This is a genomic window from Pseudarthrobacter sp. NIBRBAC000502770, from assembly GCF_006517815.1.
Lineage (GTDB): Bacteria > Actinomycetota > Actinomycetes > Actinomycetales > Micrococcaceae > Arthrobacter > Arthrobacter niigatensis.
This window is the reverse complement of sequence record NZ_CP041198.1, coordinates 1,418,944-1,476,614: the sequence shown is the minus strand read 5'-3', so window position 1 is coordinate 1,476,614 and position 57,671 is coordinate 1,418,944. Positions and strand designations below refer to the sequence as shown.

Genomic DNA, 57,671 nt, shown 5'->3' with positions numbered 1-57,671 from the left:
CTGGCAATCACGACGTCGGCCCCACTCGCCAAAGCGGTGGCGGCATCCGGTTCATCCGGCAGGAACGGGTCCGGTGCCAGCAGTCCGCTGCCGAGGTCAGCCACGAGGGGCACCCCGTTGCCGGCAGCCAGCCGGCTCAGCTCAGCCATGGGAACAGCCGAGGTGAAGCCGTCAACACGGAAGTTGCTGGGGTGGACCTTGAGGATGCACCCGGTATCCGGTCCGAGCGCCCCGGCGTAGTCATGGAGGTGGGTCCGGTTGGTGGTGCCTACTTCGCGAAGCCTTGCACCCGTGGATTCCATCAGGTCGGTGAGCCTGAACCCGGCACCGATTTCCACCAGTTCGCCCCGGCTCAGCACCACCTCGCGGCCGGCCGCCAGGGCCGTCGTGGCGAGCACCAGTGCTGCCGCTCCGTTGTTCACCACCAGCGCGTCCTCCGCCGCAGGACATGCAGCGAGGAGGGCGGCGCGGGCTCCGGCGCCGCGGCGTGAACGGCTGCCGTCCGATAGGTCGAGCTCCACGTCCACGTAGCCGCTGGCCGCGACGAGGGCAGCAACCGCGCTTTCGGAAAGCGGCGCACGCCCCAGGTTGGTGTGCACGATGACCCCGGTGGCGTTCAGGACCGGGCGCAGGGTTGTTGCCGTCCGGGCAGCGACGGCAGCCAGCAGGACAGGTTCCACCTGGCCAGCCGGGAGCCCGCCGCTCCGGGCCTGCTCCTGGACATCCCGGACGAGTTCGCGGATGATGCGCCCGTTCAGCCGGGTGCGGGCCTCGCGGACCGCCGGCAGTGCCAGCAGGTCATTCGTGCGGGGAATCAGGCGCCGGGGATCGACCTGGTCCACAGCCCTCCTCGTATCGCGGCATTCGTTGCCGAAAGTTGGCGGTGGCGGACGGGAATCGAACCCGCCAGGCCGAGATGCTCAGCCGCACCGGTTTTGAAGACCGGGGGGCCCACCAGGACCCGGACGCCACCGCGCCTCAATATAGCAGGGTTGCCTTGAAGGTACGCTGGGCAGGTGAATGAGGCCCAGACGTCAATCCAGCAACTCGATGAAGGTGCCGCCGGCGCAGTCCGGCTCACCGACTATGCCCACGGGGGTGGCTGCGCCTGCAAAATTCCTCCGGGCGAGCTCGAAGACGCGGTCCGTGGCCTGATCGGCCAGCCCGGAGCCGAGGTACTGGTAGGCCTCGACACTGGCGACGACGCGGCCGCGGTCCTGGTGCGTGAGGACCTTGCCGTCCTGACCACGGCCGACTTTTTCACTCCCGTGGTCAACGACGCCTTCGACTGGGGCCGGATCGCCGCAGCCAATGCGCTCTCGGACATTTACGCCATGGGCGGCCGGCCAATCACGGCGATCAACCTCATCGGCTGGCCCCGGGGCGTCCTCCCCATGGAGCTGATGACCGAAGTCCTGCGCGGCGGGCTGAGCGTAGCCTCGCAGGCGGGTTGTCCGGTTCTTGGGGGCCACTCAATTGATGACCCTGAGCCAAAGTACGGCATGGCAGTGACGGGCGTGGCCCATCCGGACCGTTTGCTGCGCAACGATGCCGCCCGGCCCGGACTGCCCATCACGCTCACCAAGCCAATCGGCGTCGGACTTCTCAACAACCGGCACAAGCAGACCGGCGAGGTGTTCCCTGAAGCCGTGGAAACCATGGCTGCCCTGAACCGCGACGCGGCCGACGCCGCGGTGGCTGCCGGTGTCAGGGCGGCAACCGACGTGACCGGATTCGGGCTTCTTGGACACCTTTACAAGATGGTCCGGGCCTCGGACGTCGGGGCGGTGATTGACCTGGCCTCGGTACCGGTGATCCAGGGAGCCCGCGAGGCGCTCCGGGACGGTTTCGTGTCCGGGGGTACCCGGCGCAACCTGGACTGGGTCCGGCCGCATCTCGGCGCCGCCGCCGGCGTCAGTGACGACGACCTGCTGCTCCTGGCTGATGCCCAAACCTCAGGCGGCCTGCTCGTTGTAGGCGAGCTGCCGGGGCACCCGGTCATTGGCCACACCACCGCCGGGAAGGGCATCGAAGTCCGTTGAGGCCCTCTTAGGGGCAGCCGGTCAGCTGCCGGTGGTAATTGAATCGCCGGTGACCCCGGCCGCGCGGCGGGCCGCCAGCCGGTTCTTTTGCGGTTCAATGGTGTACCTCGGATCCCTGGCCGAGGCGAGGCCCGCCTCGAACACACCGAACCGGGTCAGTGCCGAAGCGGTAAGCAGCGCCAGTCCCGAGGCCGCGGCCACCATACGGTTCCGTCCGCCCAGCAGCGCGCCAAGGCCGCCGGCGACGGCCAGCCGCTCACTCCATTTGAGCATTGTCCCGGCCTTGCCCTGGTGCAGCGGCTCGGCGGCAACCGGGTCCATCCGGTGCTCCATCACCTTCATGGCCGCAACGTCGCCCAACACGCCCAGCACGGCGAGATTCCGCGCCGGACCTGTTTCGCTTACCGGCGTCGTGACCATGGCCAGGCCGGCAGAGGCCAGGCAGGCGGAACTCACGAAAACGAACGGCAGTTCCTCATGGGCGGCGTTCCACGTCGGTGTGGCAGTATCGCCCAGGAGGACGGCTGTGTAGGCAGCCAGGGGTCCGGCGAAAACTGCGGCTTCGATGCCGGCTGGTCCTTCGACCGCCTGCAGCACTTTGCGCAAGGGACCCAAGGGCAGCCGGTTTCCGCTCATCCGGTCGATTTCCGCCACAGCTGATACTCCCGCGCCGGCGCTGAAGGCGCTGAGGATCCACGAGCCGACGCTCATCGGCGAGGTGACCTTGAAAGTCCGCAGCATGTGCAGGAACCGCTCCGGCCGGCCCAGGTCCTTCACCAGGAAAACTGCGCCGGCGCCCACTGCCGCCAGGGCGCCCAGCCGCGCATTTCTGCGCAGCACCGGGCGTCCGGTCAGTTGCCCGCCGAGGCCAAGGAAAGCCGATCCGGCGGCCACGCCACCCAGGAAAAGGTAGATCGCGACGTCATCGCCCCAGGGGGCAGGCTTAACCACCGGACGGCCGTAGTAGGAAGTGAATTCCGGCTCCGGAACCATCGGCATTTCCCGGGAACCGTCACCGCTGTCCCGACGGCGGCCGGAGCCACGTTTGCCACCCTCACGGCGACGGCGGGCAGGTTCGGATGGCCGGAAACTGTCGAACTCGGAAAGTGTCACGCGCGTCCTCCCAGGAAAGCCAGCGCAGCCGCCGCGGCCATTCCCGCCACTGCCAGGCCAGCTCGCCGGTACATCGTCGGCAGGTCAGCGGTGGGTACCCGTGGGTCCGGTGGAAGTCCGTAGACCTCCGGTTCGTCCAGGAGGAGGAACACCGATCCGGTGCCGCCGACGCCGTCGTTTTCATTCGCGCCGTACAGCCTGGCCTCGGTCATTCCCTGTGCGTGCAGGGCGTCAACGCGTTCCCGGGCCGTCTCCACCATGGCATCGTGGTCGCCAAACTTGATGGACGTCGTCGGGCACGCCTTTGCACACGCCGGTGTCTCGTCGGCCACCAGGCGGTCGTAACACAGCGTGCACTTCTGGGCGATGCCCTCGTTGGGGACGGCGGGATGCTTGGCGTGCTGGTCCTCCCTGCTGGTGGCGACCTTGACGGTGCCGTTGCTGCGGCGTTCAATGACGCCGAACGGGCACCCGGCCACGCAGGTTCCGCAGCCGTTGCAGACGTCGTCCTGCACCACCACGGTGCCGAACTCGGTGCGGAACAGCGCGCCGGTGGGGCAGACGTCCAGGCACCCGGCATGGGTGCAGTGCTTGCACACGTCGGAGGACATCAGCCAGCGGAAATCGGCGGTGTCCGGCGGGGTGGTATCAGCCTGGTCTATCGCAGCCGGGGTGGGAGGCCCGATCCGGGGCATGCCCAGGCTGACCAGGGCCCGTCCCGATTCGCGGGCTTCGACAATGCGTTCCTGGCCCTGTTCGATGAAGGCGACATGCCGCCACGTGCTGGCGCCCAGCGAACCGGTGTTGTCGTAGGAGGACCCCAGAAGTTCGAGGTTGCCGTCCTGCGGGTTGTGGTTCCACTCCTTGCAGGCCACTTCGCAGGCCTTGCAGCCAATGCAGATCGAGGTGTCGGTGAAGAATCCCTTCCGCGGATGGTTGTGCTCCCAATGGGCATCGGCGGTGGGGTCGGTCGGTCCGGACAGCTGGCCCATCTAGTTCTCCAACGTCGGGTCGATGCCCGGAACGCTGCACTGGGGCTGGGTTCCGGGCCGGGCAAGGTTTGTGTCGGCGGGGCCAACGATGACTCCCATCATCGCGGCCCACCATCGGCGTGGCCATTGCCGCCAGCGGGTTCGATGCCCTCCGCAGCAGGGTCAGTGACCGCCTGGTTGCTGGTCGCGGTGGTTACCCCGGCCCTCGCCTGGTACTCGGCCACCAAGGCCAGCAAATCCTTGCCCCGCGGCCGGCGCCCCGGACGGATGTCGCAGGAGGCCACCTTGGATTCCTGGATTTGTACGTTGGGATCCAGCGTCACACCCAGCAGGTCGTTGGCGGCGTCCCCGCTGACGACTGCGTTGCTGCCGACGCCCCAGTGGTAGGGCAGCCCGATCTGGTGCACGGTGTGGCCGCCGACCTTGAGGGGCGCCATCCGGTCAGTGACAAGCACCTTCGCCTCGATGGCGGAGCGGGGCGAAATGATGGTGGCCCACCCGTACGGCTCCAGGCCACGTTCGGCGGCCAGTTCGGGCGAGACCTCGCAGAACATCTCCGGCTGCAGCTCCGACAGGTACGGGAGCCAGCGGCTCATTCCACCCGCCGTATGGTGCTCGGTGAGCCGGTATGTGGTGAAGACGAACGGGTAGACGTCTGCCCCGCTGGTACCGGCGCTCGGCGCGCTGAGGTTGTCCGCGCGGGGGAACACCAGCCTTGCCGGGTTTTGCTGCTGCGGGTACAGCGCGTTGGCAACCGGCGATTCCTGCGCCTCGTAGTGCGTGGGAAGGGGCCCGTCCATCAGGCCCTTCGGCGCAAACAACCAGCCCTTGCCGTCGGCCTGCATGATGAAGGGGTCGTCACCGCTGAGTGCGGCCGGACCGCCGACGGACGGATCGGGTTTGCTGTCCGGCGCCAGGTCGACCGGGAAGTCGGGCACGTCGTCGCCCACCCATTTACCCTGCTCCTGGTCCCACCAGATGTACTTCTTCCGCTCGCTCCAGGGTTTACCTGCAGGGTCGGCCGAGGCCCGGTTGTACAGGATGCGCCGGTTCGCGGGCCACGCCCAACCCCATTCGGAAGCCGCGGGCCCCTGCTCCCGGCCGGGCTTGCGGTTGGCAGCGTGGTTGAAACCGTCGGCATAGACGCCCGTGTAGATCCAGCAGCCGGCAGCCGTGGAACCGTCGGCGCGCAGTTCGGTGTAGGCGGAAAGGGGCTTGCCGGCGTCGGGACCGGCCATGTGGCGGCCGTTGATTTCGGCCAGCACTGCCTCGGCGTCGGGGTCGCCGTGTTCGTCCGTGGGGTAGTCCCACGTCAGGTCCAGCAGCGGACGGTCACGCTCGTCCTGCGAGCCGGCCAGCTTCTCCCGGATCCGCTTGCCCAGTTCGAAGAAGAACTGCAGTTCGCTCTGGCACTCACCCGGCGGAGCCACCGCCTGGTGCCGCCACTGAAGCAGCCGCTGGGTCTGGGTGAAGGACCCTGCCTTCTCCACGTGCGTTGCTGCCGGCAGGAAGAAGACCTCGGTCTCGATGTCCTCGGTGCGGAGTTCCCCGGATTCGATTTCCGGGCCGTCCTTCCACCAGGTCGCCGACTCGATCATGTTCAGGTCCCGGACCACCAGCCACTTCAGGTGCGACATTCCCAGGCGCTGCATCCGGCCGTGGGCCGAGCCGACCGCCGGATTCTGGCCGAGCAGGAAGTAGCCCTCCACCTGGTCCTCGAGCATGCCCATCACAGTCTCATACGTCCCGTGGGCGCCGGTGAGCCTCGGAAGGTAGTCGTAAGCCCAGTCGTTCTCTGCCGTTGCTGCCTCCCCCCACCAGGCCTTGAGGAGGCTGATGGTGTAGGCGTCCGCGTCGGCCCAGAAGCCTTTTTGCTGCTTGGATCCCACAACCGCCAGATACTCTTCGAGGGTGTCGTGGCGGCCCGCGCTGGGCATCGGCAGGTATCCGGGCAGCAGGTTGAACAGGGTTGGGATGTCGGTGGAGCCCTGGATGCTGGCGTGGCCGCGCAGGGCCATGATTCCACTGCCCGGCCTTCCCACGTTCCCGAGCAGGAGCTGCAGGATCGCTGCGGCGCGAATGAACTGTGTTCCCAGGGAATGCTGGGTCCATCCCACGGCGTATGCGAAGCAGGTGGTCCGGTCGCGTCCCGAGTTCTCAGTGATGGTGCGCGCCAGGTATTCGAAGTCCGCGACACTGATGCCGCACATGTCCTGGACCATCTCAGGCGTGTAGCGGGCATAGTGCCGCTTCACGATCTGGAAGACCGTCCGGGGGTTCTGCAGGGTGTCGTCACGCAGTACTTCGGCATGTTCCATGGGCGGACCACCGCTGCCGAACGTGTCGCCGTGGGCACGCGCCCCGGCATCGGCGCCATGATCAGATCCGGAACCAGGGTCGTCGATTACACCGTCGTCTTTTTCGGCGTAACCCCAGGAGGATGTGTCGTAGGCCCGCCGCTCCGGGTCGAATCCGGAGAACAGGCCGCCCAGGTCCTCGGCGTCCCGGTAATCGTCGTGGACCAGGGTGGCAGCGTTGGTGTACGCGCTGACGTACTCCTTGAACCAGAGGTCGTTGGCGATCACGTAGTTGATGAGCGCGCCAAGCAGCACAACGTCAGATCCAGCCCGAATGGGGATGTGCTTGTCCGAAACCGCGGACGTCCGCGTGAACCGGGGGTCGATGTGGATGACCTTGGCTCCGCGGGCCTTGGCCTCGGCAACCCACTGGAATCCCACGGGATGGCACTCGGCCATGTTGGAACCCTGGATGATGATGCAGTCGGCGTTGGCCATGTCCTGCAGTGACTGCGTAGCGCCACCGCGTCCAAACGAGGCTCCCAAACTGGGAACCGTTGCGGAGTGTCAAATACGCGCCTGGTTCTCGGTCTGCACCGCCCCGGCAGCCGTAAAGAGCTTCTTGATTAAGTAGTTCTCTTCGTTGTCCAAGGTTGCGCCGCCCAGTGAGGCGATGCCCATGGTCCTGCGCAGCAGCCGGCCGTGTTCATCTTCCTGCTGCCACGTCCGGCGGCGGGTTTCGATGAACCTCTCCGCGATCATCTCGACGGCGGTGGCCAGGTCCAGGCGCTTCCATTCGGTAGATCGCGGCGCACGGTAAAGGACCTTGGTCTGCCTGCCCGGCGAATTTACCAGTTGCTCGCTGGCAGAACCCTTGGGGCAGAGCCGGCCGCGGGAAATCGGTGAATCCGGATCGCCTTCGATCTGGATGACTTTCTCGTCCTTGACGTAGACGCGCTGCCCGCATCCCACTGCGCAGTAGGGGCACACACTTTGCACGACGCGGTCGGCAGTTGCGGTCCGGGGGGCAATGGCCTTCGTCCTGGCCGAGGTTACCGACGGTCCACGGCCCAAGAGGTCGCCCGTGGTCAGTTGACGGACGACCGGCCATTGAAGAAAACTTCGCGGTGCCATTTCTGGAGCATATCCCAGAGAGCGGCCAGAGCAACAGGACGGGGCCAGGCGTGTCCTGTTGTCATGCAAGCGTCCGGCTTAAAACCAAAAAAGCCGCTGCCGGCCCGGATATCCCGGGGCTGCAGCGGCCAGTGTGACAGCCCGGTAGCCCGCGCTGCACGTTTGGTTTACCGTTCGATACTGACGCTGAGGTCGAGGTGGATGTTCTCGCTTGCGAGCCGGTCCTGGAGGTAACGGGCCAAGCTTGCATCCGTGGCAGTATGCGCGCCTTTCGGCACTGCGCCGCGGAACACAGCCTGGGTGTTTGTTGACCTGATAACGTCCAGGGGCGTCGACCGGAGGTGTCCGTCGGTCAGGCGTTCGATGTCGGTGCGGAAGGTGCGTCGGTGGTCATGCCGCGCGGACGCGTGCATGGTGAATGGAATGAAAGCTACGGGCAAGGGAGTCCTTTCGGGTGAGGCAGTCACCGGTCGGCGCCTCACCATTGACAAGGCGGAAGCGGGCCGCAATATTCCCTTCCGGGACGACTGGAGGCCGACATCACCTGCACGGCTGCGCACTGGACCGCCGAGCAGCAGCAAATATTCGCAGCCCACTGATCATTGCGTAACCGCAAATAACGAACGAGACTGGCTGTACGGACTGTCCAGTTGAGGAGAGACGATGCGTGCACTGACAGTGACACCGGGGTCAACAGACTCTTTACGCCTTCGCGACCTCCCGGAGCCGCCCGAAAATGAGGGCCAGGTGCTGGTGGAGGCACTGGCGGTAGGGCTCTGCGGGACCGACATCGAGATCATCAAGGCTGAATACGGGGAAGCGCCGCCGGGTCAGGACTTCCTGGTGCTCGGGCACGAAAATCTTGGCCGGGTGGTGGCCGCTCCCCCGGCGTCCGGCTTGGAAAAGGGTGACTTGGTGGTGGGAATTGTCCGCCGCCCTGACCCGGAACCCTGCAAGGCCTGCGCCGCGGGTGAATGGGACATGTGCCTGAACGGCAACTACACCGAGCACGGCATCAAGGGCCTGGACGGTTTCGCGCGGCAGCACTGGCGGGCGGACGCCGATGCCATGGTCAAGCTCGGCTCCGGCCTGGAGGACGTGGGGGTCCTGCTCGAACCCACCACGATTGTTGCCAAGGCCTGGGAACAGATCAACAGAATCGGGCAGCGCGCCTTTTTCGACCCCCACACGGCGGTGGTTACCGGCGCGGGACCCGTTGGACTGCTCGCGGCACTCTTAGGAGTCCAACAGGGCCTTGAGGTCCATGTCTTCGACGTCGTCACGGACGGACTGAAACCCCAGCTTGTCCGCGACTTGGGGGCGTCCTACCACAGCGAACCCCTCCCGGAATCAGGCCTGAAGCCCGACGTCCTGGTCGAATGCACCGGAGTCACCCAGGTGGTCCTTGATGCCCTTAAGTGCCGGGACCAGGACGCCATCACCTGCCTCACCGGCGTCTCGGGGACCGGAAAACAGACAAAGGTGGATGTCGGCGCCCTCAACCGGGAGGAGGTGCTCATGAACGGAGTGGTTTTTGGGAGCGTCAACGCCAATCGGCGCCACTATGACGCTGCCGCCCAGGCACTTGCCAAGGCAGATCACGACTGGCTGCGACGCCTCATCACCCGGCGGATTCCTTTGGCGGACTTCGCTGATGCTGTCCAGCACCGGTCCGACGACGTCAAGGTCGTCCTGGACCTGACCCACTAAAGGAGGCCGCCGCCATGACCAAGGAACCATCCTATAGGGACCCCGGAACCGACCGCCGACTCCCTTCGGGGCGGCAATATGCAATAGCCTCCGGCGGGCACGAGGTCATTTTGACCGAGGTTGGAGGCGCCCTGCGGACATACCAACACGACGGCCGGAGCCTGCTGGATGGGTACGGTCCGGAGGCCATGTGCACGGGCGCGCGCGGGCAGTCCCTCATTCCGTGGCCCAACCGAATCAGCAGCGGCAGTTACACCTGGGAAGGCAGGCGCCTCCAGCTTGACCTGAGCGAGCCGGACAAGGGCGGAGCGATCCATGGGCTGACACGTTGGCGGAACTGGGCCGTGCTGCACCATACGGAGGATGCAATCTCGTTCGCATACACCCTGCACGCCTGCCAGGGATGGCCCTGGGTGCTCGACTGCCGCCTGGACTACCGGATTGGCGAGGGCGGGTTGAGAGTTCGCACTACGTCAGTGAACCGCAGCCTGGAACAGTGCCCCTACGGCACCGGGGCGCATCCCTATCTCAGTACGGGCGTGGGGCGCCGGGGTTCCATCGACTCCGCATTGGTCCAGGTGCCCGGCCACACCTTCCTCCCGGTGGATGAGCGGGGCATCCCCACCGGGCATGAACAAGTGGACGGCACTGCCTATGATCTTCGGGAACTCCAACAGCTCGGCGGACGGCACGTCGATGTCGCCTACACCGGCCTGGTGCGGGACGGTGACGGTCGCGCCCGGGTAAAGCTCCTGCGTCCGGACCACTCCGGAGGAGTCGAACTATGGGTGGACGAGGCTTACCCGTACCTGGAGATTTTCACCGGGGACACTCTTCCCGAGCAGGAGCGGCACCGCAGCGGGCTGGGAGTGGAACCCATGACATGCGCCCCTGACGCCTTCAATTCCGGCGAAGGCCTGACCACACTCGAACCCGGGCAATCCCACTCTGCCGAATGGGGCATACGGCCGCTCTAGGTGCTGCGCGGCCAGGAGCCGCCGCGCCTTTTCCAATCGAAGGCAAAACACTAACTATTGCGTATACGCAACTATGGGAGTTGAATGAAGTATGTCTTGCCGCAGCAGAAACCGGCGACTTCAGGTGCCGGCTCCCAAGGTAAAGCGGCCGTCCGAAGTGCCTTGGCCACCGGCGGCGGCCGCGAAGGCTTCCAAGGCCGCAGCCAGTGCTGGGCGGCGGCCCGACGGCATACGCGAAATGACCTCCGCAATCGCCTGCCGCCGGTGGTCCAGCACCGAGTCCACCAAGGACTTTCCCTTCACGCTGAGTTCCAGGCGAACGTATCGCCGGTCCGCAGGATCCTCCCTCCGCTCCAGCAGGCCGGCAGCGACCAGGCGGTCGCAGATGCGGGTGGCATTGGAGGCGTGCACGCCCAGTTCGGCTGCCACCCCGCCAAGGTTCTGCGGTCCACGGGTGTGGATGAGGACCAGGACGCGCAGCTGCGGAGTGTTCACCACATCCTCGACCTCGGCCACTGAGCGGGCCACGACCCGCAAAAGGGTGTCGGCGGCCAGCATCACCGCCTCAACTTCCCGGCTCGAAGGTTCCGGCGTGGGCTCAGGTCCACCAGCAGCATCCATGGGGACCAGTTTCCTCCGCTGGTTGCTCTCCCGCAAAGTTTGAAGGTTCCACGTCACCCAGTACGGGACCTTCCGCAGGTAAGGAGAATCGTGAGAACACACCAGGCAGAAAGGGCCGCGGCCGGAACACTACACGGCATCGACAGGCTCATCCGGAATGTACGGACCGGACGGTTTGAGCGGTCGCTTGCCGCGCTGACGGCGGCAGGCGCCTTGGTGACCGCCGCGGAAGTATTCCTTGAGCACGACAAAGCGAGTTTCGGAAACAAGTGGATGTGGGCACCCGTGGCTCTTGGCCCCGTTGGCGCGGCCGCGGGCGTTGCCGGTGTCTTCAGCCGCCGCATGGCCAAAACGGCACTCCCGCTGGCCAGCGCTGCCATTGTGGCGAACGGGCTGCAGGGTACCTGGCTGCACCTGCGGGGAATCAGGCAGAAGCCCGGCGGCCTGTCCAACCTGCGCTACAACCTGGAGATGGGTCCGCCTTTGTTCGCCCCGCTGTTGGTGACAATGGTAGGGGGCATGGGTGTCCTGGCCTCGGTCTTGCGGAGGGAACCGTGAGCGCGCTCCCCTTGGGCGAAGACGACGGCGGCGGCCGGTACCCGGGCTTCAGCACCCTCGCCCAGGCGCGGCACTGGGACCGCGTGACGGCCTCCGTCGTGCAGTCACGGATGACGCTGCCTCCGGACATCCGTTTCTTCACGCCGGCTGAGGAAGCTGCGGCACGAACCCTCTTCGACCTGCTGCTGGACCAGCACGACGAGCCGCGGGTCCCGGTGGTGAACATGGTGGACGCCCGGCTGGCGGAGGAGCAAACCGACGGCTGGCACTACGGCAATATGCCCCGCGACGGTGAAGCCTGGCGTGCCACCCTCGCTGCGCTGGACTCCGAAGCGGGATCGCGGGGCGGCTGCAGCTTCGCCCTGCTGGATCCGGAGCACCAGGCGGCCCTGCTGCAGGACGTCTGCGATCTGCAGCAGGAATTGTGGCACGGGCTTCCGGCGGACCGGGTCTGGAGCTTGTGGACACGGTACGCCTGCACAGCGTTCTACTCCCATCCCTTGGCCTGGGATGAGATCGGCTTTGCCGGCCCGGCGTACCCGCGCGGCTACAAGAACCTGGGCGTGGACCGGCTGGAGCCGTTCGAAGTGCGCGACATCCGCCCCGGTGCAGACCCCACCCGAAGGACCGGCCCGTGAGCACCCTGCGCAGCCGGAACGAGTCAGCCTGGCTCTTGCCCGCCGGACCTGGCAGCAACCTGCTGCTGCGCGAGGACATGCGCCGTTTCCGCCACGAGGAGGAGGTGGACATTGTCATTGTGGGTTGCGGTGCCGGGGGCGCCACACTGCTGCAGCGCCTGTCACGGGCCGGGTGGCGGGCGGTGGCGTTGGAGGCGGGTCCGTTCTGGGAACCCGAGCAGGACTGGGTCAGCGACGAAGCCGGCTCCCACCATCTGTACTGGACCGAGCCCCGGGTGATCACGGGCAAGGATCCGGTGCCGCTGGGCTCGAACAATTCGGGCCGCGGGGTGGGAGGGTCCATGGTTCATTTCGCCGGGTACACGCCCCGGTTCCATCCAAACGATTTCCGCACGTGGAGCGAGGACGGAGTGGGCGCGGACTGGCCGTTGGAGTACGCCGAACTCCGGGAGTTTTATGAGGACATCGAAGGCGAACTGCCCGTGGCCGGGGAGCACTGGCCGTGGGGCGATCCGCACAGCTACCCCCACCGGCCGCACCCGGTATCCGGGAACGGTGAGCTGTTCCTCAGAGGTGCGAACGCCTGCGGCATTACCGCAAGGGTGGGGCCCGTGGCCATCGCCAACGGCCGATTCGGCAACCGCCCGCACTGCATCTACCGCGGCTTCTGCCTCCAGGGCTGCAAAGTCAACGCCAAGGCCTCTCCCCTGATCACCCATGTCCCGGACGCCCTGGCCCACGGCGCCGAAATCCGGGCCGACTCCATGGCCACGCGCGTGGGGTTTGACGAGCACACAGGCCTGGCGACCGGCGTCGAATATGTCCATGGCGGCCTCCGCCGGTTCCAGCGGGCCCGGATGGTGGCAGTGGCCGGCTACTCGATCGAAACTCCGCGGCTTCTGCTGAACTCCACCTCACCACGGTTCCCGGACGGCATGTGCAACGACTTCGACCAGGTGGGCCGGTACCTGATGGTGCAGGGCGCGCCGCAGACCGCGGGCCGGTTCCAGGCAGAGGTCCGGATGTGGAAGGCCCCGCCCCCGGAAGTGAGCACGGAGGAGTTCTACGAAACAGACCCCGGGAAGCCGTACAAGCGTGGCTTCTCCATCCAGACTGTTTCGCCCCTTCCGATTACGTGGGCGGAGCATGTTGCGGCGCAGGGCCACTGGGGTCCGGCGCTGCGCCGTCACATGAGCGACTACCCGCACTGGGCCTGCCTGGGTGCCCTCTGCGAGTTCCTGCCCCTTGCAGGAAACAGGGTGACGCTTGCGGAGGAAACGGACCGCAATGGCATCCCCGTGGCCTGTTTCACCTACAGCCAGTGTGACAACGACCGGCGGCTGATGTCCGCCGCACAGAAAGTCATGGAACAGATCCTCACCGCTGCCGGAGCGGAGGAGGTCATCACCATCAACCGCTATGCGCACCTGGTGGGCGGGGCCCGCATGGCCGCCGGTGAGCGGGACGGAGTGGTGGACCGCAACCTGCGCAGTTTCGCCGTACCCAACCTGCTGGTTACCGATGGCAGCGTGCTGCCCACCCAGGGCAGCGCCAACCCGGCCTTGACCATCATGGCCCTGGCGGCCCGCGCCGCACGCGTCCTGATCCGGGGCGCCCGCAAGGGCGCCCCGGCGAGTGAAAAGGAAGACTGATCATGGCAACAACAGTGGCTGACTACCTGCTCTCCCGGCTGGGTGAATGGGGCGTGGACAAGGTCTTCGGTTTCCCCGGGGACGGCATCAACGGCATCCTTGCCGCCTTCGGCAAGGCGGGCAACTGGCCGAAATTCATCCAGGCGCGCCACGAGGAGATGGCCGCATTCGAAGCTGTTGGCTACGCCAAGTTCGACGGGCACCCTGCCGTGTGCATGGCCACCTCCGGCCCGGGCGCCATCCACCTGCTCAACGGGCTCTACGACGCGAAGCTGGACCATGTTCCCGTGGTGGCCATCGTCGGCCAAACGGCACGGAGCGCCATGGGCGGCTCCTACCAACAGGAGGTGGACCTGCTGACCCTGTTCAAGGACGTGGCCTCCGACTACGTCCAAATGGTCACCGTTCCCCAGCAACTGCCCAACGTCATCGACCGGGCCATCCGCATCGCCGAGGCCCAGCGGGCGCCCACCGCTGTGATCATCCCGGCCGACGTGCAGGAACTCGAATATTCCGCACCCACCCACGAATTCAAGATGGTGCCTTCCAGCCTCGGCATCCGCTGGCCGGGGATCCAGCCGGACAGCGGCTCAATCCGTGCTGCCGCCCAGCTCCTGAACGAGGGCTCCAAGGTGGCCATCCTGATCGGGCAGGGCGCCCGCAGCGCGGCCGCAGAAGTCAAGGAAGTGGCCGACCTGCTCGGAGCCGGGGTGGCCAAGGCCCTGCTGGGCAAGGACTCCCTGCCCGATGACCTGCCCTACATCACAGGATCCATCGGGCTGCTGGGCACCCGGCCCAGCTACGAAATGATGCGGGACTGCGACACGCTGCTCACCATAGGCTCCAGCTTCCCGTACACCCAGTTCCTGCCCGAACCGGGCCAGGCCCGCGGTGTGCAGATCGATATCGATGCGAAAATGATCGGGCTGCGCTATACCAACGAATTCAACATCGTGGCCGATGCCGCCACCGCCCTGCGCGCCTTGATCCCGCACCTGGACCGCAAGCAGGACCGGTCCTGGCAGGAGAACCTGGAGAAGTCCGTCAGCCGCTGGTGGGAAACCATGCACAAAGAAGCCATGGTCAGTGCGAACCCCATCAACCCCATGAGGCTGTTCGCAGAGCTGTCCATCCGGCTCCCGGAGAACGCGATGCTCAGCGCCGATTCCGGTTCGTCGGCGAACTGGTACGCCCGGCAGCTCAAGTTCCGGGACGGGGTCCGGGGTTCGCTGTCCGGCAACCTGGCCACCATGGGCCCTGGCGTCCCCTACGCCATCGGCGCCAAGTTCGCCCACCCGGACCGGCCTGCCATCGCCTTCGCCGGGGACGGAGCCATGCAGATGAACGGGCTCGCCGAGCTGATCACCGTCAAGCACTACTGGCGCGAATGGAGCGACCCCCGGCTGGTGGTGGCTGTACTGCATAACAACGACCTGAACCAGGTCACCTGGGAAATGCGTGCCATGGGCGGTGTGCCTGCCTTCCGCGAGTCCCAGGCGCTGCCCGACGTCGACTACGCCGGGTTCGCGGAAAGCCTGGGGCTGCTGGGCATCCACGTGCAGGATCCCGACGACGTGGGGCCGGCCTGGGAGAAAGCCCTCGCCACAGACCGGCCCACCCTGCTGGACGTCCGCACCGATCCCGACATTCCACCCATCCCCCACACGCCACCTTCGAACAGGCCCGGAACAGCGCGGAAGCCATGATCAAGGGCGACGACAGCGCCTGGGGCGTGGTCAAGGAAGGGGTCAAGACCAAGATCCAGGAATTCCTGCCGCACAAGGGGGGCTGACCGGTGGCCAGGACCGCGCCGGACAGTGCAGAGGTTCCCATCGCCGATGTCCAGACGGCGACCTACACGGTTCCGACGGAGGGGCCGGAAGCGGACGGCACGTTCAGCTGGGACTCCACCACCATGGTCCTGGTCCAGGCAGCAGCGGGCGGAAAGACCGGACTGGGCTGGACCTACGGTCCCCCGGCGGCAGCAGCCCTGGTGGAGGACCTTCTCGGTCCTGCCGTGTGCGGCATCGACGCCCTCGACGTTCCCGCCGCCGCGGCGGCCATGGCGCGTTGCGTCCGCAACCCGGGAAGAACAGGCCTCGCGTCCTACGCCGTATCCGCCGTCGACTGCGCCCTCTGGGACCTGAAGGCCCGCCTTCTGGACCTTCCGCTGCACAAGCTGCTCGGCGCCGTCCGGGACAAGGTGGCGGTCTATGGCAGCGGCGGCTTCACCACCTACACGGAAACCCAGCTGCGCGACCAGCTCGAAGGCTGGGCCCACGGACAGCACATCCCCCGTGTAAAGATCAAGATTGGACAGGACAACGGGACGGACGTCCGGCGGGACCTGGAGCGGATCCACCAGGCGCGCGCCGCCGTCGGCCCTGGCGTGGAACTTTTCGTCGACGCCAACGGTGCGTACACAGCCAAGCAGGCGGTCCGCGTAATGCGCGCGGTTTCCGGCGAAGACGTTTCCTGGTTCGAGGAGCCGGTCTCCAGCGACAACCTGCCCGGGCTCCGGGAAGTCAGGAACGCCGTCGACGCCGACGTGGCCGCCGGCGAGTACGGAACCGGGCTTCCCTACTTCCTGCGGATGTGCGCGGCCGGTGCCGTCGACTGCCTGCAAGCGGATGTGAGCAGGTGCGGGGGCATCAGCGAATGGCTCCGCGTCGCCGCGCTCGCCGCTGCCCACGGCCTGGAAGTCTCCGGCCATTGCGCTCCCAACCTGAGCGCCGCCGTAGCCGCCGCCACCCCCAACTTCCGGCACCTGGAATGGTTCCACGACCACGTCCGCATCGAGAGCCTCTTCTTCGATGGAACGCTGGACCCCGACGGCGGGTGGCTCAGCCCCGGAGCGGGCAGCGGCAACGGCCTCTCGCTCCGTACCGCGGACGCCTACGGATACAGGGTCGGCTGACCAGCCGCCGCGGCCCGCCAACAAAGCTCACAGCGCCAGGAAGGACCCCTTCAATGGAGACACCGCACAATGAACCGGACGGTCGACCCGCCTCCGGGGGTGCCTGATGGCGGAGATCAGCGACTATGCAATGGTGGGTGATCTGCACACAGCAGCCCTGGTTGGCCGCAACGGATCCATCGACTGGATGTGCCTGCCAAATTTCGATTCGCCGGCCTGCTTTGCGGCACTCCTGGACTCCCCGGAGGCGGGACGCTGGCTTCTGGCACCGGCCGGGGCCGGCGACTGCACCCGGCGGCGCTACCGGCCCGGAACCCTGATCCTGGAGACGGAATGGGACACTGCAGACGGCAGCGTGCGGGTCACGGACTTCATGCCTGCCCGCGATGACTCTGTCGACATGGTCCGCATAGTGGAGGGTCTCAACGGGAGCGTACGCATGAAAGGCGAGCTGCTGCTCCGCTTCGACTACGGGCGCATCGTTCCCTGGGTCCGGCGCATGGGTTACGGCATCAGCGCCATTGCCGGTCCGGACGCCGCCTACCTCAGCACCCCGGCGCCCGCGAGGGGCCAGGACATGCGGACCATCAGCGAATTCACCGTCAAGGCCGGTGAGCGGGTCCCTTTCGTCCTGCATTGGGCACCGAGCTGGAAGCCAGTTCCGGACCGGACCGACCCCAACCGGGCCCTGGCTTCCACGCAGGCTTTCTGGGATCAGTGGACCGGCCGCAACACCACTGCCGGCCGCTATCACGACGCCGTCCAACGGTCCCTCATTACCCTCAAGGCACTGACCTATGCCCCTACCGGCGGCATCGTGGCGGCCCCCACCACGTCCCTGCCCGAAGACCCCGGCGGCAGCCGCAACTGGGACTACCGGTACTGCTGGCTCCGGGACGCCACCCTGACGCTGCAGTCCCTGCTCGCATGCGGTTACACCGAGGAAGCAGCTGCGTGGCGGGAATGGCTGCTGCGGGCCGTCGCAGGCGACCCCGCCGATCTGCAGATCATGTACGGGATCGACGGCACCCGCCGACTGCCCGAGGCCGAACTTCCATGGCTCAAGGGGTTTGAGGGCTCGAAGCCGGTCCGAACGGGAAATGCGGCGGCACCGCAGCTTCAGCTGGACGTGTGGGGCGAGGTACTCGACGGCCTCGCGCTCACACGGGCCGCTGCCCCTAACGGTGCTGCGGATGATTCCTGGGACATCCAGGTGGCGCTCATGGAATACCTTGAGGGAGCTTGGGACCAGCCGGACAACGGGCTGTGGGAGATGCGGGGCCCCCGGCGCAACTTCACCCATTCAAAGGTCATGGCCTGGGTCGCCGCTGACCGGATGGTCAAAGGCGTCCAGCAGTACGGGCTGCCGGGTCCCCGGGATCGTTGGGCTGCGCTGCGGAAGCAGATCCACGACGACGTCATGGCCCAGGGCTTTGACGAAAAGCACAACACTTTCGTCCAGTCCTACGGCAGCACCGAACTCGACGCCAGCCTGCTGCTTATCCCCCGCGTCGGGTTCCTGCCACGCAACCATCCACGCGTCACCGGCACTGTCGAAGCTATCCAAAAGAACCTCACCCGGGACGGCTTCGTTCTGCGCTACCACCCGGAAGCGGCCAATGACGGGCTGCCCGGCACCGAGGGCGTGTTCCTCGCCTGCTCCTTCTGGCTGGTCGACGCGCTCCTGGGAATAGGACGCCGCGAGCAGGCCACCGACCTGTTCGAACGTCTGTTGACACTCCGGAACGATGTGGGCCTGCTCAGTGAAGAATGGGACCCCAAGAACCACCGCCAACTTGGAAACACTCCACAGGCTTTCAGTCATTTCCCCCTCGTCCACTGTGCCCTGCAACTTGGCTACGCCTCCGGCCCCGAAGGTCCGGAAAAAAATGCCTCACCAGCCTAAATCTCTTGCGTATACGCAAAAGTTGCTATTGAATAAAAGAATATTCCGCGTGGGGCCAGGAGCGACGGGACACCTGATGGATTCCACCGCCGCGGCGGCCCCCGCACAAGTCCCGCTCCTTCCGTCCTGCACGGAAAGCAGGCCCGTCCGGGTCCGCGGGAGAGCGTCAGCATGCTGGGGTGCTATCTGATAAGCCATATTGCGAAGGAGCAATTCCGATGGCACGCAACGCCATGTCAGCGACTGCGGTGGGAAACGCCCGGTGGACGAGGCTGATTCCCGTCGCAATCATCGTGTACATCATCTCGTTCATGGACCGAACCAACATCGGCTTCGCCCTCAACGGCCTGCATCAGGACCTTGGCATCGACGCCGCGCAACAAGGGCTGGCTGCGGGTATCTTCTTCATCGGCTACCTCGTCCTGCAGATACCAGGCGGACACCTTGCCGAGCACTGGAGCGCCAAGAAATTCGTTGGCATCATGGTGCTTGTCTGGGGCGTGCTGGCGGTCCTCTCCGGATTCATCCAGGATTTCACCCAGTTGCTCGTGGTGCGCTTCTTCCTCGGCGTGGCCGAGGCGGGGATCTGGCCGGCGATCCTAGTCCTGATCAGCCACTGGTTCCCCGCTGCCGAACGGGCCCGGGCCTATGCGTTCTGGATGATGAACATCGCCATTGCGTCAATCATCACGGCCCCGCTGTCCGGGTGGATACTGTCCTTCTCGGACTGGCGGTGGCTGTTCATCATCGAGGGAATCTTCCCGTTCGTCATCGCCGCGCCGTTGTGGTGGGCCCTGATCGCCGACCACCCGCGCGACGCCAAATGGTGCTCCGAGCAGGAGCGTGAGTACATCGAACAGGGCCTTGCTGCTGATGCCGCGGCCCATCCCCAGCAGGAAAAACTCGGCCTGCGGCACGTCCTGTCCAACGCAGTGGTGTGGCGGCTGACCCTGGTCTATTTCCTCATCCAGATCGGGTTCTACGGCATCAACATCTGGCTCCCGCATGTCATCAAGACGATCACCTCCGGTTCTTCCCTGGAGGTAGGCCTGGTCACGGCCATACCGTACGTGCTGGCCATGTTCGGCCTCTGGTACAACGCCAAGGCCGCCGACCGATCGGGCCGCTACTCCACCCACGTGCTGTTGTCCATGGCCATCGGCGCTGTTGCCCTGGTCATCTCGGTGGCAACCGGGGACAACCTTCCGTTCCTCGCGGTCACCCTCATCAGCATCGCCGTCGCCGGAGCCTTGGCCTATGACGGGCCGTTCTGGGCTTCCGCATCCCGCGCCATGCCGGTGGCGGTGGCCGGCACCGCCATGGGACTGATCAACGCAGTAGGCAACCTCGGCGGATTCGTGGGGCCCTACGTGGGCGGGTATCTGCAGGACGTGACGCACGGCAGCTTCCTGGCCACGTCCATTTTCCTGGCATGTTGCCTGCTCGCCGCCGGACTTGTAATGCTGAGCCTTCGCCGAGGCGGTGACAGGCCAGTGGCAGGCGGAGAGGTGGATGCGCAGGAATCCCGGCGGAGCCATGCGGGAAAAAACTAGCTAGTCCACGGAAGCGGCCTTGGCTTCCCGGCCCCTCCGGGCAGCCAAGGCCGCTGCCTTTGTCCAGGATGATGCCCTTGTCTACTTCTTGCCGGCCTTGAGGTCACTCACCACTTTGGCAATCCGGCGTGACCGGGTTTCCGGAGTCTTCGACTCGGCAACAGGCTCAACGTAGCGGCGTTGGGTGCTGTAACTGAGCGTTTGGTAGAAGGCATGTGCCGCAGGTTCGGCCTCAAGTGCTTCGGCAAGGTCGGGGGGAACATCAACGCTCCGTGGCTGCGTGTCCAGCCCTAAGGCCACCTCCACTGTGTCCCCGGCAGAGGTCCCGGTTAGCTCCCGGTTGGCAGCGCTGAGCCCGATCATGTTCTGGCCGCCCATGACCGCGATGGTGCTGCGGTAGCTTTTTCCGTTGATGGTCACAACCACTGGCGGCCGCCTGCCCGCGTTAAGTGCTTCGACGATTTCCTCCGGGACCTCGATGCCCACTTTGCCGCCGGTCCCCCGGAGGGTTGTGGTGAATTTCAGCTGCAACGTGCGTCCCCTGGCTTCCGGTCCAAGACCAAGGCTGCGGCGAAGGCCCCCGTCACCAGGCGGAGCGGGATATGCGGCACTGTCATGGTCGTTTCCTTTCGAAGAACTGGATTTCCCCACGTGAGCCGAGCCTAATTTCCGGTACCGCGCTCCGCCACCCCCACAGCCAGTTGGGTCCACGGAAACAACTAATCCCCCGGACCTTCCTGATCCGGCATCAGCTGCGGCCTGCTCCGCACCTGGATCCTCCAGCCCTGGGCAGCCGTGAAGCCGGCCAACGCCGCTCCCTCCCCAAACACGCGGCTGTCAGCAGACGCATGGCGCAGGACCGCAATGATGCAGGGCAGACCCATCAAAGCCTTCTGGGCGTGCACCAGGGCTTCATGCAGCGTGCTGCCATTGATGGCAGCTCGACTGACAGTATGGCTGGTCACGTACTCCAGGAAGTACGGCATAAAGCGCAGTTTGGCACACAGGGGAACGCCGTCGTAGAGGCCTTGGTCACGGCACTGGACGCACCACTGCCTGCCTGCACTGAGCGTGGTCCCATGGCGTGGCGGGGCGGCTGTGCCGCTGCTCCGTCCATAATCTGAAGACGCCGACGGAAACGGCGCCCGACGCATGAAAGGCGAGGTACTTGATGGTGGAACAGTGTCCTGTCTCCAACGAAACTCCGATCGGTCCCACCGGGGGTCTTACGATCGACCAGTTACTCATTGAGAGCCGGATGGGACTTGATCGTGTTCATCCTGCCGATCTTGAACTGGAAATGGCGGCGGGTGCCCTTGTTGTCGACACCAGGCCGGCCGATCAGCGGGACCGTGATGGGGCGCTTCCCGGAGCAATCGTCATTGACCGGAACGTGCTCGAGTGGCGGCTCGACCCTTCCAGCCCCCACCGGATCCCCGGCGCTGACGACTTCACGCGGAGGATCGTGGTGGTGTGCAATGAGGGGTACAGTTCCAGCCTCGCTGCGCATACCCTGCAACGGCTGGGGCTGACCCGGGCGACCGACCTGGTCGGTGGCTTCCAGGCGTGGGCCGCGTTACGGAGGCAGTCCGACACGATGCCGCCGGGCCGGTGACGGTTCCCGCCTGCACCCGGAAGGGCCAGTAGTCGGAAGGAGCATGAAGATCACAGGACCACGCACGGGTGTCGGCCCACGGATTTTCACGTCTGACAGTGTCGCTTCAGGCGGGGCCCGCAGTGACTTATCCTGCAGGGGATGCATCCGTTTCAGGCATGCTCCACGCAAAGGAACCCATCAGATGAGCCTTCCCCCAGGAATCAATCCTTCCGCGCGGCCCAGCGGTACGGGCTGTGCAGAGTGCGAGAACCAAGGCGGGTGGTGGTTCCATCTGCGCCGGTGCGCCCAGTGCGGCCACATCGGATGCTGTGACTCCTCGCCAGCCCAGCATGCGAGCGCACACGCGGCCGGCACCGGCCATCCTTTTGTCCGTTCCTTCGAACCCGGCGAGGACTGGTTTTGGAACTACGCCACGGAGGAATACTACGAAGGGACGGTGCTCGCGCCGCCCCAGCACCGTCCGCTCAGCCAACCCGTCCCGGGACCGGCAGGACGGGTGCCCCCGGACTGGGAGCGCCACCTGCACTGAGGGCGCACGCCCTGCAGCCGGGCCTTGAGACGCAGTAGGCGATCCCCCGAGGCGAGCTTCGCGCACTGCCGCCGCCCGGCGTCGTCCGTTCTCCCAAAGGGCCCAACTTCCATTCCGGCGGCGCCCCTCGGAGCGTACATTGTGCACATGGGAGAGACCCTCAATTTTCGCCGCGGCGTACTCGCCGGGCGGCTCATGAATGTTGCTGAATTCACCCATGCGCACTGGTTCTTCGGCAACCTCTATGAGCTTCTCGTCAAGGTTCCCCATCGCGTGGCCGGTGCCGAGGCCAGCAGCGAGCTCTCCCGCTCCCCTTTCGGGGCAGGCAGCCCGGGCCGGTATTACGCACCGGTTGCGCCGCTCAATGCACCTGCGGCCATCGGCGCACTCATCGTGGGGTGGGACCGCCCGTCCGCCAGAGTGTCACTGATCGTGGGCGCGGCGAGTTCCGCGGCAGGCGCGGCCGCAACCGCCTACATCCTTCGGTATCTCAATCCCCGGCTGTTTTTCAGCCCCCATCCGCTCCCAGACGACCAGCGTGGTCCCTTGCTGGCGCGGTGGTACCGAATCCATAGCCTTCGGTTGGCGGCCAGCGCCGTGGCACTGGCCGCCTTCCATCATGCCCGGACTGTGGCGCTCAGGGCCCGTTGATCGACACCTTCAGCCCCAACTGGCGGCATGAACACCAAAGGTACGGGAAGTCGCCGTGACCGTGCGCCGGAAGAATTCCCGCCCAAGCGGTGCGGAGTTTCACCCACGTCTCCCCGTCGTGCCGTCCTAAGCTGTGGCCATGCACCCCTTAGTGGCAATCGGTCTGGTGTTCCTCACCTGGTTTGCTTGGACGGGCACCATACTGACGTTGTTGGTGTCCCTTGCAAAAGCCCGACGGCGGAGATCAGCCCACGCCGGACGCAGTCCTGAAACTGCCCAGGCCAGACCCGCTGGCATGGCGCCAGTCAGGACGTAGCGACCCTTTGCGGGTGCACCTGCTCCGTCAAGGTTATTTGGACCCGAGGAAGATCGGATTGGTCAACGCAGCCATGGGGCCCAGCAAGAGTGCCGCGCCCATGTTGGTGCCGTTGCTGGCGGTTCCGTCAGCCATCGGGTGGCGCACTTCTGCCCTGACATAAGCGGAAAGCTGCGCGGTAGTGACCCAGGTGTGGGTGCCCTGGCCGGAGGCCGGGAGCGCCACTTGCTGCGTCTGTCCCTCGTCGGTGATGATCCGGATGACGCCATTAGGGACTCCGCTGACATTCACACGGACCGTCACGGGCGCATCGGCACTAACGTCGAGCCTCTCCCCTATGCCTGCCTTACGGCCTCCCGCGGAAACGCCAAAGTCCAGGGAGATGTTGGCGGACTCTGCAACCCAGCTGTGCCCGTTGCGGATGCCGTCAAGGATGGCATCGTGGGAAAGGGCCTGGGCGTTGACCACGTTGTGTGGCAGGCCGATGACCTGCGGCTCGCTGTGCGCGTCGCTGTTGCCCATGGCCGGGACCCAGCGTCCGCCGGTGCGCACCGAATGGGCGAGCATGGAGTCCCACGTGTTGATGGCATATTCGTCGTCCACAGTCCACGGGCCGGTCCAGACTTCGACGGCGTCCGCATCGTCGTAGCCGAACTTCCAGCGGCAGGCGACATAGGGGCAATACGGGTGCGCGGGGACTACCAAGCCGCCGGAGGCGTGGATGTGCTGGGCCTCCTGCTCGAAGCCTTTGTCACGGGCGCGGTAGCGCCAGTCGATCCAGTCCCCTGGTTCGATGCCCAGCGCGAGGTAGTGGCCGTTGCGCGTGGTGACTTCCTCGCCGGTGAGGATGAGCAGGTCGTCGCCGGCCAGGGGTCCCCAGGCTCCGTGGGAAGCAGGCGTGTTGTGGTCGGTGCTGATCATGAAGTCGAGTTTCGCTGCCCTCGCTCCGGCAGCAACTTCCGCCGGGGTGCGCTTGCCATCGGAGTAGACGGTGTGCAGATGGGCGTCTCCGCGGTACCAACCCGGGCCGCGTCCGTTTACCTGCCTGGCCGGGTACTGGGGACGGAAAGGGGTGCCGTCAGGGCCGTAGTCGAGGGTGACGTTGACGGTGTAGTCCATGCCCTGTTCGGCCACCTGGTAGGGGCCAAGCGCGATATTCCAGGTGCCTTTGCCCACGGGTCCAGGCAGATACCCTGGGGTGGCTTCGGCAGCGCTGATGAAGAACTCGGTACGGAAGCCGCCTGACCAGCCGCGGAATCCCCTTCCGGCAAGGTCGGTGCCCTTTTCGTCGAAGATTCCGATGTCGCAGGCGTTGGACAGGAGTCCCGGAGTAACCGAGGGTTTGCTGTAGCTGTACGAAACGCTGATCTTGTTCACGCCGGCGGGTACCTCAACCGGCAGGTACACGAAATCAGCGGCACCCGGATCGAGGTGCCCGGTGATCGTCTTGGTCCTGCTGGTGCCGGTATCGGCCGCGGCAAAGGATAGGGGTGCCAGGGTCACGGCGGCACCGGCCAGCGCAGCGGCAAGGAATCCGCGGCGGGAAGGGGACAGGAAAACACTTTCAGCCTCGTGGGCCTTACATGGTGGAGTCACCGCCCGAGTCTCACCATGCGGACTGAACGGCAAGCGACGTGCATGCGAATACCTGGAGAACCGCTGTACATAATTAGTAGTTGAGTAGCATTTTTTGGACTGCCGGTTCCATCCGGCATGGTTGCCCCAGGCGGCGGCCACGACCACCATGGAATTGTGGCCACGAACGCCGTCCGGCATCGACTGGTTCTATCCCTGTGCCTGCTGGTCCCACTGGCAGCAGCGGCGGGGTGTGCCTATGACTACCCGGACCAGGCCAACAGGACGCCCGCCGAACCCGGTACCCCCGTACCCGGACTCCTTGGGGGAACGCAGGCCGCCACCCCAACGCCGAACCCGCTGGTCCTTGAACGGGAGGTGCGGAACTACCAGGAGCTGGACGGACTCCTTAAGTCGGTGCCCGGGCCGGTCCTGCTCTTTCAGGAAGGGCCACTTGACGGCCCGGCCAGGGGTTTTGGCACAACCGAGGAGGTGCCTGCGGCTGGCCGATACATGGTGACGGCAGCCTGCATTGGGGGGTCCAACGCCAAGATCTTCATCCGGCAGGAGAATCCCAAGGTCACCCTCTGGCCCGTCGAGCTCACTGTGGACTGCCCGGGGGCAACGTCACAGGTGATCACGCTCCAGGAAGGCTATGTCTCCGCGCACCTGTCCTTGCCGGGGCCCGCAGATACGCCGTGGACAGGCGCGGTCGGCGGAGTACGGGTGACGGGATGAGCCAGGATCTGTGTGGCCGCCGGTGCCCGGCGGAATAGGATCGTGCACCACTATGTTGGCTTTCGGTGTGAAGAGTATCGGATTCTTGTCCTTTGGCCATTGGACCGACCACCCGGAGTCCGGCACACGCAGCGCGTCGGACGCGTTATTGCAGGCCATCGACTTGGCCGTCGCGGCAGAGGAACTGGGAGCGGACGGCGCGTACTTCCGTGTCCACCACTTCGCCCAGCAGTATGCTTCCCCGTTCCCACTGCTGGCCGCGATCGGGGCACGCACAAACCGCATTGACATTGGTACCGGCGTGATCGACATGCGTTACGAGAATCCGCTCTACATGGCGGAGGACGCGGGCGCGGCCGACCTGATTTCCGGCGGCCGGTTGCAGCTTGGCATCAGCCGAGGTTCACCCGAGCAGGTCATCGATGGGTGGCGCTACTTCGGTTTCGCCCCGAAGGAAGGGGAATCGGACGCGGACATGGGCCGCCGGCATACTGAGCGCCTGCTCGAGGTTCTCACCGGGAAGGGCTTCGCGGCGCCGAGCCCCCGCCCGATGTTCCCCAATCCTCCTGGGTTGCTGCGCATTGAGCCCTACTCGGAGGGACTGCGGGACCGTATCTGGTGGGGTTCCGGCTCGAACGCAACGGCGGTGTGGGCCGCGAAGCTGGGCATGAACCTGCAGAGTTCCACGCTCAAAGACGACGAGAGCGGCAAGCCCTTCCATGTCCAGCAGGCCGAGCAGATCGAACTGTACCGGCAGGCCTGGAAGGAGGCCGGGCACGAACGGGAACCGCGCGTCTCAGTCAGCCGCAGCATCTTCGCCCTGACGAACGACCTCGACTGGCGATACTTTGGCCGTGACCGTCAAAGCTCCGACCAGATCGGGAACATTGACGAGAAGACCCGGGCAATCTTTGGCCGCTCCTACGCTGGCGCCCCTGACGAGCTGGCCGCCATGTTGGCCAAAGACGAGGCCATCGCCGCGGCGGACACCCTGCTCCTCACTGTCCCCAACCAGCTTGGTGTGGACTACAACGCCCACGTCATGGAGTCGATCCTGAAGGACGTGGCTCCACAACTCGGCTGGCGCTGATCCGCGTCGGGTAGGTCCCGTTCGACACCGGACTGGAGGGAAGCAGTCCCATGATGAGCCCGCCTTGGCACTCGCCGGCGCGGTCCCGGGCCGGTGCCTCTCGATGGGCTTCGGATCGGCCGTAGCCCCCTACAGCTGATCGTCCGGGCAGCGGTCACTGGGTTGGGTATCCGGCCATGTGGTTGACCCCCGTTCTTGAACAGGGCCAAAGGGCACTAGCTTGAAAGGCTCTCCCGAACCTAAAGTTCCGTCAGTAGAAATCATGCCCGCCGATGGTCCTCACCATAGGTAAAGACCGTCCCCCGCAGCTGCAGCCTAACAATGAGCCCCGGAGCGGGGAAAACGATGGATGCACAAGAGAACAGGTACTCCGACCTTCCGCCGGGAAGAAATTACCAGGACACCCGCCTGTCAGCGGACCTGTTCTCCGCGTCCTCCAGGGATTCCCGGAACGTACCCCGGAGTTCAGCCGCTGGCAGGCCCGCATGGAGCCCCACGCGCACAGCAGCAACACGAGGCGCCAACCGCACGCGAGCGGCCCTGCCGCTGCTGTCAACGTTCGTGCATGTGAACCGGAGATCCCCTATTTCACCGGTGCATAGGGGATCGTTCTCCATGGCCCACCCACATTGAGGAGAAACCAATGACTGCCAAACGCTTACGTCGGGCCGCGCTGACCGCTATATTTCCGGCCGCCCTCATGCTCAACATGTCCGGCGCCTCTGCCACGACAGCCAGCCCGCTGTCCGTGGCAAGTGGGGCCAGTCCGTTCTCGGCCTGCGGGTTAGGCTCCGCTCCCGGCGCCGTGAACTACCTGAACGCCGAGGTGGAGCCGTGGGTATCTGTCGATCCGGCCCACCCTAACAAGGTCATCGGCGTGTGGCAGCAGGACAGATGGTCTGACGGCGGCGCCCGCGGGCTCGTGGCCGGCTACTCGACGAACGGCGGAACCACCTGGAAAGAGACCGCCCAGCCGTTCTCCGCGTGTGCCCCGGGCGGCCCTTCCCGCTACGACCGGGCGTCGGATCCTTGGGTCTCTATAGGCCCGGATGGTACGGCGTACTCGGTATCAATCTCGTTCCAAGGTGTCGGTTACGACAACGCGGTCCTCGCTTCTACGTCACGCAACGGCGGAGCAACGTGGACTGCGCCGAAGACCCTGATTGAAGACCTCGGATCGCCCCAGTTCTTCAATGACAAGGAGTCCGTCACTGCTGACCCCTTGGTTGCGGGCACCGCCTACGCGGTGTGGGACCGACTCGTTTCACCGAACGATAACCCGCGAAGCACGGCCCATGCGTCCGCCTTCACAGGACCGACGTTCTTCTCTAAAACGACGGACTCAGGCGTCACGTGGAGTACCCCGAAGGTCATCGTGCCCACGACCAACAAGCAGCAGACCATCGGTAACCAAATAGTTGTTGGACCGAGTGGAACGCTTTACAACTTCTTTGACCTCATCCTGGGCACAGGCGCTAACGGTGTGGACCAGCTGCACGGGCTCAACGTGGCCTTCACCACGTCCGTAGACGGTGGCGCGAGCTGGACGGCACCGCAAGTCATCGCAAAGCTCAACACAGCGGGTGTTACCGACCCCAACACCGGCGCGGCCGTTCGGACCGGAGACATAATCCCAGAGCCCGCTGTCGACCCGGCCACCGGCCAGCTCTATGTCGTGTGGCAAGACTCCCGGTTCAACGGCGGCCACTACGACGAAGTCGCGATCTCCACGTCGACCGACGGCGGCCGGACCTGGAGCGCGCCCACACAAGCCAACTCTCCACGGGGAGTCCCCGCCTTCACCCCGAGCGTCCGCGTTGCTGGCGGCAAAGTTGGAATTGCCTACTATGACTTCCGCAACCTAGCCGCGGGAAACACATCCAGCCTTCCCACGGACTACTGGTTCAGGTCCTCCACAGTGGGCACTCTTGCGCTCGGCGGCGATACGCATGTGCACGGCCCGTCCGACATGATGACGGCACCCTCCGCCCGCGGGTTCTTCATTGGCGACTACGCCGGGCTGGCAACCGCGGGCTCATCATGTGTGTCACTGTCCATACGGGCCAATGACGCGAATACATCCAACCGGACCGACGCCGTGTTCTCATCCGTCACGCCCTAGCCCAGCTGGTCCTCCCATCCAGGCGCCGGCTCCGGGAACCTCAGGTGCCAAGAAACCGTCAGTAAGGAGATCATCATGTCCGCACGCACAGCGCAGGGATCGCCACGTGCCGCGAGCCGCCACTCCCTTGCCTGCATCCTTCCCCCGGACCTACTGATCGAACTGGCCCGCGGCGCGGACGCTGCCCACAGGGACTCGCTATTGTCTACGCTGGCCATCGATCAAGGACTTCGGGTCGCCAGGGCCGAGATCGCAGCCCGCACCCTCCAGCACCCCACGGCGGTTGGGCGCACGACGGCGGGGGGTGCCCCCACCCGCAGAATCTACGACCAGGCACATTCCAGTGACCAGGTTCCGGGGAGGCTCGTGCGCTCCGAAGGAGATCCACCGGACGCCGACCATTCCGTGAACCAGGCCTATGACAATTTCGGTTACACGTACGCCCTCTACTGGGACATCTTCCACAGGGACTCGATCGATGACCAAGGCATGCCGCTGGAGGGATTGGTTCACTTCGGCACGAACTACGACAACGCCTTTTACGACGGAGCCGGCCACATGTTTTTCGGCGACGGCGACGGCAAGACGCTTACAGACACCACCAAAGGCACCGACGTGGTCGGGCATGAGCTCACCCACGGCGTGACCCAACACGAAGCAAACCTGACCTACTCCGGCCAGTCCGGTGCACTGAACGAATCGTGCTCGGATGTTTTCGGCGTCCTGGTCAAGCAGTATCACCTCGGCCAGTCCGCCCAACAAGCGGACTGGCTTATCGGCGCTGATATCGTCGGTCCGCTGCTGTCCCCCGCCCTCCGTTCCATGAAGGCTCCCGGTACCGCCAACCAGTACGACCACCAGCCTGCCACGATGGACGGCTACGTCCGGACGACCACCGACAATGGTGGCGTCCACACCAACTCCGGAATCCCGAACCGCGCGTTCTATCTCGTGGCCACCGGGATTGGAGGCAACGCATGGGAAGCGCCCGGACAGATCTGGTACGACACCCTGGCTGATCCCAGGCTACGGCCCAATGCAACCTTCAGCTCGTTCGCTGGCCTCACCCTCAGGTCCGCGCGATCCCGCTACGGAACAGCAAGTCAAGAAGCAAACGCCGTTTCATCTGCATGGGACGCAGTCAAAGTCCGGGCTCACTGAGGAGCCAAAGTGTACAGATCCTGGTGTCCTGATCGCAGCAGCAACCCCGCTTTCCCAACGTGCACACGATTCTGCGGTATTGCCAAAATAGGTTCGCTCATTCCAAGGTCGGTGCGGAGGATGCCATGAAGGAAGACCCAGCAACCCGTCAGCAGCTTTCCGAGCTCATTGAACAGCGCCGCGCGGATATCAGAACCTTTCTGCGTCAGGCCCGGCCCCGGAGGAACAGGCTGATCAACATGAGTGTCATAGGGAGCGCCCTGGCCGCAGCACTGACCGTTGGGCCCGCTGCAGGGGGTACTAAGTTCACAGAGGGCGTCCAGGCTCTGCTGTCGCTGGACGACGACTCGACAGTATGGCGCATCCTTTGCCTGCTCGCCGTACTTTGTTCCCTGACCGCGGCTGTGTCGACGGGTCTGTCCAACTCCCATGAGCTCGCCTCCCGTGTCAGTGCCGCGGAGGCGTGCAATGCGGAATTGGAAGGTCTCGCGGGAGCGTTGGCTTTTGGCCGTCTTCATCTCGAAGATGCCGTCCGGCTCTATCAGCAATACATAGCCAAAGTCGCTTTTGTTGACGACACCCTCACCCACACATCGACCAGCGTCAGCTGAGTTGCCAGGGACAGTCACCGGGGAGGGGCCATGTCCTCAGCACTGGAAATTCTCGAGCTTCGCGTCCATGGAGTCCGGAATACCCCACCTTACGAGATGCTGGGAGTCGAGCCTGCAGACGTAGGGCCGGCGGACCACGACGGAATCAGGCTCGTTGACAAGTTGGCCGGATTTTACAAGGTGAGGCAGTCCCCCGCAGATGCGTCCTCGTCGCCGGATTCGAGAACACGGCTTGAGGCATACAGTTGGGGCAAGCTGGACCGCTTCGCGCCGAACGGGTTTCTTGGTAAGAGCGTCCGGGCACTTTATAACGTTGGATGGTTTTTGATTGCCCCCTTCGGTTTCGCAAACGCCGCCTACTGGGCACGTGTTCTCAAAGCCGATGATAGACGCGGCGACGGAGTCGACCCCGGAACAGGTGCGGCACTCGTACGTCTGTTCAGTCTGCTGCTGACGCTCTTGCTGGCAACGGCCATCGCCACGGCTGCCATGGACTTCATCGCCGTTCAGTGCTTTCGCGTTACCGCGGACGGGCACCTGCAGATGTGCGATGCCATGCCGCACTGGTTCGATGGTCTTAGGAGCTTGACGCGGGGACAACGTCTTGCAGCCGTGTCAACTTTTCCGATCGTCGCCATTGCACTCCTGGCCGCCATCAGCCTGTCCAGTGATGTTCGTTTTCGGACCCGGTTTACGGATCAAAAGCGAGTCCAGGGCCATTCTCCTGTTCCAAAGAAGCGGGAACGCCGCACGATGGAAAACGGGCTGCGGCGCACGCCGGTCCTCGCTGCACCGCGGTTGTGGATCCGGCGCGTCAACTCGCCGACGGGAGTGGCACACATTGCCGCCAGCGCCCTGCTCGTGACCTTCCTTCTCGCCGCCGATCTCAGGGAGGCGTCGAAGGACGACGCCGGCATTGCCACGACTTTAGTGGCGGTTACGTGCCTGCTCCTTGTAGTCGTAGCCGGCTCCGTCATGTACTGGGGGTCAGAGAGCGTCCGTGCACCCCTTGGAGTCGGGTTTTCCCGCATGGCCTGGGCCATGATCCTTCTTCTTTCCAGCTTCGCCGTCTACCTTTGCACGGTGGTAGTGGTCTGCCGCGCTACCACTGCCGGGCAGGCAGCCCCCTTCACGGTGGCCCAGCTGGTGCCGACAGTGCTCGTTGCCCTCCTGGCGATACTCGCGACCTCGGGATTCCTTATGCGCCTGGCCCCGAATGCCGCCGTCGTCTGGGGAACCCTGTTGTGGTGTATTGCCCTCATCGGCATGCTCATCATTATTGGCCAGTGGAATTTTGCACCAATGTCCGTAAGCGCTGCCTTCGGAATATGCGCGGCCTGCCTGCTGGCTGTGGCGGTATCCCTCATGAACCAGCGTGACAGGGCGCCGGTGCGGCCGCTGGGTCGGCAGGCAGAAGCATGGCATGGCCTGGCTCCCGGCGTAATAATGTACCTCAGCCTTCTGCTCGCGGCCTTCTACTCGAGCGCCATCGTCGTGGGTGTCGGCAACTGGCTGCAGGCCGGCGCCCTCCTTTGGCAACGGGACAGCACCCATCCTCTCTTCCGCACCCTGCTCAACGACGATGCGTCTGCCATTTCAATCCCCTTCCTTTATTGGGCAGCGGGTGGAGTCATGGTGCTCCTGGTCCTTGCAGCCGTGGTCATCCTGGGCACGCTCATGCTGGGCAGCCTCTGGATCGGTGAAGGAATCACCACTCCTCCGATCGCTGACAGCGAATTGCCCTACACGTCAGAAATAATGGCCGTCCGCCGCAGAAGCGCCCTGCTGCAACGCGGTGAGCGGGTGGTAGAGCTGGCAGCAGGGGCCACCCTGGCGGGCGTCCTCCTGGTCCTTGCGTTGACCATCCTCCATGAGAACGGCACAGGCCATGAGTGGCTCCGGCGCCTGTGGTTCTGGAACGCAGTCTCCCCGGCCGGCACTTGGGTGGCCACGAGCGCCCTGACAGCCGCGGGGGTGTTGATAGTAGGGGTCGCAATTTCGAGCGCCGTCGTGGGAACAGGCAGGCCGCTCGGGCTGCTTTGGGATCTGGTGGCTTGGCTGCCAAGGGCCGGCCACCCTTTTGGCCCCGCTTGCTACTCCGAACGAGTGGTGCCCGAACTTGCCAACCGGATGCTCCAATGGCTCACCGACCAGAAGAAGGTGGACGACCCGGCAGTGCTCGATCAAGTGCAGCCCTCGCGCCGCATTCTTTTGGCTACGCACAGCCTGGGAGCCGTCCTGGGCATAGCCGCGATATATCACCTGGCCGCCATGGCCCAGCACAGGGAGCTCGAGGCCGGGCCAAGGGGCACGGATGCCGACGCGGCCAAGGACAGGGTCAGCGACCTTTTGTCCAGGATCAGATTGCTCACTTTCGGTGTCCAGCTGCGCCCATATTTCGGCAGATTCTTCCCCGACCTGTGGGGACCGGCCGTCCTTGGGACTCCGGGTGTACAGGGACCACGATATTTCCGGAGCGATCCGTGGAAGGGCCGTTTTCTCCCAACGCCGCCCGTCCCGTCCGATGGCCAACTCGCGGGCCTCCTGGGCGGCGGCGCAACCGGTCCTGGAGTGTGGCTGAATGTATGGCGACGGACGGACTACCTCGGCTTCCCCGTCTACGCCTATCCGCACGACACCCCGGAAGCGAACGCGCTGGACGGCGTTGCCCTCGAGATAGAGCCCGACTCGTATCAGGCACTGGTGGCCACGCACGGAAACTACTTCAAGACCGGCCGCTACGCCCTTGCCCGGGAAAGCTTGCTGAGGGAATGGGACCTCCAGGAGGGTAGTAAATAGGTCTTTGACACCAGGCGGCCAACGCGGGGCAGCTTCGCTACGGACCCTGCCGGAGGGCTATGTGGACGGTGCCACCACGTCCTCCAGTACTGACCTGTCAAAGAAACGGATCTCGCCCGTTGCCTCGAAAAACACCGGAACTACTGATGTGCTCAAGTCTTTGGACGTTTCGTAGATTTCAGCCGCACCCCCGTGCTTCCTTGCAATGGTTCCAACCATCTCGGTACCGCGAACCCGCACAGTTCGATATTTGTAGCTCATCATGGCTCCTTCGTCGGCTACGGCACACCCTACCCCTTGGGAGTCCCGCTCCGGGAGGTAGTCTCCGCGACAATGTGATCCGAACCAATCTAGGAACAGCGGGAACCACTCCAGGCCCTAAGCCGTCGGCAGCGATCGCAATCTCAGTCTCAGGGGCCCCCAAACTCAAGGCGCTGATGCTATGAAGGGCTGCCGCCGAATTGTTTTTGCATGGCCAAATAACCCGGCCTGGAAGGGATGTGTTTGGTAGGTCGCCGTTCCTCGGCCTGCCGGTGATCCTCAGCACGCATTGCGGGAACGCCCGGTGCCGCTATGAAGCGCCAGTTCCTAGAATGGGTGGGTGAACCTTTCGCATCTCGGCGCCCCGACAGGGCCGATGATTCGCGTGCACGGCGGATTCGCCAACCGGATGTACCGGCTCGACACCGACCAAGGGTCGTTCGCAATAAAGGAACTGAACCTCGTCGACCGCCGCTGGGCCTATCGCGTCGAGGACGTGTTCAGGTTTGAATGGGCGGCCTTCGCTGCCGGCATTCCGATGCCAGAGCCAATCTCGGCCAGCTACAACACACTCGTTCACCGCTGGGTCGAAGGCGAAAAGGTGCCCGAAGCGCCCGTGTCGGCGGCATACGCGTTTGAGATCGGCGAGATCCTCGGACGCATCCATGCGCTCGACGTCCCATGGACGAATGCATCGATCGAGGACCCGACGTCACATGACTGGTCCGAGCTCGCCGCGCGGGCGAAGGCAACCGGACAGCCTTGGGCCGACGAGTTCGCCTCTCACATCGAAACATTCCTCGCGATTGCCCATTTCGTCGACACCTGCGAACGGCCAGGCCCGGTCGTGCTGACCCATCGGGACATTCAACCGTGGAATCTGCTCGCTCGGGAGGGCCGGCCGGTGTTACTCGATTGGGAGCTCTCGGGGATGCTCGACCTGTCCAGTGAACTTGGCTCGACCGCGCTGAGCCTCGCAAAGGGACCCGGCTTGGAGGACATCAAGCCCGCCATTTTCCGCTCCGTTCTCGACGGCTATGTCGCGGGAGGCGGAGTGCTGCCGCCACCAGGGCCAAGCTGGTTTGTCTTCATGATCGGCGGCTGGTTGGAGCACACGAGGTGGAACATCCTCCGGTGCCTTGCCGGCGCCGAGGCGAGCACCGGCCCTGGCCTCGCGCTGTCGCACGAGTCGGTACGCAACGGATTGAACGGCCTCCCCGACCTGTTCTGGCGACTTGGAGAGCTCGAGACGCTGCTGCTGTGAGAGTGACCTGTATCCACGCTTGGTACGGGGCGTAAGTCGTTCCCGATGCCGTCCGGGCCGATAGTCGATGACCTGCGACGCTCGGGCGCGCAGCACCTGCATCGACCTCTGAACGTTCTGCAACCTCCTGCAAATCGTGGTTCGTGTGGGCCGAGACCTTGACCTCGGACTTGCATTTCGCAAGTATGAGCCACATGAGCCTCTTCATCACCTGCCCGGTTGAAAGTGTCGAGCGCGCGACCGCCTTCTACACCGCCCTGGGCTGGACCCTCAACCCAGAAATGTCCGGTCGCAACGTCTCATGCTTCGCGATCGCGCCCGAGCAGTACGTCATGCTCGGCAGCCGAGAGATGTACGCGAGCGTCGGGGGCGCCGAAGAGCTGGTCGGCGGAACCGACACTCCTTCGAAGGTCACGGTCTCGTTCGACCTCGGCAGCCGTGAGGCAGTCGATGAGCTCACGGAGCGCGCCGGCGCAGCCGGCGGGCGGATTGGTGACACCGACGACTACCCATTCATGTACCAGCGCCAGTTCGACGACCCCGACGGTTACCACTACTCGCCGTTTTGGATGAAACCGGACGCCGATCCGACCGAGTGAGCCACCTCGCCCCTGCCCTCGGCATCGTCGGAGCGCGGCGGCCCCTGCTCATCCTGGAGCGGCTGCTCGACGGGCCACATCGCTACGGCTTTGCGCGAGGCAATCGTCGCGCCAGCACACTGGGGCGGCGGGGAAGCGGCCTGGGTGTGGCGCGTAATCAAAGTGCACTCCGGCGACTTTATCCTGCAGATACCAGCCCGGCACCATCCTCGGGTGGGTTAAACCAGACTGGATAGAACCCGTTTCTCGCTCTCACGCAGATCGCTTAGCGGCCCTCGGAGTCCACATCTGACAATGCGTCCACGACAGGCATGAACACTGAGGTCACGAGCTCGGCTTCGGGCGTTTGGCTCGGATCGTTGCGATAAATGTTGAAGTGGTGCGTCGCAAGGTCGTGGTCTTCCCTTGCGGGCCGCAATCCGTTATCCGCGATAAACGCTGCTATCACGGCATGGGCCCAGGGAATCGCATCCGTGTACGGCCCGGTGACCGTAGCGGTCACCACGCGACGTGCTGGAAAGTGCAGCACGCTCAGTGGCTCCGCGGCCTCCGTATCAGGCGCTACTTCAAGGAAGACCGACTCGTCGACGTCATGCTCGCGGTATTCACCGTCATGCTCAATGCACCCGCCGGCGCCCGTGATGCGGATCCCTTGGGCCGAGATCTCAGGCATGAACCGGGCCCACAGTTCGCCCTCGGCACTGTAGTCGGGCACCCGGCCGCGAAGCGAGATGAGGGTTTGCTCGTGCAGATAGGTGAGTTGGGCAGACACGGCAGACATGGCGTCCTCCTGAAATTGTTGATTCAGCATTCGTTCAATGAGAGCCATCCGTCGCAGGGCGGCTGACGATTCCTCGGCAAGGGCAGCCCGCTGAGCGGACAGGGCTCGTGTGTATGCGCGGGTCCCGCGGCTAGCAAGAAGCGCCCCTATGGCAGACACCCCGAAGCCCACGTCCCTTAGCCGACGGATTTCGTTTGCCTCGCGGAGCTGGTCGTGGGAATACCAGCGGTAACCAGTGGCTTGATCGACAAAAGCCGGAGCGAGGACTCCGTTCGCATCGTAGTGCCGCAACATCCTGACGCTGATCCTGCTGAGCGAGGAGAAGTGGCCGATGGGCATGAGCTTCGAGATATCGGTCATGCCTCTGATTCTCCGCGCTGACATCGTGTCAGAGTCCATCTTCTCGAGGACTCATTTGTATCTTTTGCTTGGACCGCGCGCCCAACACAATCCAGATGCAGCGCTCATGTGACCCCACCGTCGCTGACCTGAATTGAGGTCGCCGCTCTGGTGGCCACGACGGCGGCCACGGGTATTCCGTGGCACGTCGAAGTGATGGACGTTGTCATTGACGAGGCGGTTCCAGCGGGACCCGCCGCGTCCCCGGCCTGCGCCGCGAGGAAGTGGCGCATCTGGCCGGTGTCAGCGTCGATTACTCGCGTTCACAGGAGCCGCCCTCCGAGGCGGATTGACAGTTCCCGGAGACCTCTCGATCATCGGATTCGATAACACACCACTTTCCTCGATGTTCCAGCCCCAGTTATCCACCATCACCGTGGACACCGCCAGGTTGGGACGTTACCTTGGGCGTTTAGCACTCAAAGCCATGGAAGGAACTCCGCCACCAACGGCAGGGCCCGAAATGCGGGCAACCCTCATCCCCCGCGCTTCGACAGCCGATCTCCAGAAGGTCGTGGGCTGACCGCTCGCAAGCAACACTGCAGCACCGCACCCAGTTCCTGGGCATGACCAGTGAGCGAGCAAACGTCTGGCCGGCAAGTCGCGGAGTCCACACTCCGGGCTTCGAAATTAGGCGGCGCTGCGGCCCTTGACGGTTCAATATGGCGCAGGTTACAGTTTTACAGCAATCCAGTTATACGAATAACTACTCCGAATAACCAACGGCCCAAGGAGGTGCCCATGGCACGACCCCGCCCACGCTCAGGACCAACCATGCACGACGTGGCGGCGGAAGCGGGTGTCTCGCAGGCAACCGTCTCCCTGGTCCTGAATTCGGCCGCCGGATCGCGTTTTTCGAACGACACGCGCAAACGGGTGCAGGATGCCGTCCAAAAGCTCGGATACCGCACCAACGCCCATGCCAAAACCTTGCGTGACGGCATCTCTGGAATCATCGGATTCCTCGGGGATGCCGTGGCCACCGCTCCCTTCGCCGGAAAGATCATCGAAGGCGCACAGGAACGGGCATGGGAAGACGGCCTGCTCCTGCTCACCATGAACACGGGCGGAAACAAGGCCCTCGAGGCAGCGTCGCTGGACTCCATGCTCAGCTACAAGGTGGCGGGGGTGGTGTATGCCGGCATGTACCACCGCCGCCTGGACGTGCCCGAGGCGCTCATGGGCGTCCCTTCCGTGGTGCTGAACTCCCAGGACCGAAAGCTGCGCCTGCACAGCGTGGCTCCCGACGAGGAATTGGGGGGCCTCACGGCTACCCGGCATCTCCTGAACGCCGGCCACACCCGGGTGGCGATGATCAACATCGAAACCCTGGAAAGCGAACTCCCCGCCGCCGTCGGACGTTTCCGGGGCTACACACAGGCCATGAGCGAGGCGGGGCTCGACGTTTTGCCGGAGCTGGTGCGCTTCGGCAGGGGCAACGAGGAGGACGGCTTCACCCACGCCATGGACCTGCTCACGGCAGCACAGCCGCCGACCGCCATCTTCTGCGCCAACGACCGTACCGCCTGGGGCGCCTACCAAGCCGCCCAGGAACTGCACCTTTCGATTCCGCGTGACCTATCCATCATCGGCTTCGACAACCAGGAAACCCTCGCCCAGCACCTCCGGCCCGGCCTCACTACCCTTGAGCTGCCGTTCGTGGAGATGGGCCGCCGCGCCGTGGACCTCATCCTGCGAGGCGCCGAACCCGACGGCCAGGTGGAATTCATTACCTGTCCGCTCATCGAAAGAAACTCAGTGACTCATCCCAAGGAGAAGCCATGAGCCGCATCCTGGCTCGATCCACACCGGCAGCGCCGCCGGCTCCCCCTACCAACGCAAATCACCGCACTCCCCTGCCGCTGCATCTAAAAAAGGTCGCCCGATCTTGGCAGTTATACGTATTACTTGCTCCGGCCCTCATCTACATCGCGGTGTTCAAGTACTGGCCGATGTACGGAGTGCAGATCGCCTTCCGCAACTACAACCCGGTTGACGGCTTCACGGGAAGTCCATGGGTGGGACTCCAGCACTTCATCAGGTTCGTCAACTCGTACCAGTTCGGCCAGGTTGTGGGGAATACCTTTTGGATCGCGGTCCTCGGGCTGGTAGTGGCCTTCCCCATCCCGATTGTCCTGGCCCTGCTGGTCAACCAGCTGCAGAGCGAACGGTTCAAGAAGTTCACGCAGACGGTGCTGTACTCCCCGGCTTTCATTTCCACGGTGGTGGTGGTGGGAATGATGTTCGTGCTGCTGTCTCCACGGTCCGGCCTGGTCAACAACGCTATCCAACTGGCCGGCGGCGAACCCATCTTCTTCATGGGTTCGTCCGAGTGGTTCCGGCCGATCTATGTGATCTCGGATGTCTGGCAAAACGCAGGATTCTCCATGATCGTTTATCTGGCTGCGCTCTCCGGCATCGACCCTGCGCTGCACGACGCAGCCAAGGTGGACGGCGCCTCCAAACTGCAGCGCATCCGGCACATCGACCTACCGGGCATCATGCCCGTGGTCACCGTCCTGTTCATCCTGGCCATCGGTAACCTGCTCAACGTCGGTTTCGAAAAGGCCCTGCTGATGCAGACCAACCTGAACCTGCCGGCGTCGGAAATCATCCAGACGTACGTCTACCACGCAGGCCTCCAGCAAGCGCAGTTCAGCTATTCGGCCGCCATTGGCCTGTTCAATTCCGTCCTCAACCTCGTGCTGCTGCTGACCTTCAACTGGGTAGCACGCCGGGCCAACCAAGCAACCCTCTGGTGATGCCGCTATGACCCTGAATACCGAACCCGTGGCCGCTCCGGCCCCTGCCCAGCGAAACAGGCCCGGAACGAACGGCCCAGCCTCCGGGCGGCCCATCCCTTTCCGCGAAAAGTGGGCCGACAAGGCCTTCAACATCACGGCCATCACCATCCTGACCCTGTCCATCGTCGCGGTGGTCTACCCGCTGTACTTCATCGTCATCGCCTCCGTCAGCGACCCGAACGCCGTCTATGAAGGCAAGGTATGGCTGGTCCCCTCCGGGGTGACGCTGGAAGGCTACCAGCGCATACTCGCCGACAGCCGGATCTGGAACGGCCTCGGTAACACCCTGGTGTACACCGTGCTGGGGACTGCCATCAGCGTGAGCACCATCCTGTGCGGCGCCTACGCCCTGTCCCGGAAAGACATGCCCGGCCGGAAGATCCTGATGCTGCTCTTTGTGGTCACCATGTTCTTCGACGGCGGCCTGATCACGAAGTACCTGGTGGTCCGCGACCTGGGCATGCTCGACACGGTTTGGGCCGTTGTCCTGCCGGGCGCGGTGGGCGTATGGAACCTCATCATCGCCCGCTCGTTTTTCGAACACACCATTCCCGGCGAACTCCGCGAAGCCGCCCAGATGGACGGCGCCAACGACTTCACCTTCTTCTTCAGGATGGTCCTGCCGCTGTCCAAGCCGCTCATCATGCTGATGATCATGGTCCACGTGGTGGCCCACTGGAACTCGTTCTTCGACGCCCTGATCTTCCTTAACGATGACACCAAGTACCCGCTGCAACTGGTTCTGCGCAACATCCTGATCCAATCGGACGTCTCCTCCACCGGCACCACCGGCGGGGACATCCAGTCCTACGCCGCCGCCCAGCGGATCGCCGAACTGACCAAATACGCCATGATCGTGGTCTCCAGCCTCCCGCTGATGATCGCCCTGCCGTTCATGCAAAAGCACTTCACCAAGGGCACCATGATCGGTGCCGTCAAGAGCTGACACCCCGCAAAACCAATGCCCGACGCCGTTGCCCCGCACCGCCGTCGTGCTGCTCCCCTCCACCCAAGCAAAGGAAAACCCATGGCAACCAGCCGCAAACTCGCCGTCGCCGGCGCCCTGATGGCAGGAACGATGCTGTTCACCGCCTGCTCAGGCAACTCCAAGGGCACCACGGAGATCAAGGATTCGTCCGCGGACTTCGGCTTCCAACAGTCAGGACTTCCGATCGTCAAGGACACCCTGACCCTCAAGTTCTCCGGAACGAAAACCGCACTGGCCCCTGACTACAACACCATGTCCCTGGTGCAGCAATGGGAAAAGGACACCAACGTCCACATCGAGTGGCAGAACCTTCCCGAAACCGTGTTCAAGGAAAAGAAGAACCTCATCCTTGCCAGCGGCGACCTGCCCGACGCCTTCTTCAACAGCGGCCTGACCGACGCCGAAATCGCCACATACTCAGCCAGCGGAACCCTCATTCCGCTGGAAGGACTGATCGAGAAGAACGCTCCCAACCTCTCAAAGCTGCTCACGGACCGGCCCGACATCAAGGCAGCCATCACCTCCTCCGACGGGCACATCTACTCCCTCCCCTCCATTGAGGAGCTCGGCCTGGTCCAGTTCCCCAACGAAATGGCCATCAACACCGCTTGGCTGGACAAGCTGGGCATCCCGATGCCCAGCACCGTCAACGAACTCCACGACGCTCTGCTTGCCTTCAAGAACCGCGACGCATCCGGTACCGGCAAGACGATCCCGCTGAGCTTCATGCCCGGCTCATGGTGTGGGGACATCGTGGACCTGATCGCCGCACTCGGCGGTGTTCCGGACAACATGGACCACAGGATCGTCCAGGACGGCAAGGTCATTTACACCGCCACCCAGGAGGGTTACAAGAAAGCGCTCCAGACCCTGCACCAGTGGTACCAGGAAGGACTGATCGATCCGGAATCCTTCTCGCAGGACGACAAGGCCTACCTGGCCAAGGGCAAAGCCGAAACGGAAAACCTCGGGTCATTCGCCTGGTGGGAGATCAAGGAAATGGTAGGCGCCGACCGCGCCTCCGACTACAAGCTGCTGCCGGTCCTGGAAGGAGTGGACGGCAAGCGCCGGGCCAGCCAGTCCAACAACCAGGAGATCGCGCGCGGCGCCTTCGCCGTGACGCGGGCGGACAAGTATCCCGCCGCGACCATCCGCTGGGCGGACCACCTCTACGACCCCATCCAGTCCGCCCAGGCCAACTGGGGACCCATCGGCGAAACCCTGCAAAAGGACCCCGCCACCGGGCTGCTCACCCAGATCCCCGCACCCGCGGGCACCAGCGAAGGCGAACGCCGGCAGAAGGTCGCCCCGGGCGGCCCCAAAGCCAACACCGCTGAAAACTTCAAGAATGTCGTAGCGCCCGAACCCCGCGCCGCCGAGCGTCAGAAGACGGTCCAGGAGAACTACAAGCCCTTCGCTGCCAACGACGGCTACCCGCCGGTCCCGCTGTCCAATGAGGAAATCCAGCAGATCAGCACCATCGAGTCCGACGCCGCCACCATCGTCAAGCAGTCAACGGCCAAGTGGATTGTCTCCGGCGGCATTGAGAACGAATGGGACGGTTACGTCTCGCAACTGAAGAACATCGGAGTGGACAAGATGGTGGAGGTCTACCAGCAGGCCTACGACCGGTACAAGAGCAACTCCTAAGGCTCCCGCTTTCCATCCCGGTGCCGGGCGCGGACTCCGCGCCCGGCACCCCAGCCTGCGCCGCCCCGGCCGGCGGCATCACGAAAGAGACCCATGAACACTGTCACGTCCACCCTTGAGACCTTCCGCCCGGCCATGCACTACACGGCCAGGGAGACCTGGCTTAACGACCCCAACGGCCTGGTCTTCCACGAAGGCACCTACCACCTCTACTACCAGAACAACCCGTTCGGGAACGTCCACAGCAACATGTCCTGGGGACACGCAACATCCACAGACCTGGTGAACTGGGAAGAGCAGCCGGTGGCCATCCCATGCGATGACACTGAAGAGATCTTCTCCGGCAGCATCGTGGTGGACCACGGGAACACCTCCGGTTTCGGCACCAGCGGCACGGCCCCGCTGGTAGCCATTTACACCAGCGCCTTCAAGCCCGCCTCAGCCCACCCCGGCATCCAGGCCCAATCCCTCGCCTGGAGTACAGACGGCGGCTACTCATGGACCAAGTACGCGGGCAACCCCGTACTCACGCGTGACTCCCCCGAGTTCCGTGACCCCAAGGTCTTCCGCTACGACGGCCCCGCAGGCAGCTACTGGGTGATGGCCGCCGTCGAAGCCCACGACTACGCTGTCCTCCTCTACCGTTCCGACAACCTGAAGACCTGGGAGTACCTCAGCACCTTCGGCCCCGCGAACGGCACGGGAGGCATCTGGGAATGCCCGGATCTTTTCGAACTTCCCCTGGACGGCGACGCGGGGAACACCCGATGGATCCTGACCGTGAACATGAACCCCGGCGGCCCCAACGGCGGATCCGCCGGGCAATACTTCGTAGGACAGTTCGACGGCGTGACGTTCCGCTCCGAAACCACGGTCACCGAAGGCATGCAGGACGACGGCCGGGTAGCCGACTACCAGTGGCTGGACTGGGGCCGGGACTACTACGCAGCAGTCTCCTTCAGCAACGTCCCGGACGGGCGCCGGCTGATGATCGGCTGGATGAACAACTGGCAGTACGCCAACCACATCCCCACCTCGCCCTGGCGCAGCCCCATGAGCCTCGTCCGCGACGTCACCCTCACCTCCGTCAACGGACAGCCGCGGCTGGTCCAGCAACCCGCCGCCGAATACACCGCCAACTCGGCTCCCGTTCCCGCTCAGCAGCTGCAACTGGACGGGACGGTTGCGGTCGACGGCGGCACGGCCGTCGAGCAGATACAGGTCACCTTCACTCCGGGAACAGCGGAAGAATACGGCGTTGCGGTCAGGGGCGGCGAGGATGGTGCCGCTACCAGGATTGGCATCCGTTCGGTATCCGGCGAACTCCTTGTGGACCGCACCAACTCCGGCGACAGTGGATTCCACGACGCCTTCCCCTCCGTCAGCACCGCACCCATCCAGCCGGGCCCCGATGGGACCTACTCGCTGCAGATCTTCGTCGACCACTGCTCCGTTGAGATCTTTGCGCAGGACGGGCTCGTGACGCTGACCGAACTGATCTTCCCTGACCCCTCCGCGACCTCGCTGGCGCTCTACTCGACCGGCGGAACAGCCGCCGCTTCCCTTCAGCTGACGCCGCTCGCCTGAAACATGTACACCTGCTCCAAACAACCGCACGGCCCTGACGTCCTTGTGGTCGGCGAGGCCCTGATAGATGTCGTCAACTCACCGGAGGTGGTCACCACACTGGGTGTAGACGGATCGCTCCTGATGACTCCTCACGGCAGTGTGCAGGTACCGGCATTCCCTTCGCTGGTCGTCGACACCATCGGAGCAGGAGACTCATACATGGCCGCCCTCTTTTGCGGGCTCCTGGCGCGCGGAACACACGGACCGGCACACCAGGTCCAGGAAACTCCCGGCCGAACTGCAGCCGCCGCAGCCGCAATCACGGTCAGCCGAAAAGGCGCAGCTCCGCCTACAGCCGACGAACTGTCGGCATGGCGACAGTAGGCCAGCATCCCCAGCTCGCCTGCGCGAGGCGTGTGGGCCGGGAAATCGTCCCCGCCAGCATCTTCCTCGCCCTTAGACCCGTCATTGAACGAAACCCTCCACGTAGGGGGCGACGGCGGACATGTTCAAAAAAACTTTGACACCAACAAACTAACGCGGGTAACTTAGATCACGCACCAAGGTAACGCGAGTTACTACAGGTAAGCGCAAACCACTAGCGGCCAACGTCCAGTTCAACGAAGACTTCTGGAGCATCCAATGGCGGACACCGCCTCCCAAAGCCGGGCACGGAACCACTCAGGCATTGCTTCGCCAGGCGCTCACCCCACGCGATGAACCTGAGAGCACCCCGACTCCCGCAATTGCAGCCAGTTGATTTCGCAGCGCTCCCTTTACGCCAACACACGCCCGCTCCACAGGTCCGAGGACCTCAGCCACGGCCATGAAAAGAGAAGAATGAACAGCGTTACCACCACCGTTGAGACCTACAGGCCGGCAATGCACTTCGCCGCCAAAGACACGTGGCTCAACGATCCGAACGGGCTTGTCTTCCACGAGGGCACCTACCACCTGTACTACCAGAACAACCCCTTCGGAAGCGTCCACGCCAATATGTCCTGGGGCCATGCGACTTCTACCGACCTGGTCAGCTGGACGGAACAACCGGTAGCGATTCCCTGTGATGACGTCGAGGAAATCTACTCCGGCAGCATTGTGGTGGACGCCGACAACACCAGCGGATTCGGCGCGGACGGGAAGGCTCCCCTGGTGGCCATCTACACCAGCGCGTACAAGCCGGGCTCCCTCCACGAGGGCACGCAGGCGCAGTCCCTCGCGTGGAGCACGGACGGCGGATACTCCTGGACGAAGTACGCCGGCAACCCGGTCCTGACCCGGAACTCGCCGGAATTCCGGGACCCCAAGGTCTTCCGCTACGACGGCCCTTCGGGCAGCTATTGGGTCATGGTGGCGGTGGAGGCCCATGATTTCACCGTCCTGCTCTACCGCTCACAGGACCTCAAGAGCTGGGAATATCTCAGCACCTTCGGCCCCGCCAATGGCACGGGAGGCATCTGGGAATGCCCGGACCTTTTTGAGCTGCCCCTGGACGGTGACTCCTCAGCCATGAAATGGGTCCTGACGGTGAACATGAACCCCGGGGGCCCCAACGGCGGGTCCGCAGGGCAGTACTTCGTGGGAGAGTTCGACGGCGTCACGTTCAGTTCCGAGACAACCCTCACCGAGGGAATGCAGGACCCTGAGCGCGTACCCGACTACCAGTGGCTGGACTGGGGCCGGGACTACTACGCCGCGGTCTCGTTCAGCAACGTCCCGGACGGCCGGCGGCTGATGATCGGCTGGATGAACAACTGGCAGTATGCCAACCATATCCCCACCTCGCCCTGGCGCAGCCCCATGAGCCTGGTCCGGGACATGTCCCTCGTTTCCGTGAACGGGCATCCCCGGCTCCTGCAGCACCCCGCACCGGAAGTGAGGGCAACTTCGACACCCGGTCCCGAGCAGCGGCTGGCCCTGAACGGCCCCGCAACTGTTGAGGGCGGCACCGCGGTACAGCTTATTGACGTCACCTTCTCCCCTGGTGACGCCGAGGAGTTCGGGCTTGTGGTCAGAGGGTCGGCGGACGGGACGGTCGGGACACGGATCGGGATCCACCCCGGCAGCGGGGACCTGATCGTGAACCGCACGCACTCAGGCGACACCGACTTCCACGAAGCCTTCGCCTCCACCAGCCGCGCCCCCATTTCCGCGGCCAAGGATGGCAACTACACCCTGCAGATCTTCGTCGACCATTGCTCAGTGGAGGTCTTCGCGAACGATGGACTCGTCTCGGTGACCGAACTGATCTTCCCGGATCCAGCCCAAACATCCCTCACTCTCTACTCCACCGGCGGCACAGCCGACGCAGTGCTCCAACTCACCAACTTCGAAAAGGATGATGCCTAATGGAATACCGCAAACTGGGAACCTCCGGCCTGTACATCAGCGAAATCGCCTACGGAAACTGGGTCACCCACGGCGAGCAGATCGACCAGGCCGCTGCGACGGAATGCGTCAAACAGGCACTGGAGTTGGGCATCACCACCTTCGACACTGCCGATGCCTATGCCGGAACCCGGGCGGAGGAAACGTTGGGTGTCGCGCTCCAGGGAACACGCCGTGAAAGCGTGGAGATCTTTACCAAGGCCTACTTCCCTACCGGGGATGGCCGGAACGACCGCGGCCTGTCCCGCAAACACGTCATGGAGTCCATTAACTCGTCGCTCCGCCGGCTCCAGACTGACTACGTCGATCTCTACCAGGCGCACAGGTATGACTACGAGACCCCACTGGAAGAGACCATGCAGGCTTTTGCCGATATTGTCCGGGCGGGGAAGGCACACTATATCGGGGTGTCGGAGTGGACGGCGGACGAAATCCGCTCCGGCGTTGCCCTTGCCAGGGACCTTGGGGTCCAGCTCATCTCCAACCAGCCGCAGTATTCCATGCTGTGGCGCGTCATCGAACCGGAGATCGTTCCCCTGAGCGAGGAACTGGGCATTGGCCAGATCTGCTGGTCTCCGCTCGCCCAGGGAGTCCTCACCGGCAAATACACCCCCGGCGCGGTGGCCCCGGAAGGCTCCCGCTTCCGAGGCGACAACGGCGAACTGAAGAACGACCACCGCTTTCTAAGCGAGGACATCCTCATCCGCGTCCAGAAATTGAAGCCCCTGGCCGAAGAGATTGGACTGTCCATGGCGGCTTTCGCGGTTGCATGGGTACTGCAAAACCCCAACGTCTCGGCGGCCATCGTGGGAGCATCCCGGCCCGAGCAGCTCGTGGACAACGTCCGTGCCGCAGGAGTGAAACTCGACCAGGAAATGCTCCTGAGGATCGATGACATCCTCGGCCCCCTCATCGAAAGAGACCCCGGGAAGGTCGAGTCCTTCAAGGACCGCCCCTAACAGCAGCGGCTGAAGAAACGTCTTGACACCGTTTAGTAACGCGGGTAACTTAGATCACAGCCCGAAAGTAACGCGAGTTACTGTTTATAGAGTCACCAAATTACGTCCGTTTTACCACGGGCAACCCCGGCTCAATGAAGACCTCTGGAGCATTCAATGGCGAAGACCACCTCCCCCGACAAACCCGGCACTGCCCGGCAGCGTGGCGTCACCATGAATGACGTAGCCAAGCATGCCGGAGTGTCCCGGACAGCTGTTTCTTTCGTGCTGAACAACCGTGAAGACGCCAGCATTTCGGAGGAGACCCGGGTCCGCATCGCTGAGGCGGTTCAGGCTTTGGGCTACCGTCCAAATGCCGGGGCGAGGGCGCTGGCATCCCAGCGCAGCGATTGGTACGGGATCGTCACCGAGATCGTCACCGCCCCCTTCGCCGTGGACATCATCAAAGGTGCCCAGGACCAGGCCTGGATTGACGGCCGGTTCCTCCTGATCGCCCCATCGGACCAGGGTGATGCGGCCGGCCCCAACCAGGGGATGGAGGATGCTGCTGTGGAAAAGCTGCTGGAGCAGCGGGTGGAAGGCCTGCTGTACGCCGCAACGCACCACCGTGGCGTCCATGTGCCCCGCAGCGCGCACGAAGTGCCCACGGTGCTCGTCAACTGTTTCGACCTGGACGGGAAACTGCCCTCAATCGTCCCTGACGAACGCGCGGGCGGACGGGTCGCCGTCGAACGCCTCCTCAGGGCCGGCCACACCAAGATCGGTGTGATCAACCTGGACCCCCGCATCCCGGCAGCTGTTGGGCGTTTGCAGGGCGTCCGGGAGGCCTTGGCCGACGCCGGCCTGGAGCTTGATCCGGAGCTCGTGGCGGCCGGGTATGCGACGGCAGACGGAGGCTACGACGCTGCCTGTCAGATCCTTGACCGGTACCCGGCCAAGGACCGGCCCACCGCCCTGTTTTGCCTCAATGACCGTATGGCCATGGGGGCTTACGACGCCATCAAGGAACGTGGCCTGGCCATCCCCGGTGACATCGCCGTGATCGGCTTCGACAACCAGGAACTCATCGCGGCCTACCTCAGGCCCAAGCTGACCACTGTTGCGTTGCCGTTCGAAAAGATGGGCGCTCTGGGAGTCCAGACGCTCGCCGCCCTTACAGCCGGACAGCCGATCACTGCCAATCAGCAGTTGGTCGACTGTCCGCTGTTAGAACGCTCTTCGGTCTGACCGCGAAATCAACGTCGAAGAGCAAAACCCCAACCCACCCTTCACCTTGCTGATGAAGACAGGAAGAGATAACCCCATCATGACACAAACCAGGTTCCTCAAGTCCGCCCGCATTGCCGCGGCCGGACTGGCGGTAGGCGCGATGCTGCTGACCGGCTGCGCCGCCACCGGCAACAAGTCCGGCGGCACCGACGCCGCAGCCAACGCCAGCGCGTTCCTCACCATTCCCCGTGAAGACATGGGAACGTTCGTGCAGAACTTCAACCCGTTCGCGCCGACCGTCAACCCCATGGTCCAGCAGTCCATCTACGAGTCCCTCCTGGTCTTCAACCCGGCCCAGGGGAATTCGGTGCCGTGGCTGGCCACCGACTGGAAGGCCGCGGACGATGGTAAGTCCATCACGTTCACCCTGCGTGATGGTGTGAAGTGGTCCGACGGCCAGCCTTTCGTTGCCGACGACGTCGCGTACACGTTCGAGCTCCAGAAGAAGCTGAAGGGCGGCTACGAGTATCTCGACGGCGTGACGGCACAAGGCAACAAGGTCACCTTCAACTTCAACAAGCCCTGGTCCCCCGCCCTGTACGACGTAGGCCAGCTCAGCATCCTGCCCAAGCACATCTGGTCCGCGCTGGCCGATCCGGAAAAGGACGCCAACGCCAAACCTGTGGGCACCGGACCGTACACCGAGGTGGACAACTTCCAGGCCCAGTCCTTCGTGCTCAAGAAGAACCCCAACTACTGGCAGCCGGACAAGCAGAAGATTGCCGGCATCAAGATGCTCGCATTCGCCGGGAACGACGGCGCCAACCTTGCCGCCGCCAACGGCGACGTGGACTGGGCGCCCCAGTACATCCCGAACATCGAAAAGACCTTCGTCTCAAAGGACAAGGACCACCGGCACTACTGGTTCCCTCCGACCGGTGCCATGATCAACTGGCAGCTCAACACCACCAAGGCGCCCTTCAACGATGGTGATGTCCGCAAGGCGCTGAGCATGGCCGTGGACCGGGACCAGGTCACCAAGATCGGCATGAGCGGCTACGCCCAGCCGGCCGACTGCACGGGCCTCTCCGGCAACTACGAGACCTGGAAGAACACGCAGGTCAAGGACAACTGCACGTGGACCAAGCACGACGTCCAGCAGGCAAACGACCTGCTGGACAAGGCGGGCTACCCCAAGGGCCCCGACGGCAAGCGCACGCTCAAGGACGGCAAACCGTTCGAGTTCAAGATTTCCGTGGGTGCTACCTCGTCCGACTGGCTCTCCGTGGCCAACGTGATCTCCCAGAACCTGGCGGAGGTCGGCGTAACCGCGAAGGTGGACTCTCCGGACTGGGCTGCCGTGGTGGCAGGGTACGAAAAGGGTGATTTCGACTCCGGCATCGTCTGGAGTGCCAACGATCCCAGCCCGTACAAGTACTTCAACACCACCATGGGCTCCGCATCGGTGAAGCCGGTGGGCACCAAGGCCTCTGACAACTACCACCGTTTCGGCGACCCCAAAGCTGATGCCCTGCTGAGCGACTTCGCTGCAGCGACTGACCAGTCCAGGCAAAAGGATATTGCCAACAAGCTGCAGGAAGAATACAACGACGTCGCACCAGTAGTGCCGCTGTTTTCCGGCCCGGAATGGGGTGCATACAATGACACCCGCTTCACCGGCTGGCCCACGCAGGACAACCCGTACGCCACCCTCTCGGTTCGCGCACCCACCACGGTTCTGGTGCTGACCAGCCTGGAACCGCGCAAGTAGTCCCCAGCGCCGCGCCGCCTTACCTCGCGGCCGCCGGTCCCTCCGGCGGCCGCCAGGTCCCAAATTTTCATCACTCCCGAATTGGAGGGAAACCGTGCGCTTCATCCTGCGCCGACTGGGTTTCTACCTGATCGCCTTCTGGGCATCCATCACCCTGAATTTCCTGCTCCCCCGCTTCATGCCCGGGGACCCCGTATCACGCATGTTCGCCCGCTCCCAGGACAGAATGCAGCCCGAACAGCTCGAGGCCCTGCGCAAGCTGCTTGGCGTGGACGACCGGCCCATCTGGGAGCAGTACGCCGGCTACCTCCAGAACATCCTCACCGGACAGATGGGGGTATCGATTACACGCTTCCCCACACCCGTTACCGAAGTCATCTCATCCCAGATCGGCTGGACCCTCCTGCTTGGCGGAACCGCGCTGGTGATTGCCGCCGTCGTGGGCAACCTGCTGGGCATCCTGGCAGCCTGGCGCCGCGGCAGCGCCCTCGACTCGGCCCTGCCTCCCGTGCTGGTCTTCATTGGATCGTTCCCCTACTTCTGGCTGGCAATGGGCGCCCTGTACCTGTTCGGCGTCGTGCTCGGCTGGTTCCCCATCCGCCACGCGTTCACCGACGGCCTGGAGCCGGCGTTCACTGCCGAGTTCTTCGGTGACGTCGCCGCCCACCTCGTGCTCCCGGCGCTGACCATCGTGCTGGTCTCCATCGGTGGCTGGATGTTGGGCATGCGGAACACCATGATTGCCACGAACTCCGAGGACTACATCACCATGGCCGAAGCCAAGGGCCTGCGCCCCGGACGGATCATGCTCCGCTACGCAGCCCGGAACGCGATGCTGCCCTCGGTGACCAGCTTCGGCATGGGCCTGGGCTTCGTCGTCGGCGGCGCCCTCCTGACCGAGGTCGTCTTCGCCTACCCCGGCGTCGGCTACCAGCTCCTCAACGCCGTGCAAGGCCTCGACTACCCGCTTATGCAGGGCCTGTTCCTGACCATCACCGCCGCCGTTCTGCTGGCGAACTTCCTGGTGGACATTCTCTACGTCCGCCTCGACCCCCGCGTGCGCAGCAACTGAGCAGCGCGTACCCGTAACCAAGGGACCGACCATGACCAGCGTTATCCTCCAACAGCCAACTGAAGCAAAAGCTGCCCGCAAAACCAACCGCGGTTTCATCCACGGACTCATCACCAACAAGAAGGCCATGACCGGCATGGCCATCATGCTCGTTTTCATCGTCCTGGCCTTGGCCGCACCGGTACTGTTCCCGGACGACCCCTCCCGGATCACCGGGATGGCCTCACTGGAACCAGACAGCGAACACTGGCTCGGAACCACCGCCAAGGGCCAGGACGTGCTCGCCCTGACCATCCACGGCGCCCGAAGCTCCCTGCTCGTAGGGCTTACCGTTGGGTTCGCATCCACCTTCATCGGAATCCTCGTTGGCCTGGCATCAGCCTATTTCGGCAAGTTCATCGACGAAGCACTCTCGCTGCTGACCAACGTCTTCCTCCTCCTTCCCGGCCTGCCGCTGCTCGTGATCCTGGCCGCCTTCCTGCCCCCGGGGCTGGGCACGGTCATCCTGGTCCTCACCGTCACGGGATGGGCCGGATCAGCGCGCGTACTCCGGGCACAGGCCCTGTCCATCCGATCCAAGGACTTCGTCGCTGCCGCCGTCGTCTCCGGTGAGCGCGCCGGCCGCATCATGTTCCGCGAAATCCTGCCGAACATGGCATCGATCGTGATGGGAACACTGCTCGCCTGCGTCATCTACGGCATCGGGGCCCAGGCGGGCCTCGAATTCCTTGGACTGGGTGACGTCAGCACTGTCTCCTGGGGCAACAACCTCTTCTGGGCCGGAAACGAAGGCGCCCTGCTCACCGGAAGCTGGTGGGTCTTTATCCCCTCCGGCCTCTGCGTCGCCCTGGTCGCATTCGCCCTGGCCCTCATCAACTACGCCGTCGACGAAGTAACCAACCCCCGGCTGCGGAAAATCCGCAAACCCGCCACCACCGAAAGGGGCGCCGCACAGTGACCGTCTCCCAAACCGCCTTCGGCTCCCATGAACCGGTCCTCGACGTCAAGAACCTCACCGTCAAGTACATCGGTGACTCCCGCTCGACCACGGCCGTGAACGACGTCTCCTTCAGCATCGGCGCCGGCGAGGTCTTCGGGCTGGCCGGCGAATCCGGTTGCGGAAAATCAACCATCGCCAACTCCATCATGCGGCTGCTCAAGGACCCGGCGAAGATCGCCGCCGGCAGCATCTCCTTCGGCGGCAAGGACGTGCTCGCCATGAACCAGGACGAGCTGCGCCGTTTCCGCTGGCAGGACGTCGCCATGGTGTTCCAGTCCGCCATGAACTCGCTGAACCCGGTGCTCACCATCGGGGAACAGATGGCAGACATCTTCACCACCCACGCCGGCTACCCGCGCAAAGAAGCACTTCGCCGCGCAGCACAGCTGCTGGAACTGGTCCGCATGGACCCCGCCCGCCTCAAGTCGTACCCGCATCAACTCTCCGGCGGCATGCGGCAACGCGCCGTCATCGCCATGGCTGTCGCCCTGAAGCCGTCACTGCTGATCCTGGACGAGCCCACCACCGCACTGGACGTGGTGGTGCAACAGGAGATCATGGCCCAGATCAAGGATCTGCAGCGCGAACTGGGCTTCTCCGTCCTCTTCATCACGCACGACATGTCCTTGATGGTTGAACTCTCCCACCGGATGGCGGTCATGTACGGCGGCCGAATCGTAGAGACCGCCAAAGCGCACGACATCTACACCGCCCCAGGGCACCCCTACACCCAAGCCCTCATGGGCGCGTTCCCGCCGCTCACCGGTCCGCGGATCCCGCTTAAGGGCCTGCCCGACGGCGTGAAGTTCCGGAACATCCCGGACCTCGCCGAAATTGCGCCCGGCCATTTCGTGGCACCGTTTGATGCCGACGCCGAAGCCGCCGTCCTTGAAGGAGCAGCACAATGAGCCACGCCGTCCACTCCCCTACACGGCCGGATGTTTCGTCCCTGACGCCGGCCCTGGAGGTGCGCGGACTGGGTAGGTCCTTCCACATCGGCGGACTGTTCTCCAGCCAGGCGGTCCGGGCGCTCCACCGTGTCGACCTGACCATCGGCCGCGGAGAGATCGTGGCACTGGTCGGCGAATCCGGTTCAGGCAAGAGCACCCTGGCCCGCTGTGTCGCCCGGCTCGAGAAACCCGGCGAAGGGGCCATCCTGGTCGACGGCGTCGACGTCCTCAAACGTGACCGTTTCCAGGCCTCACGGGAGTTCCGGTCCCAGCTGCAGATGGTCTTCCAGGACCCCTTTGGCTCACTGAATCCCGCCCACCGAATCGAGCACTTCCTCCGCCGGTCCCTCACCATCCACGGCAAGGGCGGCACCCGCCAACGCGGTTCCGAAGAGGAGACCAGGCGCCGTCTCGAAGAGCTCATGACCACCGTCGGGCTTCAGGCCGACATGCTCGACTCCTACCCCCATGAGCTCTCCGGCGGGCAACGTCAACGGGTCGCTATCGCACGGGCCCTGGCCGTGGAGCCAAATGTCATCCTCGCCGACGAACCGACTTCCATGCTGGACGTTTCGGTCCGCATCGGCGTGCTGAACCTGATGCGGAAACTGCGCGATGAGCAGGGCATTTCCATGCTCTACATCACCCACGACCTCGCCTCCGCCCGGTACCTGGCGGACCGGACGGCCGTCATGTTCGCCGGCGAAATCGTGGAAGAGGGTGAATCACTGGACCTGCTGGCCAACCCGGCCCACCCCTACACCCAATTGCTCGTCTCAGCCGTCCCCGACCCGGCGCGGGCCGGATCCTACGACCCGATCCACCGCGCCCAGCTCCGGCAAGCCGTCATGGCTTCCGCCAGCTGCGCCTTTGAGAACGACCCGAAGCAGCGCTGCTCATCCGAGGAACCCGTCCGCCACCAGGTGGGCGACCCCCTGAACCGCCACTGGGTCCGCTGCCACCTCTACCGCCCGCGCGCCGGCGCCGGCGGCCATGCATTGGCGACAGAACCGGAGCCTGGAGACTGACGTTCCCGTTTCCACGTCCCAAAACATCAAGATTCACGCCCAGGCAGCACCGACGCTGCCCGCCGAAAGGTAACTGATGGAAAATTCACCCGCCGTATCCCGGCGTGCCCTCCTGAACGGAAGCGGGGCCGTTGCGCTCACCGGATCGCTCGCACTCGCAACACCATTCGCCCAGTCAGCGGCAGCGGCACCCCCGAACGCCCCCGGCACCGCACCGGCCAAGCCGCCCTACAAAGGACCAACCCGCATGCGCCCGACCTATCACTTCAGCGTCCCCGACAACTGGAAGAACGACCCCCAGCGGCCCATCTACATCGACGGCGAATACCACTACTACTACCTCTACAACGCCGACTACCTCCAGGGCGGCGGCGGCACATCGTGGCGCCGTGCCACCACCACCGACCACGTCTCCTTCCGCGACCGTGGCGTGGCCATCCCCAAGTTCAGCAACGGCAACGGTGACTGCTGGTCAGGCTGTCTCGTCATCGACGAACGAAACACCGCCGGCTACGGTGAAAACGCCGTCGTAGCCCTCGTGACCCAGGCACCCCAGGGCCGCCAAGCCCAATACCTCTGGTATTCAACTGACCGTGGGCGCTCGTTCCAACCTGGTGGGACGGCGCCGGTACTTCCAAACCCAGGCGTACAGGACTTCCGCGACCCGAAAGTCATCTGGGACGCCGACCGCGGGCAGTGGTTCATGGTCAACGCCGAAGGGCAGAAGCTCGGCTTCTACACATCTGCCAACCTGCGTTCCTGGCGGCGGGTCGGCGAATTCGTCCGGACGGACCTGGGGCTGCTGGAGTGCCCGGACCTTTTCCGCATGACCGCCGACGACGGTACTTCGCACTGGATCCTGGGCACCAGCGCCAACGGCAAAGGCCGTGGACTGCCGGCAACATACGCATACTGGACAGGAGCCTTCAACGGAATCACGTTCGCTCCCGACCATGCCGAGCCGGAATGGCTGGACTACGGCTATGACTTCTACGGAGCAGTGACCTACCCCCATCACGACGCGTCCGGCGCGGAGGATGCCACCCTGCGCAGGGCGCTTGGCTGGGCGAACTTCTGGGACTACCCCCACAACACTCCCACCCTGGCGACCGACGCGTACAACGGTGATGACATGATCGTGCGCGACATCCGGCTCAAGAAGGCAGACGGAAGCTACCATCTCGTCTCAACCCCCACCACCGGCCTGGCCAACCACATCAAACGCACCCACCGCCTCGGGGACGTCAAGGTCACGGGAACGCATGACCTCGATATCAGTTCACTTGCCTATGACCTGACCTGCGAGCTTGTCTGGGACCCGGCGGCCCCTCCGTCCAATATCGGCCTTGAGATCTGCCGTGCATCCGGTGGCGGCCGGCACGTTGCCGCCGGTGCGTTCCTCCGCGGCCCCTTCGCCTACGTCAACCGGCGACCCACCATCAACCCCACTGGCGGGGAAAGCCAAACACCTATCGATCCCTCGGCAGGGCGCCTCACACTCCGCCTCCTGGTGGACCGGACCAGCGTCGAAATGTTCGTCGGAGACGGACGGGTGGTGCACTCACACCGCGTGTTTCCCCTGGAAGGTGACAACAACATCCGGCTCTACGCCAACGATGGAACGGCCACCTTCAGTGACCTCACGATCAACGAGATCAACGCGACGACTTAGCCGCTCCCCACTCAACACTGCCCGAGAGACAAACATGGATTACCTCAAAGCAGCCTGCCCCGACGCCCAGCAGCCTTTTGACGCCATCGTTGTCGGCGAAGCGCTGATCGACGTGGTCACCACCCCGGACAGCCAGGTTGAGCATCCTGGCGGATCGCCCGCCAATGTCGCCTATGGCCTCGGTCTCCTGGGGGTTACCACGGGATTGCTCACGGCCATTGCACCCGATGACCGGGGAAGAACCATAGAGAACCACCTCCACCGGGCAGGGGTGACACTTCTGCCCGGATCAAAGTCCCTCACCCGCACCCCAACAGCGACCGCAACCCTCGGACCCGACGGATCCGCCGCATACGACTTCGACATCCGCTGGCAGCTCCCAAGAGCAACGCCTGCCTGTTTCCCCCAAATCCTGCACACCGGTTCCATCGCCACCTTCCTCAACCCCGGCGCCGGTGCCGTCAAAACCCTGCTCGAACAAGCCCACAAGCATTGCACCATCACCTACGACCCGAACATCAGGCCATCGCTGCTTGGCAGCCACGCCGAAGCGAAGGCAACCTTCGAAGCAATCGGCGCACTGACCGACGTCGTTAAACTCAGCGACGAGGACGCCCAGTGGCTCTACCCCGCGAAAACACTGGAAGAAACCGCTCAGCACATCCTCCGCCTCGGCGCCGGGCTGGCGGTGATAACCAAAGGTGCTGCCGGCTCCCAATTCACCTCGCCGTCCGCGAGCATCACCATTCCCGCCGTCAAAGCGACGGTGGCGGACACGATCGGCGCCGGCGACTCCTACATGGCCGCACTGATCCTGGGCCTGCTCACCCGCGGCACCGAGGGCTTTGCCCCCGCCGTCATGGAGCAGCTGGGACGCACAGCAGCCGCAGCAGCGGCCATCACCGTGCAGCGCGCCGGTGCGAACCCGCCCACTCTGGACGAACTGACAGCTGCTGTCGAAGCACACGCCTCCGAATCAACCGCTTTCGCATGCGACCAGGCATAAACAAAACGACCCTGCGGGCAACACAAGTAAAGGACGCCGTTTACCCTGCTAGGAGGAGCCCACAATGACGTCTGAAAAGACAAGGGCACCAAGCCCCTGCGCATTCGCTGCGGTCCAGCAGCAGGTTTGCGCAACTCACCCTGAACAGCGCCATGGTGACCGGCCTGATCGCACTTGGCCAGATAGCGTCGGCCACCCTGGCCGGCTACGCCCGGTGTTCATGCTGATCCGTGGAATGGGCCTGTCCGACACCCTGCTGGCCCTGATCCTGCCAGCCATTCCCACAGCATTCGGCACCTTCCTGATGCGCCAGTACTTCCTTGGCCTGCCGAACGACTTCGCCGAAGCAGCCGCCCTTGACGGTGCCGGGCCGTGGCGGATCTTCCGTTCGGTCTACGTCCCCTTGGCGGTCCCCGGCATGGCGAATCGTCGGGATCCTCGCCTTCAACTTCCATTGGAACGAATTCTTCCGGCCACTGGTCCTCACCATCAGCGAACAAAATTTCACCCTTCCCTCGGCCTGGTCACGCTCCAGGGCCACCTCGCCACCGGCAGCATCTCGGTGGGCCTCGCCGGCGTGATCCTGTCCAGGCTGCCGGCACTGGTCGTCTTCATCTTCGGCCAACGAACCCGGCGAGAAGGCCTCACCGCCGGCGCCAGCAAATAGCGCTGCTGCAGGAAAGAAACACGTCCACGCAGTGGGGTTCATCATCTGGGACGGCACGGCCAGAAGTTCCCGCGCCTATCTCGTCCGGCGCGGTATCAGGATGAGGGCCCTTCATGTCGTCCCGCTCCCCCGGCGAATGCATAGAGGTGGGCCACCGCCGGCCCACCCGAGATAATTTGAACGAGGAAGGTCCAGAACCCACTCACGGCAGGTGGACCAGAGCGACGATACTCAAACTATCTGACACGTTAAAGCAAAGCCCCCTCTGACGAGGGGATCTGCTGTGCCCGAGGTGGGACTCGAACTACATTCCC

The 57,671-nt window shown here is 64.3% G+C and carries 47 protein-coding genes, 1 tRNA gene and 2 pseudogenes (1 of these 50 running past the window's edge); 39 read left to right on the top strand and 11 right to left on the bottom strand.

Features of this window, described 5'->3' with window-relative positions:
- Window positions 1-842 carry the 5' portion of an L-seryl-tRNA(Sec) selenium transferase gene (gene selA / locus NIBR502770_RS07150; protein ID WP_141181498.1) on the bottom strand. It extends 490 nt beyond the left edge of the window, so the window shows 842 of its 1,332 coding nt (coding positions 1-842); the start codon lies at window positions 840-842; its stop codon lies off the left edge, out of view.
- Window positions 843-878: 36 nt separating this feature from the next.
- A tRNA-Sec gene (locus tag NIBR502770_RS07145) sits at window positions 879-973 on the bottom strand.
- Between the two features lie 64 nt (window positions 974-1,037).
- Between NIBR502770_RS07145 and selD the strand changes: the two genes are divergently transcribed.
- Window positions 1,038-2,042 (top strand): selenide, water dikinase SelD, encoded by a 1,005-nt coding sequence (selD, locus tag NIBR502770_RS07140; protein WP_210418948.1) that lies wholly within the window; start codon window positions 1,038-1,040, stop codon window positions 2,040-2,042.
- A gap of 21 nt (window positions 2,043-2,063) precedes the next feature.
- On the opposite strand, the gene nrfD is transcribed toward selD, so the two are convergent.
- The 4 genes from nrfD to NIBR502770_RS07115 form a co-directional block, all read right to left on the bottom strand.
- Window positions 2,064-3,155: an NrfD/PsrC family molybdoenzyme membrane anchor subunit gene (gene nrfD / locus NIBR502770_RS07135; protein WP_141181496.1), complete on the bottom strand. Its 1,092-nt coding sequence runs from the start codon at window positions 3,153-3,155 to the stop codon at window positions 2,064-2,066.
- A complete protein-coding gene (locus tag NIBR502770_RS07130; protein WP_141181495.1) occupies window positions 3,152-4,147 on the bottom strand; it encodes a 4Fe-4S dicluster domain-containing protein in 996 nt (331 codons plus the stop codon). Before NIBR502770_RS07130 ends, nrfD begins: the two co-directional genes overlap by 4 nt.
- A gap of 98 nt (window positions 4,148-4,245) precedes the next feature.
- Complete coding sequence (gene fdh, locus NIBR502770_RS07125; protein ID WP_246857440.1) at window positions 4,246-7,578, bottom strand: formate dehydrogenase; 3,333 nt, start codon at window positions 7,576-7,578, stop codon at window positions 4,246-4,248.
- Between the two features lie 167 nt (window positions 7,579-7,745).
- The gene (locus tag NIBR502770_RS07115; protein WP_246839691.1) at window positions 7,746-8,018 is read right to left on the bottom strand and encodes a hypothetical protein; all 273 of its coding nucleotides are present in this window, start codon (window positions 8,016-8,018) and stop codon (window positions 7,746-7,748) included.
- Between the two features lie 223 nt (window positions 8,019-8,241).
- On the opposite strand from NIBR502770_RS07115, the gene NIBR502770_RS07110 reads away from it, so the two are divergent.
- Together NIBR502770_RS07110 and NIBR502770_RS07105 are read left to right on the top strand one after the other, a co-directional pair.
- Window positions 8,242-9,288, top strand: a complete 1,047-nt coding sequence (locus NIBR502770_RS07110; protein ID WP_141181492.1) for a glucose 1-dehydrogenase — start codon at window positions 8,242-8,244, stop codon at window positions 9,286-9,288.
- Between the two features lie 14 nt (window positions 9,289-9,302).
- Window positions 9,303-10,265 carry an aldose 1-epimerase family protein gene (locus NIBR502770_RS07105; RefSeq protein ID WP_141181491.1) on the top strand — a complete coding sequence of 321 codons (963 nt, stop codon included), beginning with the start codon at window positions 9,303-9,305 and terminating at the stop codon, window positions 10,263-10,265.
- A gap of 120 nt (window positions 10,266-10,385) precedes the next feature.
- Here NIBR502770_RS07105 and NIBR502770_RS07100 read toward each other — a convergent pair whose 3' ends face one another.
- Window positions 10,386-10,886 (bottom strand): MarR family winged helix-turn-helix transcriptional regulator, encoded by a 501-nt coding sequence (locus tag NIBR502770_RS07100; protein ID WP_141160575.1) that lies wholly within the window; start codon window positions 10,884-10,886, stop codon window positions 10,386-10,388.
- Between the two features lie 90 nt (window positions 10,887-10,976).
- On the opposite strand from NIBR502770_RS07100, the gene NIBR502770_RS07095 reads away from it, so the two are divergent.
- The 7 genes and pseudogenes from NIBR502770_RS07095 to NIBR502770_RS07065 all read left to right on the top strand — a co-directional run bounded on the left by NIBR502770_RS07095 (window position 10,977) and on the right by NIBR502770_RS07065 (window position 20,110).
- Window positions 10,977-11,444, top strand: a complete 468-nt coding sequence (locus tag NIBR502770_RS07095) for a hypothetical protein (protein ID WP_210418927.1) — start codon at window positions 10,977-10,979, stop codon at window positions 11,442-11,444.
- Window positions 11,441-12,082 (top strand): gluconate 2-dehydrogenase subunit 3 family protein, encoded by a 642-nt coding sequence (locus NIBR502770_RS07090; RefSeq protein WP_141181490.1) that lies wholly within the window; start codon window positions 11,441-11,443, stop codon window positions 12,080-12,082. The genes NIBR502770_RS07095 and NIBR502770_RS07090 overlap by 4 nt, the downstream gene beginning before the upstream one ends.
- Window positions 12,079-13,734 carry a GMC family oxidoreductase gene (locus NIBR502770_RS07085; protein WP_210418926.1) on the top strand — a complete coding sequence of 552 codons (1,656 nt, stop codon included), beginning with the start codon at window positions 12,079-12,081 and terminating at the stop codon, window positions 13,732-13,734. The genes NIBR502770_RS07090 and NIBR502770_RS07085 overlap by 4 nt, the downstream gene beginning before the upstream one ends.
- Window positions 13,735-13,736: 2 nt before the next feature.
- Entirely contained in the window at window positions 13,737-15,440 is a 1,704-nt protein-coding gene (locus tag NIBR502770_RS07080; RefSeq protein WP_246857439.1) for a thiamine pyrophosphate-requiring protein, read from the top strand.
- A gap of 89 nt (window positions 15,441-15,529) precedes the next feature.
- Complete coding sequence (locus NIBR502770_RS07075) at window positions 15,530-16,651, top strand: enolase C-terminal domain-like protein (RefSeq protein ID WP_141181489.1); 1,122 nt, start codon at window positions 15,530-15,532, stop codon at window positions 16,649-16,651.
- A 91-nt stretch (window positions 16,652-16,742) separates the two neighbouring features.
- Window positions 16,743-18,557 (top strand): annotated as a pseudogene (locus NIBR502770_RS07070) (glycoside hydrolase family 15 protein); the annotation flags it as partial.
- Window positions 18,558-18,775: 218 nt separating this feature from the next.
- Entirely contained in the window at window positions 18,776-20,110 is a 1,335-nt protein-coding gene (locus NIBR502770_RS07065; protein WP_141181488.1) for an MFS transporter, read from the top strand.
- Between the two features lie 81 nt (window positions 20,111-20,191).
- On the opposite strand, the gene NIBR502770_RS07060 is transcribed toward NIBR502770_RS07065, so the two are convergent.
- Both NIBR502770_RS07060 and NIBR502770_RS07055 read right to left on the bottom strand, forming a co-directional pair.
- Window positions 20,192-20,641 carry a YdeI/OmpD-associated family protein gene (locus NIBR502770_RS07060; RefSeq protein WP_370871410.1) on the bottom strand — a complete coding sequence of 150 codons (450 nt, stop codon included), beginning with the start codon at window positions 20,639-20,641 and terminating at the stop codon, window positions 20,192-20,194.
- Between the two features lie 188 nt (window positions 20,642-20,829).
- On the bottom strand, window positions 20,830-21,096 hold the full coding sequence (locus NIBR502770_RS07055; protein ID WP_141181487.1) for a hypothetical protein: 267 nt from the start codon (window positions 21,094-21,096) through the stop codon (window positions 20,830-20,832).
- Window positions 21,097-21,368: 272 nt separating this feature from the next.
- On the opposite strand from NIBR502770_RS07055, the gene NIBR502770_RS07050 reads away from it, so the two are divergent.
- From NIBR502770_RS07050 to NIBR502770_RS07040, 3 genes are all read left to right on the top strand, one after another.
- Complete coding sequence (locus NIBR502770_RS07050) at window positions 21,369-21,725, top strand: rhodanese-like domain-containing protein (protein ID WP_246857438.1); 357 nt, start codon at window positions 21,369-21,371, stop codon at window positions 21,723-21,725.
- 43 nt (window positions 21,726-21,768) lie between these two features.
- Window positions 21,769-22,257: a UBP-type zinc finger domain-containing protein gene (locus NIBR502770_RS07045; RefSeq protein ID WP_371416501.1), complete on the top strand. Its 489-nt coding sequence runs from the start codon at window positions 21,769-21,771 to the stop codon at window positions 22,255-22,257.
- Between the two features lie 147 nt (window positions 22,258-22,404).
- Window positions 22,405-22,908 (top strand): DUF1772 domain-containing protein, encoded by a 504-nt coding sequence (locus NIBR502770_RS07040; protein WP_141181485.1) that lies wholly within the window; start codon window positions 22,405-22,407, stop codon window positions 22,906-22,908.
- Between the two features lie 349 nt (window positions 22,909-23,257).
- On the opposite strand, the gene NIBR502770_RS07035 is transcribed toward NIBR502770_RS07040, so the two are convergent.
- On the bottom strand, window positions 23,258-24,820 hold the full coding sequence (locus NIBR502770_RS07035) for a CehA/McbA family metallohydrolase (protein ID WP_210418925.1): 1,563 nt from the start codon (window positions 24,818-24,820) through the stop codon (window positions 23,258-23,260).
- A gap of 156 nt (window positions 24,821-24,976) precedes the next feature.
- Between NIBR502770_RS07035 and NIBR502770_RS07030 the strand changes: the two genes are divergently transcribed.
- The 8 genes from NIBR502770_RS07030 to NIBR502770_RS06990 all read left to right on the top strand — a co-directional run bounded on the left by NIBR502770_RS07030 (window position 24,977) and on the right by NIBR502770_RS06990 (window position 35,444).
- Complete coding sequence (locus NIBR502770_RS07030; RefSeq protein WP_246857437.1) at window positions 24,977-25,537, top strand: hypothetical protein; 561 nt, start codon at window positions 24,977-24,979, stop codon at window positions 25,535-25,537.
- 67 nt (window positions 25,538-25,604) lie between these two features.
- Window positions 25,605-26,627 (top strand): LLM class flavin-dependent oxidoreductase, encoded by a 1,023-nt coding sequence (locus NIBR502770_RS07025; RefSeq protein ID WP_141181483.1) that lies wholly within the window; start codon window positions 25,605-25,607, stop codon window positions 26,625-26,627.
- 643 nt (window positions 26,628-27,270) lie between these two features.
- Window positions 27,271-28,749: a sialidase family protein gene (locus NIBR502770_RS07020; protein ID WP_168223139.1), complete on the top strand. Its 1,479-nt coding sequence runs from the start codon at window positions 27,271-27,273 to the stop codon at window positions 28,747-28,749.
- Window positions 28,750-28,824: 75 nt separating this feature from the next.
- The gene (locus tag NIBR502770_RS07015) at window positions 28,825-29,910 is read left to right on the top strand and encodes a M4 family metallopeptidase (protein WP_141181482.1); all 1,086 of its coding nucleotides are present in this window, start codon (window positions 28,825-28,827) and stop codon (window positions 29,908-29,910) included.
- Window positions 29,911-30,035: 125 nt separating this feature from the next.
- On the top strand, window positions 30,036-30,521 hold the full coding sequence (locus NIBR502770_RS07010; protein WP_141181481.1) for a hypothetical protein: 486 nt from the start codon (window positions 30,036-30,038) through the stop codon (window positions 30,519-30,521).
- A 753-nt stretch (window positions 30,522-31,274) separates the two neighbouring features.
- Window positions 31,275-33,320: a hypothetical protein gene (locus tag NIBR502770_RS07005; RefSeq protein ID WP_141181480.1), complete on the top strand. Its 2,046-nt coding sequence runs from the start codon at window positions 31,275-31,277 to the stop codon at window positions 33,318-33,320.
- Window positions 33,321-33,921: 601 nt separating this feature from the next.
- Window positions 33,922-34,845, top strand: a complete 924-nt coding sequence (locus NIBR502770_RS06995; RefSeq protein WP_141181479.1) for a phosphotransferase family protein — start codon at window positions 33,922-33,924, stop codon at window positions 34,843-34,845.
- Window positions 34,846-35,039: 194 nt separating this feature from the next.
- Entirely contained in the window at window positions 35,040-35,444 is a 405-nt protein-coding gene (locus NIBR502770_RS06990; RefSeq protein WP_141181478.1) for a VOC family protein, read from the top strand.
- A 265-nt stretch (window positions 35,445-35,709) separates the two neighbouring features.
- Here NIBR502770_RS06990 and NIBR502770_RS06980 read toward each other — a convergent pair whose 3' ends face one another.
- Complete coding sequence (locus tag NIBR502770_RS06980) at window positions 35,710-36,585, bottom strand: GyrI-like domain-containing protein (protein ID WP_168223138.1); 876 nt, start codon at window positions 36,583-36,585, stop codon at window positions 35,710-35,712.
- Window positions 36,586-36,913: 328 nt separating this feature from the next.
- Between NIBR502770_RS06980 and NIBR502770_RS06975 the strand changes: the two genes are divergently transcribed.
- The 18 genes and pseudogenes from NIBR502770_RS06975 to NIBR502770_RS06890 form a co-directional block, all read left to right on the top strand.
- Window positions 36,914-37,147, top strand: a complete 234-nt coding sequence (locus tag NIBR502770_RS06975) for a substrate-binding domain-containing protein (RefSeq protein WP_246857435.1) — start codon at window positions 36,914-36,916, stop codon at window positions 37,145-37,147.
- A 218-nt stretch (window positions 37,148-37,365) separates the two neighbouring features.
- A complete protein-coding gene (locus NIBR502770_RS06970) occupies window positions 37,366-38,409 on the top strand; it encodes a LacI family DNA-binding transcriptional regulator (RefSeq protein WP_246857434.1) in 1,044 nt (347 codons plus the stop codon).
- Entirely contained in the window at window positions 38,406-39,386 is a 981-nt protein-coding gene (locus NIBR502770_RS06965) for a sugar ABC transporter permease (protein WP_168223137.1), read from the top strand. Before NIBR502770_RS06970 ends, NIBR502770_RS06965 begins: the two co-directional genes overlap by 4 nt.
- A gap of 7 nt (window positions 39,387-39,393) precedes the next feature.
- On the top strand, window positions 39,394-40,374 hold the full coding sequence (locus tag NIBR502770_RS06960) for a carbohydrate ABC transporter permease (RefSeq protein WP_141181476.1): 981 nt from the start codon (window positions 39,394-39,396) through the stop codon (window positions 40,372-40,374).
- A gap of 81 nt (window positions 40,375-40,455) precedes the next feature.
- Complete coding sequence (locus tag NIBR502770_RS06955) at window positions 40,456-42,066, top strand: ABC transporter substrate-binding protein (protein WP_141181475.1); 1,611 nt, start codon at window positions 40,456-40,458, stop codon at window positions 42,064-42,066.
- Window positions 42,067-42,159: 93 nt separating this feature from the next.
- Window positions 42,160-43,653: a glycoside hydrolase family 32 protein gene (locus NIBR502770_RS06950; RefSeq protein WP_141181474.1), complete on the top strand. Its 1,494-nt coding sequence runs from the start codon at window positions 42,160-42,162 to the stop codon at window positions 43,651-43,653.
- 3 nt (window positions 43,654-43,656) lie between these two features.
- Window positions 43,657-44,019: a carbohydrate kinase family protein gene (locus NIBR502770_RS06945; RefSeq protein WP_141181473.1), complete on the top strand. Its 363-nt coding sequence runs from the start codon at window positions 43,657-43,659 to the stop codon at window positions 44,017-44,019.
- Between the two features lie 456 nt (window positions 44,020-44,475).
- Window positions 44,476-45,984 (top strand): glycoside hydrolase family 32 protein, encoded by a 1,509-nt coding sequence (locus NIBR502770_RS06940; protein WP_141181472.1) that lies wholly within the window; start codon window positions 44,476-44,478, stop codon window positions 45,982-45,984.
- Window positions 45,984-46,982, top strand: a complete 999-nt coding sequence (locus tag NIBR502770_RS06935) for an aldo/keto reductase family protein (RefSeq protein WP_141181471.1) — start codon at window positions 45,984-45,986, stop codon at window positions 46,980-46,982. Before NIBR502770_RS06940 ends, NIBR502770_RS06935 begins: the two co-directional genes overlap by 1 nt.
- A 156-nt stretch (window positions 46,983-47,138) precedes the next feature.
- Window positions 47,139-48,209, top strand: a complete 1,071-nt coding sequence (locus tag NIBR502770_RS06930) for a LacI family DNA-binding transcriptional regulator (RefSeq protein WP_141181470.1) — start codon at window positions 47,139-47,141, stop codon at window positions 48,207-48,209.
- A gap of 79 nt (window positions 48,210-48,288) precedes the next feature.
- Window positions 48,289-49,962 carry an ABC transporter substrate-binding protein gene (locus NIBR502770_RS06925; RefSeq protein ID WP_141181469.1) on the top strand — a complete coding sequence of 558 codons (1,674 nt, stop codon included), beginning with the start codon at window positions 48,289-48,291 and terminating at the stop codon, window positions 49,960-49,962.
- Between the two features lie 94 nt (window positions 49,963-50,056).
- On the top strand, window positions 50,057-51,034 hold the full coding sequence (locus tag NIBR502770_RS06920; protein ID WP_141181468.1) for an ABC transporter permease: 978 nt from the start codon (window positions 50,057-50,059) through the stop codon (window positions 51,032-51,034).
- A 31-nt stretch (window positions 51,035-51,065) separates the two neighbouring features.
- Window positions 51,066-51,992: an ABC transporter permease gene (locus NIBR502770_RS06915; protein WP_141181467.1), complete on the top strand. Its 927-nt coding sequence runs from the start codon at window positions 51,066-51,068 to the stop codon at window positions 51,990-51,992.
- Complete coding sequence (locus tag NIBR502770_RS06910; RefSeq protein WP_141181466.1) at window positions 51,989-52,942, top strand: ABC transporter ATP-binding protein; 954 nt, start codon at window positions 51,989-51,991, stop codon at window positions 52,940-52,942. Before NIBR502770_RS06915 ends, NIBR502770_RS06910 begins: the two co-directional genes overlap by 4 nt.
- Window positions 52,939-54,012, top strand: coding sequence for an ABC transporter ATP-binding protein (locus tag NIBR502770_RS06905; protein ID WP_141181465.1), 1,074 nt, complete (start codon window positions 52,939-52,941; stop codon window positions 54,010-54,012). Before NIBR502770_RS06910 ends, NIBR502770_RS06905 begins: the two co-directional genes overlap by 4 nt.
- Window positions 54,013-54,259: 247 nt before the next feature.
- Window positions 54,260-55,684: a glycoside hydrolase family 32 protein gene (locus NIBR502770_RS06900; protein ID WP_141183356.1), complete on the top strand. Its 1,425-nt coding sequence runs from the start codon at window positions 54,260-54,262 to the stop codon at window positions 55,682-55,684.
- A 34-nt stretch (window positions 55,685-55,718) separates the two neighbouring features.
- A complete protein-coding gene (locus tag NIBR502770_RS06895) occupies window positions 55,719-56,690 on the top strand; it encodes a carbohydrate kinase (protein ID WP_141181464.1) in 972 nt (323 codons plus the stop codon).
- Window positions 56,691-56,824: 134 nt separating this feature from the next.
- A pseudogene (locus NIBR502770_RS06890) lies at window positions 56,825-57,357 on the top strand (carbohydrate ABC transporter permease); the annotation flags it as partial.
- Window positions 57,358-57,671 lie beyond the last annotated feature (314 nt).

What these genes read in the sequence shown, in the direction of transcription:
- NIBR502770_RS06990 (WP_141181478.1), top strand. Translation starts at nt 35,040, where the DNA reads ATGAGCCTCTTCATCACCTGCCCGGTTGAAAGTGTCGAGCGCGCGACC.
- NIBR502770_RS07015 (WP_141181482.1), top strand. Translation starts at nt 28,825, where the DNA reads ATGTCCGCACGCACAGCGCAGGGATCGCCACGTGCCGCGAGCCGCCAC.
- NIBR502770_RS06970 (WP_246857434.1), top strand. Translation starts at nt 37,366, where the DNA reads ATGGCACGACCCCGCCCACGCTCAGGACCAACCATGCACGACGTGGCG.
- NIBR502770_RS07045 (WP_371416501.1), top strand. Translation starts at nt 21,769, where the DNA reads ATGAAGATCACAGGACCACGCACGGGTGTCGGCCCACGGATTTTCACG.
- NIBR502770_RS07110 (WP_141181492.1), top strand. Translation starts at nt 8,242, where the DNA reads ATGCGTGCACTGACAGTGACACCGGGGTCAACAGACTCTTTACGCCTT.
- NIBR502770_RS06950 (WP_141181474.1), top strand. Translation starts at nt 42,160, where the DNA reads ATGAACACTGTCACGTCCACCCTTGAGACCTTCCGCCCGGCCATGCAC.
- NIBR502770_RS06980 (WP_168223138.1), bottom strand. Translation starts at nt 36,585, where the DNA reads ATGACCGATATCTCGAAGCTCATGCCCATCGGCCACTTCTCCTCGCTC.
- NIBR502770_RS07065 (WP_141181488.1), top strand. Translation starts at nt 18,776, where the DNA reads ATGGCACGCAACGCCATGTCAGCGACTGCGGTGGGAAACGCCCGGTGG.
- NIBR502770_RS07080 (WP_246857439.1), top strand. Translation starts at nt 13,737, where the DNA reads ATGGCAACAACAGTGGCTGACTACCTGCTCTCCCGGCTGGGTGAATGG.
- NIBR502770_RS06945 (WP_141181473.1), top strand. Translation starts at nt 43,657, where the DNA reads ATGTACACCTGCTCCAAACAACCGCACGGCCCTGACGTCCTTGTGGTC.
- NIBR502770_RS06930 (WP_141181470.1), top strand. Translation starts at nt 47,139, where the DNA reads ATGGCGAAGACCACCTCCCCCGACAAACCCGGCACTGCCCGGCAGCGT.
- NIBR502770_RS07130 (WP_141181495.1), bottom strand. Translation starts at nt 4,147, where the DNA reads ATGGGCCAGCTGTCCGGACCGACCGACCCCACCGCCGATGCCCATTGG.
- NIBR502770_RS06965 (WP_168223137.1), top strand. Translation starts at nt 38,406, where the DNA reads ATGAGCCGCATCCTGGCTCGATCCACACCGGCAGCGCCGCCGGCTCCC.
- NIBR502770_RS07050 (WP_246857438.1), top strand. Translation starts at nt 21,369, where the DNA reads ATGGGACTTGATCGTGTTCATCCTGCCGATCTTGAACTGGAAATGGCG.
- NIBR502770_RS06915 (WP_141181467.1), top strand. Translation starts at nt 51,066, where the DNA reads ATGACCAGCGTTATCCTCCAACAGCCAACTGAAGCAAAAGCTGCCCGC.
- NIBR502770_RS06955 (WP_141181475.1), top strand. Translation starts at nt 40,456, where the DNA reads ATGGCAACCAGCCGCAAACTCGCCGTCGCCGGCGCCCTGATGGCAGGA.
- NIBR502770_RS06925 (WP_141181469.1), top strand. Translation starts at nt 48,289, where the DNA reads ATGACACAAACCAGGTTCCTCAAGTCCGCCCGCATTGCCGCGGCCGGA.
- NIBR502770_RS07005 (WP_141181480.1), top strand. Translation starts at nt 31,275, where the DNA reads ATGGAAAACGGGCTGCGGCGCACGCCGGTCCTCGCTGCACCGCGGTTG.
- NIBR502770_RS07040 (WP_141181485.1), top strand. Translation starts at nt 22,405, where the DNA reads ATGGGAGAGACCCTCAATTTTCGCCGCGGCGTACTCGCCGGGCGGCTC.
- NIBR502770_RS07105 (WP_141181491.1), top strand. Translation starts at nt 9,303, where the DNA reads ATGACCAAGGAACCATCCTATAGGGACCCCGGAACCGACCGCCGACTC.
- NIBR502770_RS06940 (WP_141181472.1), top strand. Translation starts at nt 44,476, where the DNA reads ATGAACAGCGTTACCACCACCGTTGAGACCTACAGGCCGGCAATGCAC.
- NIBR502770_RS07055 (WP_141181487.1), bottom strand. Translation starts at nt 21,096, where the DNA reads ATGCCGTACTTCCTGGAGTACGTGACCAGCCATACTGTCAGTCGAGCT.
- NIBR502770_RS07010 (WP_141181481.1), top strand. Translation starts at nt 30,036, where the DNA reads ATGAAGGAAGACCCAGCAACCCGTCAGCAGCTTTCCGAGCTCATTGAA.
- NIBR502770_RS06935 (WP_141181471.1), top strand. Translation starts at nt 45,984, where the DNA reads ATGGAATACCGCAAACTGGGAACCTCCGGCCTGTACATCAGCGAAATC.
- NIBR502770_RS07100 (WP_141160575.1), bottom strand. Translation starts at nt 10,886, where the DNA reads ATGGATGCTGCTGGTGGACCTGAGCCCACGCCGGAACCTTCGAGCCGG.
- NIBR502770_RS06895 (WP_141181464.1), top strand. Translation starts at nt 55,719, where the DNA reads ATGGATTACCTCAAAGCAGCCTGCCCCGACGCCCAGCAGCCTTTTGAC.
- NIBR502770_RS06905 (WP_141181465.1), top strand. Translation starts at nt 52,939, where the DNA reads ATGAGCCACGCCGTCCACTCCCCTACACGGCCGGATGTTTCGTCCCTG.
- NIBR502770_RS07020 (WP_168223139.1), top strand. Translation starts at nt 27,271, where the DNA reads ATGACTGCCAAACGCTTACGTCGGGCCGCGCTGACCGCTATATTTCCG.
- NIBR502770_RS06960 (WP_141181476.1), top strand. Translation starts at nt 39,394, where the DNA reads ATGACCCTGAATACCGAACCCGTGGCCGCTCCGGCCCCTGCCCAGCGA.
- NIBR502770_RS06900 (WP_141183356.1), top strand. Translation starts at nt 54,260, where the DNA reads ATGCGCCCGACCTATCACTTCAGCGTCCCCGACAACTGGAAGAACGAC.